The 57671-nt window shown below is 43.9% G+C and carries 44 protein-coding genes and 2 tRNA genes; 16 read left to right on the forward strand and 30 right to left on the reverse strand.

The genetic code is table 11. The annotated features are described in order from the left end of the window. Positions 1-80: 80 nt before the first annotated feature. Positions 81-1328 carry an amidohydrolase family protein gene (locus DEM91_RS02500; RefSeq protein ID WP_249857880.1) on the forward strand — a complete coding sequence of 416 codons (1248 nt, stop codon included), beginning with the start codon at positions 81-83 and terminating at the stop codon, positions 1326-1328. Positions 1329-1448: 120 nt separating this feature from the next. Here DEM91_RS02500 and DEM91_RS02505 read toward each other — a convergent pair whose 3' ends face one another. The 6 genes from DEM91_RS02505 to DEM91_RS02530 all read right to left on the reverse strand — a co-directional run bounded on the left by DEM91_RS02505 (position 1449) and on the right by DEM91_RS02530 (position 7418). After that, entirely contained in the window at positions 1449-2621 is a 1173-nt protein-coding gene (locus tag DEM91_RS02505; protein ID WP_249857881.1) for an MFS transporter, read from the reverse strand. A gap of 264 nt (positions 2622-2885) precedes the next feature. Next, a complete protein-coding gene (locus DEM91_RS02510; RefSeq protein ID WP_195252967.1) occupies positions 2886-4427 on the reverse strand; it encodes a YifB family Mg chelatase-like AAA ATPase in 1542 nt (513 codons plus the stop codon). A gap of 10 nt (positions 4428-4437) precedes the next feature. Then, positions 4438-5433, reverse strand: coding sequence for a TlpA disulfide reductase family protein (locus tag DEM91_RS02515; RefSeq protein WP_249857882.1), 996 nt, complete (start codon positions 5431-5433; stop codon positions 4438-4440). A 14-nt stretch (positions 5434-5447) separates the two neighbouring features. Then, positions 5448-7121: a tetratricopeptide repeat protein gene (locus DEM91_RS02520; RefSeq protein ID WP_249857883.1), complete on the reverse strand. Its 1674-nt coding sequence runs from the start codon at positions 7119-7121 to the stop codon at positions 5448-5450. A 35-nt stretch (positions 7122-7156) separates the two neighbouring features. Beyond that, positions 7157-7242 (reverse strand) — tRNA-Leu (locus DEM91_RS02525). Between the two features lie 103 nt (positions 7243-7345). After that, positions 7346-7418, reverse strand: a tRNA-Gly gene (locus DEM91_RS02530). A 309-nt stretch (positions 7419-7727) separates the two neighbouring features. On the opposite strand from DEM91_RS02530, the gene DEM91_RS02535 reads away from it, so the two are divergent. Both DEM91_RS02535 and DEM91_RS02540 read left to right on the forward strand, forming a co-directional pair. Further along, positions 7728-9776 carry a protein-disulfide reductase DsbD family protein gene (locus tag DEM91_RS02535; protein WP_249857884.1) on the forward strand — a complete coding sequence of 683 codons (2049 nt, stop codon included), beginning with the start codon at positions 7728-7730 and terminating at the stop codon, positions 9774-9776. 145 nt (positions 9777-9921) lie between these two features. Beyond that, positions 9922-11214, forward strand: a complete 1293-nt coding sequence (locus DEM91_RS02540; RefSeq protein ID WP_249857885.1) for a serine dehydratase subunit alpha family protein — start codon at positions 9922-9924, stop codon at positions 11212-11214. Between the two features lie 275 nt (positions 11215-11489). Here DEM91_RS02540 and DEM91_RS02545 read toward each other — a convergent pair whose 3' ends face one another. Next, the gene (locus tag DEM91_RS02545; protein ID WP_410525617.1) at positions 11490-13631 is read right to left on the reverse strand and encodes a GH92 family glycosyl hydrolase; all 2142 of its coding nucleotides are present in this window, start codon (positions 13629-13631) and stop codon (positions 11490-11492) included. Positions 13632-13853: 222 nt separating this feature from the next. Between DEM91_RS02545 and DEM91_RS02550 the strand changes: the two genes are divergently transcribed. After that, a complete protein-coding gene (locus tag DEM91_RS02550; protein WP_249857886.1) occupies positions 13854-14819 on the forward strand; it encodes a transporter in 966 nt (321 codons plus the stop codon). Between the two features lie 183 nt (positions 14820-15002). Here the strand turns inward: DEM91_RS02550 and DEM91_RS02555 are convergent, their stop codons facing one another. From DEM91_RS02555 to prmC, 7 genes are all read right to left on the reverse strand, one after another. Further along, on the reverse strand, positions 15003-15290 hold the full coding sequence (locus DEM91_RS02555; protein ID WP_249857887.1) for a GNAT family N-acetyltransferase: 288 nt from the start codon (positions 15288-15290) through the stop codon (positions 15003-15005). A gap of 24 nt (positions 15291-15314) precedes the next feature. After that, positions 15315-15878: a hypothetical protein gene (locus tag DEM91_RS02560; protein WP_249857888.1), complete on the reverse strand. Its 564-nt coding sequence runs from the start codon at positions 15876-15878 to the stop codon at positions 15315-15317. Continuing rightward, positions 15871-16284 (reverse strand): hypothetical protein, encoded by a 414-nt coding sequence (locus tag DEM91_RS02565; protein WP_008123617.1) that lies wholly within the window; start codon positions 16282-16284, stop codon positions 15871-15873. Before DEM91_RS02565 ends, DEM91_RS02560 begins: the two co-directional genes overlap by 8 nt. 62 nt (positions 16285-16346) lie before the next feature. Continuing rightward, a complete protein-coding gene (gene pyrE / locus DEM91_RS02570) occupies positions 16347-16985 on the reverse strand; it encodes an orotate phosphoribosyltransferase (protein WP_195254032.1) in 639 nt (212 codons plus the stop codon). An 896-nt stretch (positions 16986-17881) separates the two neighbouring features. Then, positions 17882-18598 carry a ComF family protein gene (locus DEM91_RS02575; protein WP_249857889.1) on the reverse strand — a complete coding sequence of 239 codons (717 nt, stop codon included), beginning with the start codon at positions 18596-18598 and terminating at the stop codon, positions 17882-17884. Beyond that, on the reverse strand, positions 18570-19058 hold the full coding sequence (locus DEM91_RS02580) for a regulatory protein RecX (protein WP_249857890.1): 489 nt from the start codon (positions 19056-19058) through the stop codon (positions 18570-18572). Before DEM91_RS02580 ends, DEM91_RS02575 begins: the two co-directional genes overlap by 29 nt. A 23-nt stretch (positions 19059-19081) precedes the next feature. Further along, positions 19082-19933 (reverse strand): peptide chain release factor N(5)-glutamine methyltransferase, encoded by an 852-nt coding sequence (gene prmC / locus DEM91_RS02585; protein ID WP_249857891.1) that lies wholly within the window; start codon positions 19931-19933, stop codon positions 19082-19084. A 21-nt stretch (positions 19934-19954) separates the two neighbouring features. Here prmC and ribD point away from each other — a divergent pair, with 21 nt between their 5' ends. Next, positions 19955-20914, forward strand: coding sequence for a bifunctional diaminohydroxyphosphoribosylaminopyrimidine deaminase/5-amino-6-(5-phosphoribosylamino)uracil reductase RibD (gene ribD, locus DEM91_RS02590; protein ID WP_249857892.1), 960 nt, complete (start codon positions 19955-19957; stop codon positions 20912-20914). 56 nt (positions 20915-20970) lie between these two features. On the opposite strand, the gene DEM91_RS02595 is transcribed toward ribD, so the two are convergent. From DEM91_RS02595 to DEM91_RS02615, 5 genes are all read right to left on the reverse strand, one after another. Continuing rightward, positions 20971-24753 carry an endo-beta-N-acetylglucosaminidase gene (locus DEM91_RS02595; RefSeq protein WP_249857893.1) on the reverse strand — a complete coding sequence of 1261 codons (3783 nt, stop codon included), beginning with the start codon at positions 24751-24753 and terminating at the stop codon, positions 20971-20973. 131 nt (positions 24754-24884) lie between these two features. Continuing rightward, positions 24885-27941, reverse strand: a complete 3057-nt coding sequence (locus DEM91_RS02600; protein WP_195252459.1) for a T9SS type A sorting domain-containing protein — start codon at positions 27939-27941, stop codon at positions 24885-24887. A 113-nt stretch (positions 27942-28054) separates the two neighbouring features. Next, positions 28055-29857 (reverse strand): SusD/RagB family nutrient-binding outer membrane lipoprotein, encoded by a 1803-nt coding sequence (locus DEM91_RS02605; RefSeq protein ID WP_195252460.1) that lies wholly within the window; start codon positions 29855-29857, stop codon positions 28055-28057. A 15-nt stretch (positions 29858-29872) separates the two neighbouring features. After that, entirely contained in the window at positions 29873-33406 is a 3534-nt protein-coding gene (locus DEM91_RS02610; protein WP_249857894.1) for a SusC/RagA family TonB-linked outer membrane protein, read from the reverse strand. 84 nt (positions 33407-33490) lie between these two features. Next, complete coding sequence (locus DEM91_RS02615) at positions 33491-34474, reverse strand: FecR family protein (protein ID WP_249857895.1); 984 nt, start codon at positions 34472-34474, stop codon at positions 33491-33493. A 1077-nt stretch (positions 34475-35551) separates the two neighbouring features. On the opposite strand from DEM91_RS02615, the gene DEM91_RS02620 reads away from it, so the two are divergent. Next, entirely contained in the window at positions 35552-36172 is a 621-nt protein-coding gene (locus tag DEM91_RS02620) for an RNA polymerase sigma-70 factor (RefSeq protein ID WP_249857896.1), read from the forward strand. Positions 36173-36506: 334 nt separating this feature from the next. Here the strand turns inward: DEM91_RS02620 and DEM91_RS02625 are convergent, their stop codons facing one another. Further along, positions 36507-37700, reverse strand: a complete 1194-nt coding sequence (locus DEM91_RS02625) for an FprA family A-type flavoprotein (protein WP_249857897.1) — start codon at positions 37698-37700, stop codon at positions 36507-36509. A 47-nt stretch (positions 37701-37747) separates the two neighbouring features. Next, entirely contained in the window at positions 37748-38692 is a 945-nt protein-coding gene (locus DEM91_RS02630) for a carbohydrate kinase family protein (RefSeq protein ID WP_249857898.1), read from the reverse strand. 171 nt (positions 38693-38863) lie between these two features. Here DEM91_RS02630 and DEM91_RS02635 point away from each other — a divergent pair, with 171 nt between their 5' ends. Next, entirely contained in the window at positions 38864-40099 is a 1236-nt protein-coding gene (locus DEM91_RS02635) for a M16 family metallopeptidase (protein WP_249857899.1), read from the forward strand. Positions 40100-40211: 112 nt separating this feature from the next. Here DEM91_RS02635 and DEM91_RS02640 read toward each other — a convergent pair whose 3' ends face one another. The 9 genes from DEM91_RS02640 to dapB form a co-directional block, all read right to left on the reverse strand. Continuing rightward, on the reverse strand, positions 40212-40760 hold the full coding sequence (locus tag DEM91_RS02640; protein ID WP_410525618.1) for a DUF3332 domain-containing protein: 549 nt from the start codon (positions 40758-40760) through the stop codon (positions 40212-40214). 90 nt (positions 40761-40850) lie between these two features. After that, positions 40851-41639 carry a cytochrome c biogenesis protein CcsA gene (gene ccsA, locus DEM91_RS02645; protein ID WP_249857901.1) on the reverse strand — a complete coding sequence of 263 codons (789 nt, stop codon included), beginning with the start codon at positions 41637-41639 and terminating at the stop codon, positions 40851-40853. Further along, complete coding sequence (locus DEM91_RS02650; RefSeq protein WP_103002476.1) at positions 41636-42865, reverse strand: cytochrome c biogenesis protein ResB; 1230 nt, start codon at positions 42863-42865, stop codon at positions 41636-41638. Before DEM91_RS02650 ends, ccsA begins: the two co-directional genes overlap by 4 nt. Before the next feature lie 116 nt (positions 42866-42981). Further along, positions 42982-44475 (reverse strand): ammonia-forming cytochrome c nitrite reductase, encoded by a 1494-nt coding sequence (gene nrfA / locus DEM91_RS02655; RefSeq protein WP_249857902.1) that lies wholly within the window; start codon positions 44473-44475, stop codon positions 42982-42984. 21 nt (positions 44476-44496) lie between these two features. After that, complete coding sequence (gene nrfH / locus DEM91_RS02660) at positions 44497-45105, reverse strand: cytochrome c nitrite reductase small subunit (RefSeq protein WP_249857903.1); 609 nt, start codon at positions 45103-45105, stop codon at positions 44497-44499. 110 nt (positions 45106-45215) lie between these two features. Then, positions 45216-45845, reverse strand: a complete 630-nt coding sequence (locus tag DEM91_RS02665; RefSeq protein ID WP_249857904.1) for a WbqC family protein — start codon at positions 45843-45845, stop codon at positions 45216-45218. A gap of 31 nt (positions 45846-45876) precedes the next feature. Next, a complete protein-coding gene (lepB, locus tag DEM91_RS02670) occupies positions 45877-46338 on the reverse strand; it encodes a signal peptidase I (RefSeq protein WP_008123656.1) in 462 nt (153 codons plus the stop codon). 15 nt (positions 46339-46353) lie between these two features. Then, positions 46354-47799 carry a signal peptidase I gene (lepB, locus tag DEM91_RS02675; protein ID WP_249857905.1) on the reverse strand — a complete coding sequence of 482 codons (1446 nt, stop codon included), beginning with the start codon at positions 47797-47799 and terminating at the stop codon, positions 46354-46356. A 44-nt stretch (positions 47800-47843) separates the two neighbouring features. Beyond that, positions 47844-48599 carry a 4-hydroxy-tetrahydrodipicolinate reductase gene (gene dapB, locus DEM91_RS02680; protein WP_249857906.1) on the reverse strand — a complete coding sequence of 252 codons (756 nt, stop codon included), beginning with the start codon at positions 48597-48599 and terminating at the stop codon, positions 47844-47846. Between the two features lie 574 nt (positions 48600-49173). Here dapB and DEM91_RS02685 point away from each other — a divergent pair. The 9 genes from DEM91_RS02685 to DEM91_RS02725 all read left to right on the forward strand — a co-directional run bounded on the left by DEM91_RS02685 (position 49174) and on the right by DEM91_RS02725 (position 57587). After that, positions 49174-49683: an RNA polymerase sigma factor gene (locus DEM91_RS02685; protein ID WP_249857907.1), complete on the forward strand. Its 510-nt coding sequence runs from the start codon at positions 49174-49176 to the stop codon at positions 49681-49683. Between the two features lie 25 nt (positions 49684-49708). Next, the gene (locus DEM91_RS02690) at positions 49709-50149 is read left to right on the forward strand and encodes a hypothetical protein (RefSeq protein WP_249857908.1); all 441 of its coding nucleotides are present in this window, start codon (positions 49709-49711) and stop codon (positions 50147-50149) included. Then, positions 50139-50591 carry a DUF6108 family protein gene (locus DEM91_RS02695; RefSeq protein WP_249857909.1) on the forward strand — a complete coding sequence of 151 codons (453 nt, stop codon included), beginning with the start codon at positions 50139-50141 and terminating at the stop codon, positions 50589-50591. Before DEM91_RS02690 ends, DEM91_RS02695 begins: the two co-directional genes overlap by 11 nt. Before the next feature lie 39 nt (positions 50592-50630). Then, positions 50631-51470 (forward strand): hypothetical protein, encoded by an 840-nt coding sequence (locus tag DEM91_RS02700; protein ID WP_249857910.1) that lies wholly within the window; start codon positions 50631-50633, stop codon positions 51468-51470. Between the two features lie 139 nt (positions 51471-51609). Further along, positions 51610-52920, forward strand: coding sequence for a DUF2851 family protein (locus tag DEM91_RS02705; protein WP_249857911.1), 1311 nt, complete (start codon positions 51610-51612; stop codon positions 52918-52920). A 60-nt stretch (positions 52921-52980) separates the two neighbouring features. Then, positions 52981-53379 (forward strand): acyl-CoA thioesterase, encoded by a 399-nt coding sequence (locus DEM91_RS02710; RefSeq protein WP_249857912.1) that lies wholly within the window; start codon positions 52981-52983, stop codon positions 53377-53379. 2 nt (positions 53380-53381) lie between these two features. After that, a complete protein-coding gene (gene dprA / locus DEM91_RS02715; RefSeq protein WP_249857913.1) occupies positions 53382-54515 on the forward strand; it encodes a DNA-processing protein DprA in 1134 nt (377 codons plus the stop codon). Between the two features lie 104 nt (positions 54516-54619). Further along, positions 54620-55603, forward strand: a complete 984-nt coding sequence (gene dusB, locus DEM91_RS02720) for a tRNA dihydrouridine synthase DusB (protein ID WP_249857914.1) — start codon at positions 54620-54622, stop codon at positions 55601-55603. 34 nt (positions 55604-55637) lie between these two features. Beyond that, positions 55638-57587, forward strand: a complete 1950-nt coding sequence (locus DEM91_RS02725) for a family 20 glycosylhydrolase (protein ID WP_249857915.1) — start codon at positions 55638-55640, stop codon at positions 57585-57587. Positions 57588-57671 lie beyond the last annotated feature (84 nt).

The raw sequence follows: 57671 nt of genomic DNA on the forward strand, positions 1-57671 counted from the left end.
CTTCACGCTAAGTGAATGATAATGAACAGTTAATAAATTACAAATATTTTCCAATTATTTGGAAAGCAACATAGAAGACTATGAAAAGAAAATTTTTTAATGCGAAATTTTATCGCAACAGTTCAGCAACGGAAATGATTGTGGAGAATGGCAAGATTGCTCAAATTGGCAATAATCTGCCTAAATGTGACGAGGAGATTGACCTGAAGGGTAAGTTTGTGCTTCCTCCTTACGTAGATCCACACTTGCACTTAGACTATGTTTACACGCTGGCAGAGATGGAAGGTATTGGCGCTGCATCAGGTACGCTTTACGAGGCTATTGAGAACTGGCCCAAATATAAGGCAACAATGACCATAGAGGGTGTGAAGAAGTTGGCACGCAAGGGTATTGAGGACGAAGTATCACAGGGTGTACAGTTTATCCGCGCACAGACCGACGTCACCGATCCAAAGTTTATCGGCTTCAAGGCTCTTATGGAACTGAAAGAAGAGATGAAGGATATTGTAGACATCCAGGTAGTTGCTTTCCCACAAAACGGTATGTACACCTACAAGGGTGGAAAAGAATTGGTGGAAGAGGCTCTGAAAATGGGAGCTGACGTGGTTGGTGGTATTCCACACTACGAGCCCGCAAGAGAGTTTGGTGAGAAATCTATCCACGATATTGTTGAAATGGCGATGAAATACAACGTGCTGATTGACGTTCACTGCGACGAGACCGACGACACCATGGCAAGATTCGTAGAGATTTTGAACGCACTGGTATATCTCGAGGATTATGGTACAAAGACCACCGCCAGTCACACTTGTTCGTTCGGTTCGGCTGACAACTCGTACGCATACAGAATGTTCGACATGTTTAAGAGAAGTAAGATGAACTTCATCTCCTGCCCCACAGAGAACGCATACCTGCAAGGTCGTCAGGATACTTATCCAAAACGTCGCGGTTTGACACGTATCAAAGAGTTCATGCACATGGGTATCAATGTTGCACTGGCTCAGGACTCTATTAACGATCCATGGTATCCATTAGGAAGCGGTAATATGATGAATATTCTGGATAATGCCATTCACCTATCACAATATGCAAGCCCAGAGGAAGTAGAAAATGCTTTCGATATGATTACTTACAACGGTGCTAAGTGTTTGAACATCCATAACGCATACGGACTGGAAGAAGGCAAGGATGCTAACTTTATCGTTCTGGACGGCGACAGCTCATGGGATTGCATCCGCAGACGTGTTGGTGTGCTGGCTTCTGTAAGAAAGGGTGAATTCTTGTTTAAGAAGAAACCGACAGAATATGAGATTCCTTTCAAGATGTAAGGACAAAAATAACGAGCGAACAAGTTGAGAAATTGACTGTTCAAACTCTAAAGTTATAATCACAAAAAAGGCTACTATCGAAAGAAGTAGCCTTTTTTGTGATTATATTTTACTTGTAAATTATCCTATCCGACGCAATGTGTGTCTTGCAAAGATAGAAATAATCATTCCTGGAACCGCCATTACTACCGCATACCACAACAGGCTGAACGCTCCAAAGCGTATCAACAGCAGTCCTGCAATCCAAGTTGTGACCATAATAGAGAGGTTAAACATGCACGACTGCACCGACATTGCCACATCCTTGGCTTTCTCTACTTGGTTGCCCACAGCTGCCTGGAACAACGTAACGAGTGGTCCAAATGACAATCCCCACAAGAAGAAACCGAAATGAGAAATGCCGCTGGCACCCTTAAAGAAGTAGAACAGCAACATAGCGATGCCAAGGAGAGCAAACATCAACACAGTAAGCTCACGCAGATACATGTCAATATACTTCGTAGCAATAATAATGGAAATCAAAGAACCGATGCCGAAAACAAGCAACGCCATCTCGACGCCACCTTCAATGCCTATCTCTCCTACCAATTGGGTAATGTAGGTATAGACTCCATAATGTCCACAAACGCCCAACAAGGTGAGCAAAATAATGAGTAGGATGGACTTATTCTTGAGCATGGCGAATGGTGAAGTGCTCGATGTGAGCTTCTCGCCCGGTGTTGACGGCAACATGAAGAGTGACAACAAAGCAATCAGAGCCACCAAGAGACCTAATACAATGAACTCAATGCGCCAACCAAACTGATCACCAACAGAGGTCATCAAAGGCATTCCAAGGCTAATACCTAACGTGTTGCCTGCCATAATAACGGCTACAGCTCTACCTTGATGACTTGGTTCAACGAGTCGCATACCATAGGCTGCAATCATGGGCCACATCACTCCTGCACTGATACCACCAATGAAACGCAGTGCCAATATCAGATAGTAGTTATGCACCAAACCCGACAAGATGTTACAAATCGCAAAGCCGATTAGCAACAGTAACAGTAGGTTTTTGCGGTTGAGGTGCATTGTGGCAGAAATGAGAGGAATACCAAAGATTGCCGAGGCAAGAGCATATAAGCCGACCATTCGACCGGCTTCAACTTCATTGATTTCTAAGTCTCCCATAATCTGTTGTAACACGCCTGAAGGCAGTAATTCCGACAAAATTCCGACAAAAGTGACCGATGACATCAAAATCATCAGCACCCAAGGAAATAATCCTGTTGTTTTGTTTTCATGTACCATACGTCTAATTGTTTAAGTAAGTTTTTCCAAAGATAAACAATTAAAAGGTACATTACAAATTTTCGATGATAAATTTACATATCATTTGCTTTATCCAATTTTTCCGAACAATTGGATGTAAATACGAACTAAAATGCAGCGGTTCATCAAGCGAATTAGGAATGCGTTCAATTATTGAAGAACAAAAAAATGTATAGGAATAGGGAACTTTTCGTACGTTTATACAAAAAGGAAAGAAAGGATTAACCTAAAAGGAACAACAATTTATCTTTCCGCCCAATCGCCACGATCTAAATTGCGATAACTAATCGCCTCAGCCAAGTGTTCGGTCAACACTTCTGGAGACGCGGATAAGTCTGCAATGGTACGAGCGACTTTCAAGATACGACTATAGGCACGAGCTGACAGGCTCATCCGCTCCATAGCAACTCGCAACATCTCTACCCCATCCTGATTGGGTTCGGCATATTGATGTATCATGCGCTCGGTCATTTGGGCATTACAATAGATACCCTTGTGGTTTTGAAATCTCTCTGTCTGTATGGCACGTGCTTTCAGCACCCTTTGCCGAATATCTGCACTCGGCTCTCCAGGTTTTGTTCGAGAGATGTCCTTAAAAGGTACGGGGGTAATTTCGCATTGAATATCGATGCGATCCAGCAAAGGTCCACTGATTTTGTTCATGTATCGCTGTATTTGCCCTGGCGTGCAGACGCAAGTATGTGTAGGATCGCCATAATAACCACAAGGACACGGGTTCATGGAAGCAATAAACATGAAATTGCAAGGATACTCAATGGTGTATTTGGCGCGCGATATTGTAATCTTTCTATCCTCTAAGGGTTGGCGCAATACCTCTAAAGTTGTTTTCGAAAACTCTGGTAATTCGTCACAAAATAAAACACCATTGTGTGCTAAGGTGATTTCACCTGGTTGCGGTGTGCTTCCCCCTCCCACCAGTGCCACTTCGCTAATGGTGTGGTGAGGAGACCGAAATGGTCGCTGGGCAATTAAAGATGTTCCTGCTCCCAATTTGCCTGCTACGCTGTGTATCTGTGTGGTTTCCAAACTCTCAGAGAGCGTAAGCGGTGGGAGTATCGTGGGTAATCGTTTTGCCATCATTGACTTTCCACTGCCAGGAGGGCCAATCATAATCAAATTATGACCTCCAGCAGCAGCCACTTCCAATGCACGCTTCACATTCTCCTGTCCACGTACATCACTAAAATCAAGATCAAACTTATACTGATGCTCATAAAACTCTGCCCGAGTATCGATGACTGTCGGTTGGAACGTCTTGGTGCCTGTTAAAAACTGAATGACGTCAGCCATAGAATCCATACCATACACATCAAGTTGATTCACCACTGCGGCTTCTCGAACATTGGCTGTAGGAACGATAAGTCCTTTAAACTTCTCTTTTCTGGCACGTATGGCGATGGGCAACGCTCCTTTCACTGGTTGCAAAGTACCGTCCAAGCTCAATTCGCCCACCATCATATATTGCCCCAAGATTTCGGACGTAATGCTCCCATTGGCTGCTAAGATGGCAATGGCTAAAGGCAGGTCGAAACTACTACCCTCTTTTCTAAGGTCAGCAGGAGCCATATTTACCGTAATGTCAGCATGGGGAAATTTATAGCCGTTGTATTGCATGGCAGAGGCGATACGGCTTCTTCCTTCTTTTACAGCTTCGTCGCCAAGGCCTGTAAAATGATACATCACCCCATTGGTGAGGCTAACTTCAATGGTGACAGTTGTCACATCTAATCCATTGACTGCCGCACAATACGTTTTAATGAGCATAATAATTGGTTTATAGAAGCGTCTTTATCTTTGTGACAAGAGCCTCTGTGTCAAGTCCACGCGCTACAACACGTCCGTTTTTCAATAGTATGTTATCTGGAATAGACGAAAGTCCTAATTGATGAGCCAATTTACTTTCAAACATTTGTTCATCACAGACATTAGACCACTGGATAGAATCTCTCTGCAAAATATCCCGACAATCTTTCTTACTGGCATCTAAGGAAATGCCGACCACCTTCAGTTTGGCGCCATTCTTCTTTTGCAAATCGTGTATTTGGCGCAACATGTCTAAGCTTGGATAATTCCAAGAAGCCCAGATATGAATGACCACAAGTGGACTCTGACTAAGAGCAGAAGAGGTAATGGTATTCCCTTTTAGATCGATGGTTGTGAAAGAAGGCAATGTACCACCTTGTACAACATGACCAGCAGACAACTGTTTTTGTAATTTTATCAGCGAAACATTGTTGGCTTGGTGTTTCACCATGACATCTACCAACTGCTTTGCCTTAACGTAATCGGGCTTTGGAGTTTTCAAAAAATACTTCATTACCAAATATTGAGCACCGATAAGTTGAGGATTATCGTGTACATATTCCTCCACGTACTTAAGAATTTCGGGTGGCGATGCATTGGAGATTTTCTTGCGGAACTTTGACATTGTTTCATTTTCTTTCGTTCCGTCTACTTGCAGTTCTTTTAGTCGTGAGGCATCGCCCTTCACGTCAACCGACTTACCAGGCTGTGCAAAAACTGGTTGCTCTGAAAAATTAGGGAATACAATCGAAAGGATTCCTTCTTTTTCACAAGGAATCTCGTAGGTAAATCGACCGCCTTGAACCTTAATGGTGTCCAAGCCATCTATGATGCCATCGGGACTATAAACGTAAAACTCACCCTGGTTCATGTGTAAAAGCTGTCCATCAAGCTTAAAATGGTGGCTATCTGTTCCACACGACACACAAACCAGCGTGAGCAAAATAAGGTATGCAATATGCTTCATTGCAAAAATAAGTCTTATCTCAAGATAGACAATTCAAGATCTTGATCAGCGTATGTTTTCAATGCAGGATTTTTCTTTAGCGCTTCTTTCAAATAAGAATCGGCAGCAAACTTATTGCCTCGACGAGCTGCTACAATGGCATGCAAATAATCGGTCATAGCATTGGGATTCTTCACATTGTCCAATGTTGCAGCAGCTGCGGCATAGTTCTTATTCATCAACTGTGCCAAAGCAGCACTATTGCTGATAATGCCTTCGAAATCTTTTTCTGCTTGAGCGTAATTACCTTTCGCCAAATTGAGACTACCGATAGCTACATTGATGTTCTGGTCACCTAATGCCTTCGCAATATCCGTTTCTGCCTCTTTGAGGTTGCCATTCTGCAACTCCAAAATACCCAAGTTTGCCAAAGCCTCTGACGCTTGTGGGTTGATACGCAAAGCCTGCTCGAGATAGCGAGTTGCACCCATTTCATCGCCTTTCATAAAAGCCATCGTAGCCAAGTTATTGAAAGCGCGATAATCTTTGTCATAGTAAGAAGCTGTGCGCTTATAGATTTCTTCTTTTTCTGCTTGATTGTCTACCAACGAAGCATAATATAACATTTCATCAGCACTCAACTTCGTTGCATCTGCCGCATATTGCTCTTTAATTTGATCGTCACTTCTACCAATTGTTTCATAATTGATAATTAAGCGTGAACGACGCAATTCGGGAAGAATACCATCTGCTAATTCGCGGAAAGCCTGACTCATATTGCGAATTTGTTGTTCTCTCTGCTCGGGATCTTTGTACATGGATAGCACACGCAAGATAACATCCTTGTCTTGAATATTGCTGGCTTGCACCAATTTCTGGAAGCCGTCCCAATCTTGAGCCGTATAATGCGCATCAACACCTGTAGCAACTCCTGTTTGTTTGAGTTGTGACTTCACGTAAGACTCTGAAGTGTTTTGGCGTTTGTTGGCAAGTTTGTCGTTAAAGCTATACCCACCTTCAGGAGACGCATAAGCCTGAACTTCCACGTTACGAATGTTCAGTTTCTCGCGATCTGCATTGATGCGTTTGAGCATGGCAACGAACTCTTGCACAGAGTTGTTTTTCAATTCACTTCTTCGCAGATTGGCTTGATTAACCAAGAACTTAATATTAGCCTCTTGTTTCTTGGCATTCACCCGCTGAAAACTATCAGGTGCCAAGCATCCACCATCACTCAACAAAAGCTGCTTATACAGTTCAGAGGTTGCAATGACACCAGTAGCTACTTTCACAGCTGGGATTTTCACTGTCTTATTTCCTCTTTTTGCCATGAAAGTTAAGTACATCTCACTTTGCTGCATGGCTGGAACAAAATCGAAAGCTGTCTTCATGGTGTAACGACCCCCTAAGCGATAGGAAATCATCTGGTCATTTCCCAAAACTTTTTCTCCCTGGAACGTGGTAGCAGCACCTTTTGCAACCTGTCCATTTCCATATCTCAACTCAGGAACAACCGTTACTACTGCATTTTTCTTCATATATTTTTCAGGGAACGCTCCAGTAATGGTAGCTGGAACTTGACCGCCTTTTGTTTCCAATGGGTTGGGAGTAACGGTAAAATTGTTAGCCGACAGCGGACCCATTTTTGAACATGAACTGAATGCGAACGCTGCACATACAGATAAAGTAAAGATGAGATTTTTGCACATAGTAATAAATAGTAATAATATTTTTCTTGAAAGTGTGCCGCGAGCGGGACTCGAACCCGCACAGCCATTACTGGCCAAGGGATTTTAAGTCCCTCGTGTCTACCAATTCCACCATTGCGGCAAATCATTCATATCGTCATCTTCTATTGTTTGTCAACGAAAGAAGTCACTTTCTTAGCTATGACTAACAAAAATGATGACTTTCTAAAAGTGTAAAAAAAAAGAGCGGCAAACGAGACTCGAACTCGCGACCCCAACCTTGGCAAGGTTGTGCTCTACCAACTGAGCTATTGCCGCATTTTTTACAGTTTGCAAAGGTAGCATATAATCTTGTAAGTCACAAAGATTTTCACACATTTTTAATATTTTATTTCTTCGATTTCAAAATGAGTACACCAACCTTCTCTTTTTTACAAATATACATTTGTCTATTTCGCTATAATTATATATTTTTGCACCAATGTCTTTTTAGATACGAAAGACTGGACTCAAAATACTTGAAAAATGTGTTATCATGGTTGTACAAAGAAGCGAAGCATGAACACAAAGCGTTACGCTACATCAATAATAAATGACTATCCAAAAAAAAATAAAAACGTAAATAAAATGAAGAAGAGATTAACACTGGCAATGCTGCTGTTCATTGCTTTGTTTGCCAATGCGCAGATGGTAGACCCCATACAGTCATCGGCTCAGCTTAAAACGAATAATTCTGCAGAGGGCGAAATTATATTTAGCCTCAAGATTGACAAAGGATGGCACGTCTATTCTACCAACTTAGGCGCAAGTGGTCCTATAGAAGCCTCTATTCACATAAACAAGATGGATGGCGTAGAGAAGGTGGGAAAACTAATGGCACGAGGCAATGAAATCTCCAAGATGGATAACCTCTTTAACATGAAGCTACGTTATTTTGAAAATAATGCGCAGTTTGTACAGAAAGTGAAATTCACCAAACCCAAATACAACTTGGATGTTTATTTGGAATTCGGTGCTTGCAATGATGCTACTTGCATGCCTCCACAAGAAGTATCTTTTAAGAAGTCGGGGACAGCACCTACATTTGACGCAAAGGCTGCAACCCCTCAAGAAGACAAAAAGGTAGCTACAGAAGAGCAAGAGACATCTCTCCCTGCTACGGATACCACACAAGTCCTGCCTCAGGACTCTGTCAAAGAGGCTGCCGTTGACTCTTCTGCGACTGCCGTTGGCACTGATTTATGGCAGCCTGTTATTCAAGAACTGCAAGCACAAGATGGTCGTTCAGAAAAGAATAGTTCTATTTGGTATCTCTTCATCATGGGATTTGCGGGTGGACTGCTGGCTCTTTTCACTCCCTGCGTATGGCCTATCATCCCCATGACCGTTAGTTTCTTCCTCAAGCGCAACAAGGATAGAGCAAAAGGAATGCGCGATGCCATTACTTATGGATTAGCCATTATTGTAATTTTCCTATCATTAGGATTGATAGTCACCGCACTTTCCGACCCACATAAACTAAACGAATTAGCCACCAGTGCTGTCTTCAACATTTTCTTCTTCCTCCTTTTAGTGGTGTTTGCATTGTCCTTCTTTGGATGGTTCGAACTGCGATTACCTGAATCTTGGGGAAACAAGATGGATAGCAAGGCCTCCTCAACAACTGGTCTACTATCTATTTTCCTAATGGCATTCACCCTTGTGTTGGTATCTTTCTCCTGTACAGCCCCTATCGTAGGTTTCTTATTGGTACAAACGGCAACCTCAGGCAACTGGATTGGTCCAGCCATTGGCATGTTTGGCTTTGCCTTGGCACTTGCTCTCCCCTTTACATTGTTCGCACTGTTCCCCTCTTGGCTCAAACAAGCACCTAAGTCGGGTTCTTGGATGAATATCATCAAGGTAACACTGGGATTCATTGAATTGGCTTTTGCGCTCAAATTCCTCTCCGTTGCTGATTTGGCATACGGCTGGCACATCCTTGATCGTGAGGTCTTCCTCTCACTATGGATTGTCATCTTTGGTATGATGGGACTCTATCTCATTGGTAAACTCAAGTTCCAAAGTGACATGATTGGCGGTCAAGACAAGCCTATGCCGGTAGCATGTATCATGCTTGGCTTGATTTCCTTGGCATTTACAGTTTATATGGTGCCAGGGCTATGGGGTGCACCCGTCAAGGCTGTTAGTGCTTTTGCACCACCTATCAACACACAGGATTTCAATCTAAATCAAAAAGAGGTGCATCCTGCCTATACCAACTACGAAGAAGGCATGGCAGCTGCTAAAGCACAAGGGAAGCCAGCTTTTGTAGATTTCACTGGATTTGGCTGTGTCAACTGCCGTAAGATGGAAGCTGCTGTATGGACAGACCCATCGGTAGCCGAAATTCTCACCAAAGATTATGTGCTCATTTCTTTGTTCGTGGACGACAAAACGCCACTCAAAGAGCAAATAGAGGTTATCGACAACGGAAAGAAACGCACTTTGCGTACCATTGGAGACAAGTGGAGCTATCTGCAAAGCAATAAGTTTGGGGCTAACACCCAGCCTTTCTATGTTCCTCTTGACAACAACGGGAAACCTTTAGCTGGCTCTTATAGTTATAAGGAAGACGTTTCTGCTTATCTTGACTTCTTGCATAAGGGGTTGGAGCAGTATCAGAAACAAGACTAAGATGTCTACCTTTATAGGACAGGATAGACTGTTTTTTGAATGTCCGTCAATGTAACATTGAAAAACAGTCTATCCTCCTCCTAACCAAACCGATACACACGCATTACCTACAAAACACATATCCTTTTTTAGAACCTATAAAGAAATGCTCGAAGAAAACACCAGAAAACAAATTATCCAACTCATTCAGCAAGAAGTAGTCCCTGCCGTTGGATGCACAGAACCTATGGCTGTGGCACTTTGCACGGCAAAGGCAACAGAATTATTAGGGTGCCAACCCGAGAAGATTACGGCTCTACTGAGTCCAAACATCCTGAAAAATGCCATGGGAGTAGGCATTCCTGGTACAGGCATGATAGGACTTCCCATCGCAATTGCCTTGGGTGCCATTGTTGGTAAGTCGGAGTATCAATTGGAAGTGATTAAAGACCTAACTCCTGAAACGCTGGATGAGGGAAAAAAATATGTCAAAGAGAATAGAATCTCCATACAACTGAAACAGGACATTACCGAGAAGCTTTACATTGAAGTTATCTGCGAGACTGGTGAGAACCATGCCACAGCCGTCATTGCAGGAAGTCACACCCAATTCATTTACTTAGAGCAAAACAACCGTCCCTTACTTCAACAAGCGCATTCTTCAAGTTCTGAAGCACAAGGAGATGATATACAACTGGACTTTAGAATGGTCTACGAGTTCGCAACCACTACCCCATTACAAGAAATTGCCTTTCTATTGAAAACTAAAGAATACAATATGGAAGCGGCGGAACAATCCTTAAAGGGAAATTATGGTCACTGTTTGGGCAAGACTATGGAACGACCGCTAAGCCGTGGCATCTTTGGCAATAGCATCTACTCACACATCATTTCCAAGACTGCCTCGGCATGTGATGCACGAATGGGTGGCGCTATGATACCAGTAATGAGCAATAGTGGCTCTGGCAACCAAGGTATCTGTGCCACAAATCCCGTTGTAGTGTACGCAAGTGAAAACGAAAATACTGAAGAAGAACTGATACGTGCACTCACGTTAAGTCATCTTACCGTTATCTACATCAAGCAAAGCCTCGGCAAGTTGTCAGCCCTTTGTGGCTGCGTGGTTGCAAGCATCGGTTCGAGTTGTGGTATCACCTATTTAATGGGGGGCGACTATGCGCATATCTGTTATTCCATTAAGAACATGATTGCCAACCTAACAGGCATCATTTGCGACGGAGCAAAACCCAGTTGCTCATTAAAAATCAGCTCTGGCGTCAGCACAGCAGTACTCTCGGCATTGCTATCCATGGAGAACAAGCACGTCACCTCAGCCGAAGGCATCATTGATGAGGATGTAGATCGCTCCATCCGTAACCTCACCAGCATCGGTAAAGACGCCATGAACATCACCGATGAAATGGTATTAAAAATCATGACATCCAAACAGCACTGTTGAAGTTGATTCTATCAACCAAGTAAACAACGCAAGTTCAGACAAATCAAGTTTAACACATTTGTAGCATTTGTCGAAAACTTGCGTTCATCTTTTGCTTAAATATGCAATCCGTGTTGCTTATTACATTCGCTATTTAACTTCTCCCCCTATAAGTCATGAATCGTTTTACCGCGAAGGATAAGGATACAAAGGTATGACGAACAGCCAAAAAACGAGTGCCTCTTTTCTGAAAAGGGGCACTCGTTGATGTAATAATCGTAATCTCTTTAAGAACCTTATGGTCGCTTGTCTGTCATGAAGAACTCAAGCGTACCACCAGAAACAATATCTTTGTAATCAATATACAACTTTTTGTACGGACGTCCGTTCAACTTGATTTGCTGGACATACACGTTTTTTGCACTGTTGTTATGCGCAATGATAGTGAAAGTTTTGCCTTTACCGACATTCACGACTGCTTTGTCAAACAAAGGCGAACCGAACATGTATCGTCCACCTGCAGGCTCTACTTGATAGATACCCAAAGAAGAGAGAATGTACCATGCGGACATCTGTCCCACATCTTCATTTCCACTCAGTCCGTCGAAATCATTGTGGTACATAGTCTTCAGCACCTCACGTACTTTCTCTGCCGTTTTATCATGCTGCCCCACATAGTTATACATATATAAGATGTGATGACTTGGCTCATTGCCATGTGCATACTGTCCGATCAAACCCGAAATGTCTGGAGAAGCGTTCTCTCCCAAATCTCCAGAGATAGTGAACAGCGAATCAAGCTTAGTGACAAACGGGTGTTTCCCATCAAAAAGTTTGATCAGTCCAGGCACATCATGGGGCACAAGCCATGTATATTGCCAGGCGTTTCCTTCGGTATAATCGTCATTACGGTGTGAAGAATGGAAGGGATTGAATGGTTCACGGAACTTTCCGTTGTCGACACCTCGCATAAAACCTGTTTTCTTGTCGAAATAATATTTATACGACTTGCTGCGATTGAAGAAGTATTGATAGTCTTTTTTCTCTCCCAACAACTTGGCAACCTTAGCAACACAGGCATCTGCCAAGGCATATTCCAAACCTTTTGCCACAGTTTCAAAGGTAGAGTCTCGATTCCAAGGAATATAACCAAACTTTTTGAGGTTGTCTAACGAACGCTCATCAAGCAACGAAGAGGTTCGCATCGCCTCATAAGCGGCTTTCTTGTCTACATCAAAGCCTTTGAGAACGATGTCGGCAAGCACTGGAATGCCGGGATTACCCACCATACAGTCGGTTTCATTGCCTACAAGATGCCATACAGGAAGTTTTCCTTGCTGCTGGAAGATATGTAAAAAAGTCTGTGCAATGTCACGTTGCTTTTCTGGATGAATAATCGTCATCAATGGATGGGCAGCCCGATAAGTGTCCCAAAGTGAAAGGGTCGTATAATTAACAAAATCACCCTGATAAATCTTTCCATCACTTCCACGATATTGCCCATTCACATCTGAGAAGACAGAAGGGGCTATCATGGTGTGATATAAGCCTGTGTAGAATATCGTCTTGTCGTCTAATTTCGGTGTTTCAACCTTAATTTTGCCCAATTCATCGTTCCATGCAGCATCAGCTTCTTGTGCCACTCGGTCAAAATCCCAGTCTTTTATTTCTGCTTTCAGATTGGCTTTTGCATTATCCACGCTCACCGCAGAGATACCCACCCTCACCAACAAAGGTTTTGTGGCGTCATCAAAGGAAAAGACACCCACGCTGTCGGCTTGCATCTCTTGCAACTTCACCGCACGTGAGAACTCTGCCACGAAGTACACTCGCTGATCTTTTGCCCAACCTTCTGATAAGCGATAGCCACTTACAGTGGTTGGATTTTCCTGTGTGAGTTGGCACTTTGTCATCTTATCCCAACCGATACCTTGTTTCAAGTTCAGCTTTAACAAGGGCTGTTTACTACTCAATGGATAGGTGTACCGATGCATGCCTGCTCGCTGGGTAGCCGTTAACTCTACCAAGATTTTACTGTCAGCCAGTCGAACGGTATAATAACCTGGGCGCACATACTCGGCATCGTGCGAGAATCGCTCGGTATAAGTCTTGGCATCGAACGTTGGTAGAAAGGCAATATCGCCCAAATCGCCAATGCCAGTACCACTAAGGTGCATGTGCCCAAAGCCGATAATGAGTGAATCGCTATAATGATAGCCAGAACACCAATCCCACCCACGTGTAATCTGTGTCGGTCCCAACTGCACTGCACCAAACGGCACGTTAGCACCAAGGAACACATGTCCATGCCCACCAGTACCGATATATGGATTAACAAACTTGGTGAAAGAGTCTTGCGCTGCCGAGACAGACATACTGAAGCCAGCCAACACAAGAGCCAGCAGTTGAGTCTTAAGATAAAATTTTCCGAATTTCATAGGTTGTAATCATGAGTTTTTAGTTTGCAAACATCCTTTTCCATGGGATGCTCACTTTTGAAAGTGCTAAGATACGAAATTTATTTCGATAACCGACCCATCCTCCCTCTCATTTTTGCGCATAACAACAACGCACTTCACCCAAGACTGATAAACGAAAGGGGCAAAGATTTGTCAGTCTCAATATTTTTTGCGAATATTGCACCGTCAAATCAAAGAAATATGAGCATTATTAGATTTATCAAGAACTGGACGCTACCCATCTCCATGGCAATTGGTATGACGACTTACAGTGTGTTTGCTTTCATTCCCCCGTTAGATGGAGCAGCCACTTTTTTTGCTCCTATCATGGACGCTATCCTCCCTCTCTTCATGTTCCTCATTCTGTTTGTTACCTTCTGCAAGGTAGATTTTAGACGTCTAATACCGGTGAAATGGCACTTTTGGGTGGGTGTTTTCCAAGTAGTCTTTGTTTTGCTCATCATGGTTGTTATCTTGGGATGCAAGCTAACAGGCAACGCTCTTATCCTCATGGAAGCCTTGCTCACTTGTATCATTGGTCCATGTGCGGCGGCGGCGGCAGTGGTGACACAGAAGTTAGGTGGAAATTTGGAAGAGATGACGACATATACCTTTCTCTCTAACTTCATCACAGCATTACTCATACCCATTTGCTTCCCACTGATAGAGCATTCCGAACATATCACTTTTCTTAGTGCCTTCCTAAAAATATTAAACGAGGTGTGTATCGTATTGGTGGTTCCGATGTTCATGGCTTACATCGCAAAGCACCATTTTCATCGATTTCATCGGTGGGTCATCGGTATAAAAGACCTGTCTTACTACCTTTGGGGATGCTCGCTAATGATTGTTACAGGCACAACACTGAAAAACATTGTACACGCTGAGACAACCACTTCTTTTCTTGTCCTTATTGGCTTGCTTGGACTTGTACTATGTGTCACACAGTTTGCAGCAGGTAGAATGATTGGACAGCGCTTCGATGCGACGGTCAATGCAGGTCAAGCCCTTGGACAAAAGAACACCGCATTTGCCATTTGGATTGCCTACACCTATCTCAACCCCATTGCATCGGTTGGTCCGGGCTGTTACATCCTTTGGCAAAACATCATCAATAGTGTTGAAATTTGGCTTTATAGACGAAAAGGGTTGGAACGCTCTGCGTAATACTGAAAGCCAAAACCACCGATGCTCCACGCTTTTTATCGCTAACAAGCCATTCTCTCTGAACTACTCAGAAAAGCACCATGACACCTTATCTTTAACAACGAAAGACGCAAAAAGAACTAAAAACATTGCTACAAAAAACATTTCACGGAAAAGTCGTGGTGCAAAGACAAGGTTAAGAAGTCAAGTCGTCTGTTCTTCATCTATCCATAAGTCCTTGTAGGCGTCGTTTCTTTGCAGAATGACGCGTGCAAACGAACAAACGGGAAGTATCTTATAATGCTGTTCCCGTGCATAGGCAATCGCTGCCGACATCAACATTTTCCCGATGCCCCGCCCTTCTTGATAAGCATAGGTATGCGTAATCGTGAGGATGTTTTCATGTATTTCAAATTCAAGCAGTCCCACTTCATGTCCATCTTCTATGGCTTGAATTTTACAGGATGGTGTGTGAATATGAGTTTCTATCATCGGCAGTTGATTCTGAATAGATGTTTAATTGACGCTTAGTACTCCATGAGGACCCGTGGTCGTTGCACGGTATCGAGTTAATTTATACCCCGGTTCTCCCTGAACAATATTTCCACCTGTATTAAGATTATAAGTTCGGTGACATGCCTTACAAGAAGCAATGCCTGTAGACGAACAACTTAAAGGATAATCTTTCCGTGGTATCTGACGCCAATCAAAGCAGTTTGGGCATTGATTGTCGTACGCATAAAAAATAGCGGGCTGGTCGAGATTGCCATAGCCCACAATCACACCGTTGTTATAACCGATGATAAAGTGCATACGTTGCTCCTTTGCATGGAAGATGGACAAGCTCTGGTTGCCCTGATTGTTCTTAAAAAAGAAATGAGGTGCACCAGCTTTCATCGTTTGTTGAATTAAACAGTACACACCCGGTGATGCAGGATTCATGGCACTTGCAAGTGTCGCATCTTGATGTTCTTGGTTATTCACCAACAGGTGACATCTTACAGAACTGAATTCCTCTTTACTGTCGCCACAAGAAACCCATAAAAGTACGATACAAAAAAAGATAACGACTTTATTCATAGTGAATCATTTGTAACACGTCTGCCACTTTCTCAATCCCTTCTTGCAAAGGTTTCTTTATCATGCCTTTCATGAACATATTGACTTCTGCCTGAATTGTTAATTTCATCTTACTTGATTGTGCTGTCACAGGCACTATTTGTATCCACAACGTGAGTGGAATGGGACTTTGCTGTGTTTGGAACTTAATACATTTAGGTGCATCACGCTCAATAATATTCAATTGCACGGCTCCCAAGGGGGAATTGATGGACACCGAGTCGGCATCGAAATTCAAATCCTTGAGTTTATCTTCAGGTATCTTATCCCGAACTTTTTCCAAGTTGCTAAGATCGCTCAACATTTGGTACACTGCCAGTTGAGGATAAGGAATCTCTCGAATAGAACTTTCAAATTTCGCAGACATGCTTATATGGTTTTTGATAAATGAATAAAAAAGTTGGTAAGTTATTGACAATCCATTGGTGGCTACTTTCTCCAATTGGCAGGGTCTTCACGCCACTGGTGCAACAAGTCTAAGTCACGCTCTTGAATATAACCAATAGACAAGGCTTCTTCAACCATGTTTTCATAATCTGTCAAAGTAACTAATTGAAGGTTCGCCTCTTCAAAAGCTTTTGCTGCAACGGGGAAACCGTATGTAAACGACGCTACCATGCCCACAACATCGGCACCTGCTTTGCGTAAAGCCTCTACTGCCTTCAGCGAACTACCACCTGTAGACACCAAGTCTTCTATCACCACGACCTTTGCATTGGGCTTTAGCTCACCTTCTATCAAGTTTTCAAGTCCGTGGTCTTTGGGTTTGCTACGAACATAAACCATCGGTAAATTCAACGTATCTGCAATGAGAGCAGCCTGAGGTATGCCTGCCGTTGCCACACCAGCGATGACATCCACTTCGGGGAAATGCTCCAAAATGGCATGAACCATACCTATCTTTACAAACGTTCGTACCGCAGGAAACGAAAGTGTCTTGCGGTTATCGCAATAAAACGGAGACTTCCAACCCGATGCCCATGTAAACGGTTCATTAGGCTGAAGCTTTATGGCTTTGATTTGTAACAATTTTGAAGCAAATTCTCTTTTGAGCGTTGTCTTTTCCATAATTCATTGATATTTTTATTTTGCAAAGTTAAATGAAATACACAAGATAACAAAAAGTAACGCACGAAAATGCGTGGCTCTTTCACGCAAAAACAATATCTTTTGTTGTTGTAAACAGCGTAGAAGAAATCAACAACGAAATCAACAGAAAACACGAAAATGTAAGTGCAATATAAAAAAGGACAAAGAACGTGGACGTTCAAACGAAAAGAAAGAAATACGTTGTAACCTCTCTCCTAACTATCGTCAAAAGAGAATGACTGTAACTATGTGTTTAGGTTTTTTAGGTAGAACGGGACGTTCTTTCGTGAAATTTCTTTGGCGATAATGTTTTTAGATTCTTTTGTGTTTTTCGTTGTTAAAGAATGAAATGTCATGATGTTTTACTGTTAGTAGGCGAAATTGTTGATGCGCTGTATTAGAGGATAAAAATGCTGAATTTTCTTTACAAATAGCCTCTCATAACTCGCGTGAAAACAACCAACGGCAAAGTTGGTCGCAAATACGCGAATTATGAGCAACTTTTGTAATCTATTGTTATTGAGTATATTACGGATAAACTGTCTCTTTTCTATTCGATTCTTACCACTTTTCAGCGGCTAAAGCATTGAGATAAGCTTACTATTTGCATGCTTTAAGGCTGCTACTGTATGTGAATAACACCTCTAAAGAGTGTTTCCAAGACCGTAAAGTCAATGTTCTAACTTGAAAAGGTGCTTATTTTGACAAAATCAGCTTATTTTTGCAGTTCGTTTGCCTATTGATTTTTTCTATTTTGAAGATTTTGAATGGTCGTTTTTTGGTAAAATAATAGGACAAAAACAACGAAATAGATTTATCAAAAATGGTAAAAATTATCCAAATAGAGAATAGAGAATTTTGCGGATAGGCAGTGCTTATTTCTTTGTACACCCTAAAGCCAACACACTTATCTTGACCCTTCCGTCCCGTTGCAAAGTTTCCGCACAAGAACAGACGGTAGCACCTGTAGTTACAATGTCATCGATGAGCAGGACATGCTTCCCCACGATGAGGGTGCTATCGATGAGTTCAAAAGCATTTTCTACATTCTCTACACGTTCCAAACGATTCTTATGAGTCTGACTGCCATAGAACTGAATGCGCCGAACCACATTCTTTAAGATAGGGATACCGGTCACTTCGCTCACCCCTCGTGCTATCTCCTCGCTCTGATTGTACCCGCGCTTTCTTCTTCTGGAGCGAGTTAAGGGAATTGGCACGATGAAATCGATGTTTTCGAAGAATCCTGCCGCTCCAAACTCCACAGCGGTCAAACGTCCTAATTCTTCACCTACCTCGGGATGATAGTCATATTTCAGTACGTAAATCACATGACTCACCTCCGACTGTGCATAATAATAAAACAAGGCAGCAGCACGCTCAATGGGAATGCGTCCCCAAAACAATTTCGCCATATCGTTCTCGTAGGGGTTGAGTTCAAAATGTGTGCGTGGCAAATGCCGATTGCAGGAGACACACATCACTTGCTCCGAGACAGCTAACCTTCTTCCACAGACATAACACGAGCGTGGAGCTAAGATATCTAACAGTCGACTAAAAAAGCTAATCATCCGTCGGTATCTCCATGTCATCAATGCACTTGCGTATCACAGACAGTTCGAACCCTCTACCCAAAGCGTACTTCATGAGTTTCATGGCACACTCATAATCGTTGCGCCCTGTAATGGTTTTCCACTTTTTCGAGAGCAACGGCTTCAATACCTCGATATACCGCTCATCGGAAATCTCATCCAAAACTTTGCCATAAACATCTTTTGAAACTCCCTTTTGATACAAACCTTGCTCTATCTTTCGTCTTCCCCACTTGTCGTAAGTTAGTTTGTCGTGTGCGTAAGCATGTGCAAAACGTTCATCGTCAATGTATTTACCCGAGACCAACCGTTCAAGTATTCTTTCTTGCGCATCTTCTGCCATGCCCCACCTCATCATTTTTTGTCGCATCTCCCCACTTGAATGCTCTGCTTTGGCACACCAATTAGACAATTTCTGCCAAGCCTCCTGTTCTGTCACCTGCTTCTTTTCTTTCAACATATCTATTCCTTGTAATCCATTTGCTATCTATCTGGCACTGCTGCACAAACCATTCTTTCTTTCCCGAAGGTGTCTTTTCTAATCATAATACCGATGAAACCTTTGTTTTTAAGCATTTCCACAACAGCTTTTCGATAGAGAGGATTAATCTCAAAATACAATTTCCCATGTGATTTCAAAGCCGTCTTGGCATAATGCGCAATGGCGTCATAGAAAAGCAGAGGGTGATTTTCTGGCACAAAGAGTGCTTCTTTCGGTTCATACGAAAGCACATTCGGCTCCATATCTTCCGCCTCATGGGGACATATATAAGGAGGGTTAGAGACTATTATGTCCCATTTCATCGCATCATTTGGTGCATTCAGTGCATCTTGGCACACGATTGAAACCGTAGCTCCTAAGTCTCTTGCATTCTGATTTGCCACCTGAATAGCAGTCGTGGAAACATCCCAAGCAGCAACCTGCGCATGCTGTATCTCCAAACTCAGCGTAATGGCAATGCACCCCGAGCCTGTTCCTATGTCTAAGATGGTAGGATTTTTCAGTTTCGAGTCTTGTATGGGTTCAACAATCCACCTGCACAAATCCACCGTTTCATCTCGCGGGATCAACACTCCGGGAGCTACATGGAAGGTGCGACCACCAAATTCTTTCACCCCAAGAATATATTGCACAGGCTCAAAGCGTTGCAGACGCAAGATGATTTCTTGCAGCGATTGGCGTTCGTCTGTTGATAATTCACTAACTTTGCCACAAATAATATCGGTCAGCGACATGCCATAACGCACCTCAAGTACTGTTCTTATCAAAGCCTTTGCCTCGGTTTCATCGTAAAAGGGCGTGAGTTGCGACCACAACTGCTGATAATTTTTCATGACAACAAAAATAATAAAAATATGAATATCAACCAAGATGCCATTGACAAAATGTACATGCGCCGCTGCCTTCAGTTGGCGAAACACGGACGAGCATTGGCAAAGCCCAACCCCATGGTGGGGGCTGTGCTCGTATGTGGCAACAGAATCATTGGCGAGGGCTATCATATCAAATATGGTGAAGCCCATGCCGAGGTCAACGCCTTTGCTGCTGTTCGGCAACAAGACGAGCACCTGTTGCCCGAAAGTACGTTATATGTGAGTTTGGAGCCTTGCTGTCATTATGGAAAGACGCCTCCCTGCGCTGACCTCATCGTAGAGAAACGGGTAAAGAGAGTGGTCTGCGGATGTATAGACGTATTTGCAAAAGTGCAAGGCAGAGGTATCGACAAACTACGAAAGGCGGGTATTGAGGTAACGGTTGGTGTGTTAGAAGAAGAGTGCAAGCTGCTCAATCGTCAATTCAATGTGTTCAATACCCTGCACCGACCGTATATCTTATTGAAATGGGCACAAACTGCCAATGGTTTTATCGATGACAATGGGCGTGCCATTGCGCTGTCATCGCCATTCACAAAGATGCTCGTTCACAAGTTACGCAGCGAATACGATGCCATTTTGGTGGGGCGCATAACCGATGAACGCGAACATCCACAGCTCAATGTGCGTGAGTGGAGCGGTCCATCTCCCTTGCGCCTTGTCTTACATCACGGCATCTCCTTACCCGATTTGTTAGACGATTTATATCAACGCAATCTACAATCATTGTTAGTAGAAGGTGGTGCCACCACATTGCAGAGCTTCATCAATGCAAATCTATGGGACGAAATTCGCATCGAGACAGCACCTGTCACCGTAGCACAAGGCACCCCAGCTCCTCGTGTACCACAAGATTCAACCCTTATTCATCAGTGCCTCTATGGTGGAAATATCATAGATACTTTCTATCGAGCTACTAAAAACGAATGTACTTTACGATAAAAAGGCTGAGCGAAAACTACCCAGCCTTTTTATCATAGATGTTTGAAACGAACCAATTATCGCTTGATGGCTTTAATTGATTTGTACAATTGATTGTTTTTCATCACTTGGATGAAATACACGCCCTTTGCACCATTGATGCGGATATTAGCCACTTGTCCTGCGCCTGCATTGAAGACATTTTGTTGCAACAACATGCCTCCTGCATTGAGGATGTTGACCTTATAAGTTCCACCTTGTGCAAATCGGAGATTAACACTTTCAGCAAACGGATTTGGATAAACAGCCAGCTCAACCTCCGTGTTGACATTGTTGATGCCTGTCAACTCAGCAATCTCAACAGTCTTTGCAGAGGTTGCAGATGTTTCGCCCCAACGGTTCATGAGTTTGATTACAGCGCTGTAACTACCTGCATTCGCATAAGTAACGGTTGCTGTCTTACCTTCCTCGCCTACCACGGTAGCTTGATCGAGAGTCCACGCTGGGGTGGTTTTTACATCCAAGCTACCTACAATACCAGGATAGCCCAAAGCATCGTTCATGGCTGATTGCTTCTTATAGGAAGCATTGCTGGTGTTCTCGCCACCGCTACCATCCATTACCACCACTTGTCCATCCTTGCCTGTAGCTTTGCCCCAGTTGGGGAACACGCTGTCTTCTGTTCTTTCTTCAAAGGTATAATAGCCTTGTAAGTGGTCAGGTACCGCATCCTTTTGATAGCCATTCATTGCTTGGGCGATTTCATCTTCTGTCAAAACCTTGTCCCAAACCTGTACATCGTCAATCCAGCCATTGAAGCCTGACTTATACACACCACCACCACCGATAAAGATATTGGCTGTTACCGAGGTATTGATGCGGCTATCGTTACGTGTTTCACGACGCAGACATGGAGAGAAATCTGTCTCTGCAACTTTCTTTCCGTTGAAATACATCACCTGATGTCCGCTCTCATTTTGCGTCACGGCAATGTGATTCCAAATACGCGGTGTGATGCTGTAGCCTGTAGACATCATCTGTTCATTAGGATTGTCGTGAGCCTCCCAACCCATGACGTTGAATGACACCTCATTGGCAGGATGCTTAGTGTTGCCTTTCCATTCAGGACGGATTTGTACCCAAAGGTCGCCCCAGTTATTGTGCGGCCACTTGTCGGCTACCGTGTTCTTGTTAATCAAGTTTGTACCTTGCTTGTCGTGAGCAAACTTGTCTACCTTGAACCACAAGGCATAAGTATAGGTCTTACCTTGTTGTATCTCACCGGGAATCATAAACATCTGTGGATCTCTTATCTCAATAGCGCGCGACACTTTACCCTCACCGTCTTTTGATTTATATGTCCACTTCACTTGTTCGTCGGTCTTTGCATTCTCCTTATCGGCAGTAACCGCTGTAACCTGTGGAACAGCACCTGTCTCTTCGGGAGTTATTTGCACAAAGCCACGAGTTACATTTTCTTGTCCCTTGCCGTCCTTCACATGCAAATCGTAAAGTCCAATGGTAGGAACTGTTGTTTGAATCATCGTTGAGTTGGTAACAGAAGCCATGGTCTTCCCTGTTCTCGGGTCCACAATCTTGATTTCTGCCAATGGATCAGCCAGTTCGTCCAAAAGTTTGATAGTAAACTGTTCATTCGGTTTAACAACAGGCTTGTCAATAACCATGGTAGTGAGAGGATTATTATAAGGAACATCCAACCATTCGCTCCATGAGATATCCGATTTCATCTTTCCATCAGGTGCTACTGCACGAACACCCAATCGAGCCTTGCGATTCTTTTCACGACTCATCAAAGGTGCATCGATTACATAACCTGCCCATGAGGTGGTTGCCGTTAGCACCATTTGCGACTGTCCCTCTTCTTGGAAGAGAATTTCATAATACCAAGTATCTACATCATCGTTATAGTATTTGGTATCACCCGTTTCTTCCTTGCTGGCATAACGCACTTTGAAATCTAATGCATTATAGCGACCACGTAACAATTGTGTCTCCTTGATTTCAGGCTTCAGTGTATTGAACGTTTGTGCAGGATTGCGCACAGCCATTTCACCCACGTACATATTGTAATCATCAGGAGTATTTTCAACAGCGATACCCAACATGGCAATCTCTGATTCGGCAGGAATCTGAAGCTCTTCCATGGTTGCAGTGAATGTGTTCCATTCGCCAGCCTTAGTGGCTGCTGGTATGTCTATTCCCTTGTACTCATTGGTTTTACCCTTGAGTGCCACAAACAGTTTCGCATGTGTATTCTTCTTGTCCTCACCTGTCAACTTATAAGTAATAGAAAATTCGTAAGTGGGTTGTACCTTTAGGAGTGTCTTGAACAACTTCACGCGCGAGAAGTTAGTATTGCCATGAAGAGACAGACACGAACCACCGAAATAAGCCTCATCAAAGGTTAAGTCGGCTTTTATCAATCCTGAAAGGTTGCCTGTTGTTGCCTGGTCGTTACGGTCAGTAATCCACCAACGCCATGTTGGCATCAAGTCTTGTGTGTTGAGATTATACCATTTGTGGTCAAATGTCACCTCGCCCTCATTGCGGAACTTCAAACCGTTGCCGAGGTTAAAGCGCGAAACGAACGGAACTGTCTGAATGGTAGATTTAGCAGATACCAATTCCGCGATTCCATGGAAGTTCTTGAGACTTGCATTAGACAGGTTACAACCGTTATTGATACTTGGACGAACCACAGGGTTGCGGTTACCACCACTAAATATCAACTCTTGCTTTTGCAGGTATGCATTCTGAATAGCAATGTCCGAGGTACCATTATCGGTGGCACTCTGATGAATGAGGCTTTGTGCATGTGCGCCCCAGAAGCCCACAGAGATTTTCTTACTCTTCAAAACTTCCCAGCTTCGTCCATAGCCTGGTGTGGTAAGTCCACGCCCTTGAATATCGAACCCAGCATACGTGTCATAACTGCTACGGCCCATTTGGTTGGCTTTGTATTCCGTGTTGGTAAGATCTTGGGAGTCCCAGTTATAATTAAAGAAGAGCATGTCCGTGGTAACATTCTGACTATCGCCAAACATACGTTGGTTGTGTGTTCCCAACCCATTATCAAACGTAATTTGTCCATTGTCGTTAGTACCGTCATACCAATATACTTGAAAGTCCCAGCCTAATTCTTTTCCTTTTTGATGACACGCTCTAAAGAAATCCTGTATTTGAATCATGGACTCTTGATCTGAATGGAACTCTGAGTTGACGCCAATGCCATTGATGCCATAGTATTTGAGCAGTTTCACCAATCGCTCCGCATTCTTAAATGTACCGTCATTATTTTTCTCAGTGACTTTTTGCATCAGACGCGACTCTTTCCCATATCCATACCATGGAGTGATATAAACAGATTGCGACCAACCTATAGACCATAGGCATCCTACCTTGACACCATTCTTAGCAGCCACATCCGAGATACCTGCCGTAGAGCGGAACCATGGCGATGTCCAGTTGCCATGAATGTCCACATACGACCACAAACTAAAGTTATCGCCCTCGAAACAATACCTTGGCAACGACTTCCAAGTCACGGTTGGATCATCCAACGGAACCCACAAACACATTTTTCGATTGGAGTCTACACCGTCTACTGCCAAATAATCACCGTCCTTGATTCGCTCCTTCGGCTTGACACGAGAGATGAAAAACTCATCGTCCATGCGAGAAACACCGTCTGGCTGTTGTCCTGCATTCCACCGATCCAAGTAGTTAATCAGGTTTTCAAACTTTGCATCTTTAATGTCCAAAGGATGTTCTGGCGTCCGTTGGGCATAAAGGGCTGTGCTTGCCACAGATATTGCAGCAGCTAATAAAATTTTCTTCATTTTGGTTTTGATATTTAGATTAACAAAAAACCGTTAGGTAATTGGAACTCTCAACATTGTTGTGCTCATCGCATTCAAGTTCTACCAACTACCTAACGGTTATATTTCATGTGATTAAAGTTTTATGTGAATTATTTAATCACTAACTTTTCCGTTCTAATGACATTTTTGTTTTGCATCTTTACAAGGTAAACACCATCTTGAAGCTCGTTTCGGCTAAGTGATGTTGGGTTTGTAAGATATTGTACCATCTTTCCGTCAACGGTGTAAATCCAAGCCTTCTCCACATTGGTAAAGAGAATGTCATTGCCATTGACTGTCACGTTAGAAACACCACCAGCAAACACGGTGTTGTCTACGCCATCAGTTCCTGACAAGCCCTCGGGCTGGTCAGCAATACCTTGGTCATGTTGTGTATCCACATATTGACGCTGCCCGTTCTTCTCTCCTTGTATCTCTACATCAAAGTCGATAGTAAATCCTTTGGCAGTCAAGCCAGTTGGTAAGAAGGTCCCCACAAACCAAGCATCTGCAAACACAATACGCAAACGACTTGTACCTACGTGAGCATCTTGAGGCACTGTGAACTTAAATGTATAGCCGTTCGGATCTTGTATCTCAGGACTTGCTGCACGTACTCTACCAGCAAAGAAAATCTGCTCACCCATAGGATCTTCGTTTGGAGCCTTAGGATAGTTAAATGTACCACTTCCGTCTAAGTCTAACCAACCACCTGCAAAGCACCACTTCAAACCGTCTTTTTCATTGGGAGCCTTAAAGGTCATCGTAATCTGTTGTCCTTGCTTGACAACCAACTTGTGGTCGCGAGCATTTGCATACTGTGAGCTATCGCGTGGCGATTCCGTAGCTGTATAATTCAAGTCTTTTACAGCACCAGTAGTTGTAACGCTTGTCAAGAATCTTTGTTCTACAGCTGTCTTGAATCCATCTGCATTCGGATTAATCTTACTAATTCCATAAGTATCTGTTCCACCAACTGTTTCTTCTGGCAATTGAGAAGCGTCGGCACGCGTAATCTCTACCCATTCGATAGGAGAATAAGTCTTCAAGTCTGTTGATACAGAGCGAACACCAATAAATGGTTTTTCATTAGCATCGGCAAATACGATGTTTGGAACGTAAGTACCCCACTGAGTGGTACGACCTACTTCCGAAATACGACCGTCTTTACCGTTCTTATACATAACCTCGAAGTGGTCGATGTTAGCCTCACAGTTGTAAATCATACCATAGTCTGCACGTACACCTGTAGAATGGTCTACATCCCAATACAGTTTTGCAGAAAGACTCTTCTGTGATTCTTCTTTCACCTCTACCATGAGATTCTTTACATTAGCAGGTGTAGCCTTCACGTCGTCGTTGAGCTCGAGCTTACCTACCAACACATTATACTTGTCTGTTACGTTCTTGGCGCGCAAACCAATGTGAGTAATGCGGTCGCCCATGTTAACAGGCAGACTCACCTGCTTCTCTTGCCATGTCTTGTCGTCAGTAGCACCTACAGCTACCTCTTTCCACTGATTATTCACCTTAACAATCAGGTACAAGTTAGACTCGCCAGCTTCTTTTGTCTTCAAAGCAACTTTGGCAATAGGATTAGCTGCACTCACGTTAAGGTCGGTTCTAAACAGAACTACATCAACACCCTGTGCTGCTGACTGTCCTTTCAACAGTAGGCATGAGCCACCGTTATACGAGTCGATGTGTGTAAATTCTGGCTGCAAAGCATTTGAAACAGTTTCTGTTCCTTCGCCATAAACCAACCAACGATAAGTAGGCACTACATCTTGGTTCGCCATGTTGTACCATGTACCAGCCGTTTTCTTACCTTTATAGTTGTAACGCTCTCCATTACCTAAGTTGAAGTGTGTCAAGAAAGGAAGATTGCCTTGTATCGCTGAACGCTCTGGAATGAACGAAGCCAAACCATGGAATTTCTTTAATGCGTTCTCACCTTCCCATTCATGTCCGCTATTTGTTATTGCGGGACGATTCAATGGACTTCTGTTACCGCCAGAGAAACCACGCTCCAACAAACGTTGGTAGTTGTACTGTGCATTCAGCGCATCCGAACCAGAGTTGTAACTCCAGAAACGGCTATCTCCATGCTCGCCCCAAAGGCAGATACCAATTCGCTTCACGGTTTCGTTAGGTTGGTAAGTGTAGGTACCCGTAGTCCAATCGTATTTTGCATTTGCTACCAACCCTTGCCAATTGCGATTCATACTAACAATCCAAGCGCCTCCGTAAAGGCCTTCTGCGGTTCCCATAGCGTTTTCTGCAGCCTGAACAGAACTTTCATAACCACCAGCAGCGAAATCACCTCCAGCGTAGTTGAGGAACAAATCGAAAGTCTTGCCATTGGCTTTTGTACCATATAAATAGTCAACTGCCGCACTCGACAGGCTGGAGCCTTGAGTATAAAGAGCTGCGTGGAAGTTATTGAAGCCCATTTTCTCTGCTTCCTTGTACAAAGCCTTGTGGAAACCTGTTACATCAGGATTAGAATATGAGTTGTCCTCCCAGTTGTAGTTGATACCGTCGAACCCGAAGTACAGCAAACAGTTGAGCATCGGCTTAACATACTTATAGCTACCATCCGAGTTTTTGGTTTGGATAAAGCTTACATAAGCTCCATCACCTGAACCTGCTGTCCAGCTTTCAAAAAACTTGATACCACTCATAATGTCGGTACCGTTCTTGTGTGCCGCATCAGTCCATGCTCCCGGAGCTTGGAACAAACCATGGTTCCAAGAACCAAAGAGGTTGGTGTAGTTCCACATAGAGAACACATCATTGGCAAAGTTAGATGATGGATAGCCACCGATGCCCTTACCCGAACCGCTCGGAATATTCATAAATAGGTTACGTTTCTCGTAGGTGTCTTTCACCAAACGGTCTTTGCGATCCAAGATAGTACGCTGCTTAACGTGCGAACGCACAAAAGCAATGTCAGAAGCTTGAATACCTGCAGCCTCAAATTCAGCCTTGGTAGGATAATTGCGACCATTCTGCAAAGCCTTGTCAAAAAGGTTCAGCAGGGTAACCTCATTAAATCCAGCGAAATCATAAATCGTGGATGTTGCCGTTGGCGACATGCCAGACTGCGCATTTGCGGGTCCAGCCAAACAAGCCAAAAGCATCAGGGGTAAAAATCTTTTCTTCATAGATTTGGTTGTTTTATTGATTAAGTTATAAATATTAAATTACTGATGAGGGGAACCGTCTGATCATTTTCAGCGAACAGACGGTAGTTCCCTATCACCGTATTGTTCATTTGCTAAAAGTTTCCTTTACCTTTCACATCCCACCATACACGCGTAGCTTGTTGGTCGGGACCGCCCAAGGCTTTCAGTCCAGTAGCCTGAATGTCTTTCAACGAGGCATCATCGCTATTGGGGAAGAGAATGCGCCGAACCAAATCGCCAGGTTTCAGACTGCCGTCACCTTCCTCAACGTTAAGAACGGGGAACATCTTTGGGTAACCCGTGCGTCGCATTTCGCCCCATGCTTCCATACTGTTAGGGAAAAGTGCGATGTATTTCTGCGTAATGATTTTCTCTAACTTCGTTTCCTTGTCATCGGCTTCATTCCATTTGACGCCAATCTTCGTCACGCCTTCCATATCTGGCGATGAACCTGTTGGGTCTTTATACGTATAAGCAACAGGCTTCTCCACACTTCCATATTGCGAAAGTATTGGTTTGAAGGAATTATAAAGGTCAGAGCCTGGTTCGAAGATGGAAGAATTTTCAATAGCTCTGGTATAGAACAGCTCGGCTTTGCCACCCATGTCCCAGCCTCGCAGCGCACCTTCGGCACGCAGGAAGTCTACTTCTGCCCACTTAAAGAGGTACAAAGGCGCTTTCTCTATCAGCATCTTGTTGATTCGGCTGAACCCAATAAACGGGTTAGAACCGTAGGACTGTCCCTTGCCAGTGTGTATACCCGAACGGATACCCACTTGGTCTGTTTCGGCTGGCAGGGTGACCCCTTGATCATTGCTCAGGTTTCCACTATTACGCATGCAAAGAGAGAAACTGTAGGGGTGTGTCAAACTCTTCAGCAGACTAATGAACGAGGCACTAAAACGCATATCACTCCAGCTTTCAGAAATTTCTACTAAAGGATGTACGCCTCCATACTGCGAGGGAAAAAGTGCCACTTCATACTTCAAATCATCAATCACTCCACTCTTCACAGCCTCCTCTGCCCACTTTTGTGCTAACTGAGGTTCTGCCTTGACCATGTGCATCGCCATGCGTAACTTCAGCGAATTGGCAAAGCGAACCCATGTTTCCATATTTTTAACACCATTTGTTTTGTCTTGCGTTACCTCGCTAAAATTGTCGACAATATCTTTTACCTTGGCCTGATACCACGCAGGTTTGCTGTCAAAATAGCGTAGACAATTAACAATGGTATCAATATTGGCTTCGGCACCTGTGTAGATAGTCTTCATGTCATCGTACTTGAAAGGTGGATCTACCTTGTTTGCCTTGAAGTCATTGTAAGGAATGGTTCCATACATGTCTACATTCTCAATCGCTGCGTAGTTGTACAACAACAAGGCTATCGCCTTCACTTCAGGAATGGAATCGGAAGATTTATGATTCAGCAGCGGCGTCAAACTGGTACGTGCTCCCATAAACTGACCGTTAGGTCCAGAAATCCAGTCCTGACTGGCATGATAGGAAGATATCAACTCACTGGCAAAAGCGAAGTCAGAATGTGGAACAACACCATATTGTGCGTACACATCGGGCAACGTATAATAACGCTGGTAAGCATGGGAAACGGGATATTGTCCTTCCTTTCCACCCCGCATACAGTACTGAGCTGCCTTCAACATACCAAAATATTTATCCAAACTCTTGGCTGCTGCATCTACTTGCTCCTCTGTGTACAACGCTTTATAGTTGATGAGATTTACAGAGTCTGCCTCACCCACGATGTCTCCCTCATCAATAGTGATGTCATTTGGTCGAAAATCATCGGTCGGCTCATCAAAATCCAAGCACGACTGCAGGGTCATGAACCCTGTAGTAAGTGCTGCTATTGCAATATATTGTATTCTTTTCATTGTTTGAACGATTGTTTAGAATGTTAGTTTCATTGATAATCCATACGAGCGTGAAGAAGGCATGTTGAACATCTCGAACGCACCTAATCCGTTACCAGTTGACAAAGATACATCAGGATCAACGGGTGAATTCTTGTACAAGAAGAATAAGTTGCGTGCAATGAACGACACATTGAGGTTCGCATTGCTCTTAAAGAGATTTTGGAACGTATAGCCCATAGACAACTCGCGTAAACGGAAGTTAGTGGCATCATAGATATACTCCAATGGACTCTTCTTCACACCACCGATACTTGTGTAATAACTCTCAATGGGAACCAGTCGACCACTACCATCTGGCAGGGGCATTGCCAATTGTCCATTGGCTGTCAAATTGTTTTGCTCAGCATACAAGCGTGCATCTGCGGTACGCTGTGACAATCCTAAGTTGTCAAGGTACGACTCAGTGAGCGAAATCACCTTACCGCCAATTCGACCATTGATGAGGAAGAACAACTGGAAGTTCTTATAGCTAAGGGTGTTGCTCCAACCCATTTGCCACTTAGAGTTCATGTTGCCAGCATATACCGTATATTTTTTAGAAGCCTCAGACTCAAAGCTCAGTCTTCCGTCTTTCGTCGTAACGAGTGTTCCGTCGGCATTGCGTTTGTAATCGGTTACATACATGTCGCCAATTGATCCACCTTTCTTATATCTTACGCGCACCTCAGCCACATCTTGGAACACCAACTTTTCGGTGCCATCGGGGTTGTAGGTGGTCTCCATAATTTCGTTATCGTTGTACGACAGGTTGTAAGAAGTCTTCCAACGCCAGTCTTTACCAAAGCGGAAGTTATAACCAAGGGTCGTCTCCACACCCATGTTTCTAATCTTTCCAGAGTTCATCGGCTCAATTTTTCCAGAAGCATTGGCTCCCTCCATATATTGATCGGTAGAGAGGGCATGGTAGAACGTGAAGTCGAAGTCGAGACGACTGCCGAACCACGACGACTCAATACCTGTCTCGAATGAGCGAGTTTTCTCTGGCTTAGGATTCTTGAATGATGAGTATGGTGACGGCGGAACGGCTCCGGTGAACGTGTCACGCGATGATCTCGCCAGTACCTTGTTAGGAATAGAGTTACCTACCTCTGAATAAGAAGCACGATATTTCAAGTAAGAAATCACCTCTGGCAGCTTGACCATAGAGCTAACAATGGCATTGGCACCAAAACCAAAGTAACCATAGCTTTCGGAAGTGCCGCGATTCTTGAACTGTCTGAAGGCACGATACCAGTCCTGACGATAGGAAGCATCAAAGTAAACCATATCTTTCCAACCAATTTGAGCAGTGAACAGGGCAGCCTTGTCCCAATTGGTGCTTACCGAAGCACGTGTTTCGCCTGCTGTGGCAGCATCGGTCTCAAAATAGTTCACGAGTTTAGAGAATCTTATTTTATTGCCATCCTTCGGAGTTGCAGTGGTATAAGTATTTTGGTACTTTGTTCTGATTAAGTGAGCCACCCATCCGGCTGTTGCCGATACACTCCATATATCTTCAAATGTCTTATTGTAAGACAGCAAGTAGTCGGTATAAATTTCCGAAGTACGGTCCAAAGTCTTTGAATAGATACCATAAGGCTCAATACCTCCTGGGGTGAAGGTGGTAGCGTATCGTTTTCCGTCGTTGTCGTACTTGGTGTGGTCAATGCTAAGACGTGCTTGGAAATCCAACCCGTCATAAATGTCAATCTTACCACTCACCGTTCCAAACACACGGTCGGTGCGCTGCTTGGTACTATTCATGCGGGTAAGCCAGTAAGGGTTGTTCTGGCTCTTCTCCAAGTATGCCCACTCTTGCATCGGACCGTTGAATGTCAAATCAGTGGTGGTAAGCTCGTAAATACTACCATTTTGCTGTACGTATGCAGGAACGTTCTTCGCCATCCACATACCATTTTCACGATAGTAATGGTTGCGATAGTAGTCCATGTCCAAGTTGCGTGGTGCTGTGTACATGTGGTACACTGGGTTCATCACGGTACCACCACCAGGACGGTTGTTGGTAATGGTCTGGATATAGTTGATAGCGGTATTGATGTGTAGTCGTTTGAGGAAGTTGTACGACTGTCGGAAATTCACCGTATTACGGTTGTATGAGTTGCTAACCAGCATACCGTTGGCGTGCGAGTTAGAGAAAGAGAAGTAACTCTGTATCTTCTCTGTACCTCCAGAAAACGACACCGAGTTGTTGATCGTGGTACCCGTGCGATAGAAGTCGTCCAAGTCGTTCTTGGCTGCATTACGCAGATGAACGGTATTCACGAAACCAGGAGCAAAAGGTGCCGACGAGTCAAAGGACGATTGCAAGGTTAACTGGTCTGCAGGGCGGTTAGCCACCTTGTCTCCCCAGCTGCCAATATCAAGTCCACCAGCTGCTTTGATGCGTGCACCATAGACGTTTTGTATCTCTGGTGTGAGCAGCGGCGTATCGAAAGTAATGTTAGAAGTAACACTTACAGATAGCTTTCCTTGCTTTCCTTTCTTTGTCGTAATCATCACCACACCGTTAGCGGCAGCCGAACCGTAGAGAGCGGCAGCATTGGCACCCTTCAGTACGTTCATCGACTCAATATCGTCAGGGTTAATCATCGACAAGGGGTCAGCACCTTCAGAAACACCTGCGTACTCGATGTTCGAACCATTGATTTGCCCACGTGTACCGTTGCTCATCGGAACTCCGTCCAATACAATGAGTGGAGAGCTGTTTCCCAACACCGACTTGTTACCACGGAGGATAATCTTTGACGCACCACCGGCACCACCGGCACTTGGCGTGATAACGACGCCCGACACTTTACCTTCCAAAGAGTTCACTGCGTTGGGGTCTTGTACACGCATCAAGTCTTCTGCCTTTACCTGTTGTGTGGCATAAGTCAGCGATTTCTCCTTACGTTGAATACCCATGGCGGTCACCACCACCTCGTTGAGCATGCTGCTTTCTTCTTTCAGCTTTACATTAATATTGTTGCTATTTGCGACAATACTTTGAGGTGTATAACCGATGTAAGAAAATTCCAACGTTGGAGCTGTCTCCTTAGTCACCAATGAATACTTGCCATCGATGTCTGTCACGACACCTGTCTGTGCGTTCTTTATACGAACCGTCACCCCAATGAGAGGTTCTCCATGGGAATCAACAACAGTACCTTGAATTGTGCGCGACTGCCCGATTCTATTTTGTGGTGTAGTTTTTGCTTTCTCTTGTGCTTTATTTCGATGAAAAATGGTAATCATCTTATTCTCAATAGAGTAATCTAAAGATGTATCGAGCACTCTGTCTAACACTTTTGCCACAGGTTCGTTGTTAAATGTAGCGGTAATCTTTTTCTGACCATTTACCTCACTTACATTGTAAATGATAGACATCTTTGTTTGCCGTTCAACTTCCTTGAGGACAGTCTTCAGCGGCGTTTTGTTGAAAACCTTTGTGACGGTTTGAGCAGAGATGCCCAATGGACACAGAAGGAGTGCAACGAGAATTGAATAATACAAGTATTTCTCTCTCATGGTTTCTTACTGTTTTTTTTTATTCTTTTAGTTAGAGTTAATTTATTTGGTTATTAATTTGATTAGGCAACGATGTAATGAAGATTAGAGGCTCTGAATGACAACATCTCTCCCCTTTTGAACCACCTTAATGGGGATGGTTTTTTCTAATCCTTGTAGAATACCATCCAAGTTTTCACCATTGTTTAATACAATGGCAAACTTTTCGTTTTTCAGTTGAGGGCTTTGTATCTTGATGTTGACATTAAATCTCCGTGACAGAATTTTAGCCAAATCTGCCAACGTAATACTTTCAAATTCTGTGTTTCCCTGTACCCATGCGTTCGACCTTACAGACGTTTTTGTTTTTTGCAACACTCCTGAAGATTTATCAAAGACGACTTTTTCTCCGGGTATCATCATGAGGTTATGTTTAGAGTTACTTATCTCAACACTTCCCTCTAACAATGTGGTCGTCACATCTGGATCATCTGCGTAGGCTGTCACATTAAACTTGGTTCCATGCACTTTTACGTCATACCACTTCGTGTTCACGGTGAACATGGCATGGTTGCAATGAGCAACCTCAAAATAGCCTTCGCCTGTGAGTTGTACTTCACGATTATTGGTATCAAAAGAAGCGGGATAACGCAACTGCGAACCTGCATTCAACCAGACATGCGAGCCGTCTGGCAACACCACTTCGGCTTTTCCACCGAGCGGGGCAATACAAGTATAATAGGCGTTGCTATTTTTATTGAGCCCCATTAATAAATAGGTGCACAATGAAGCAACCAACACCAAAAGGGCAGCAGCTGCAGCAAGTTTGTATCGCAGTGAGATAATGGCTCGCTTTGGCTTTAGAGTTTTGTACTTCTCTATTCCATCCCAAAACTGATGCCACTGCTTATCTGTTTCTAAAGAAGGGGTATGTTTGTCATTCCACTTTTGCTCCAATTCGTAAAACGCCTGTTGCTGTGCATCATTTCCGTCAAGAAGAGCGAACAATTCCCTCTCTTCTTCGTTGGTAAGCGTACCTTCGAAAAAGCGAAAAGCCAAATTTGACAATTGATTGTTTATATTTTCCATATTTAATTCAAGGACTCTGTATATATAACACGCAACAACGGTTTTACCCTAACTAAAAAATGAATGAAGTTAAAATTCTTTCATTGAAGACTGCTATTCTGACAACAAAAAGCACGAAAGGAACAAAATTGTTGCGACGAAACTTTATCTGAAAGAACGTAAACACTCTTAAGGCTGGTTCTATAAATTACCACCGCACATAGTCATCAAATGTTTATGAAATACGTTTTGTTATCTTTTGGCTTCTTTTTGGTTCAAAATGTAAGTTCGTTCAGTCGTGTAGCTCGCTACACTCCTTCACTCTCTTGCATTTTGACCTCAAAAATAAGCTCAAAATCTAACAAAGCTAATTTATAGAACCTGCCTGAAGAAACAAGCAAAGAGCCCCTCATGAAGGTCAAGTTGGTGGAGAACTTTTGAGCTTTCAACCCATAGCATGGAAGGTAAATAAATACTGAATTTTCTTTACAAAGTGCCTCTCATAACTCGCGTATTTACAACCAACGGCAAAGTTGGTTGCAAATACGCTGAAAATGAGCGAGGTTTGTAATTCATTGTTATTGTTGGTGTTACAAAAATTCCAACTCTTTTCTTTCCTATTTTTACCTCTTTTTGGAGGCTGAAGCATTGAGATAAGCTCACTATTTGCATGCTTTAAAGCTGCTACTGTATGTGAATAACACCTCTAAAGCGTGTTTCCAAGCGTGTTAAGTCGATGTTCTAACTTAAAAAGACGTTTATTTTGCTCGAATCAGCACATTTTTGCAGGGCGTTTGCCTATTAAATTTTTCTATTTTGAAGATTTTGAATGGTCGATTTTTGGTAAAATAATAGGACAAAAGCAATGGGCACATTCGCCAAATAATCATTAAAAACATGGCTCTTTTATATCAATAGGTTATTTGTTGACAAAAGCAACCATTAGCTTTTGTTTCAACAACCCATTGAAAGTAAATGAAACACTTAGTTGGTGGTTTCTGTTTCATAAAAGAGGCGTGCGATGAAGTGGAATTATTAAAGCATTCTCTTGTAAATTAGGACGATAATACCTATCTTTGCCGAATACATCAGCGTATTATGAAAACCTACTCAAAGGATTCCGCCCAATTATTTGAGGATATTAAGTCAGGAAAGGCAGAAGCGTATGAATATATCTTTAAGACTTACTATCCCATGCTCAAGGCGTACGCTACACGATACATCCCTACCAAGGAAGACTTAAATGACATTTTGCAAGACTGTTTCACCAAACTTTGGTTAAACAGAGAGCAATTGAAACCTATTTCTATCTCCTCACTTCTTTACACCATGGTACGCAATGCGTGCTTAAACTTTATTCGACAGCAACTGATTAGAAACCAATGGTCTATAGATGACTTACCTACCCAACAAGAATCAGAATCTCTTTATAGTTTGTTCTTTCATCATAATCCTGAAGAGGAGTTGGTTTATCAGGAATTACTTGATGAAATTGATCAAATATTAAACTCCTTACCGCATCAGTCGAAACAAATTTTTTATTTGAGTCGCCAAGAAGGACTGAAGAACCGAGAGATTGCCGAAAGACTTAACATATCGATTAAGACGGTGGAGTATCACATTTCCAAAGCCTTAACCATGCTCAAAGCATTTGCCAAAAAGCACCAAGATATCTCGTTGATGCTATTCTTCGTGGCGTTGCACGGTGCTATCATTTAAGGGTAACTGTTGTAGCGGAAGAAGAAATAAATATGTATAGGCTGGTTCTATAAATTACCACCGCACATAGTCATTAAATGTTTATGAAATACGTTTTGTTATCTATTGGCTTCTTTTTGGTTCAAAATGTAAGTTCGTTCAGTCGCGTAGCTCGCTACACTCCTTCACTCTCTTGCATTTTGACCTCAAAAATAAGCTCAAAATCTAACAAAGCTAATTTATAGAACCAGCCTCTAAAGAACAAAGAGGCGAATGTAGAAGAAACGACACGAGCAAGATGCACTCTCCATGCAACTTGCTCATGTTGATTTAGCTAAGATGTGTTACAGTTTTCTTATTTTCGGTCAGCCTTCAAACGGTCAGCCATGGCTCTTCCTAATGCTTCGCACTGGCTTTTGGTTTCTGCCGTGAGTGCTTGCTTCATCTCGACGGGAGTTCCTACAGGTTCGAATTTCAAACGATTTTCATTCCATTCGGCAATGGTAGGCACGGCTTTGCTCACCCAACCATAGCTCCCAAACCAGCCGATATAGTGGTTCTTGATGTCATGATTGGCAATCTCGGAAAGCAGTTCGGACATTTCATGATACAGTCCGTTGTTGTACGTAGGAGCTCCAACTATCAATCCTCTATAGCGGAAGATATCTCGCAGGATGTAAGAGTGGTGCGTCTTTGAGATGTTGTACATGCAAATATTCTTGATGCCTGCTTGACTGGCAGCTCTGGCAATATTTTCTGCCATGCGCTCTGTATTGCCATACATCGTTCCGTAGCAGATAACGATGCCTTCTTCCGTTTCGTATTTAGACATTTTATCGTACAGAGCAATTACTTTCTGAGCATACTCGTGCCACACAGGTCCATGGGTAGAACATATATAGTCTATTTGCTGGTCGGCTAACTTTTTCAGCGCGTTTTGAACAGGTACACCATATTTGCCCACAATGTTGCTATAATAACGTACCATCTCTAACCAAGCCCAGCTGGTGTCTATTTCTTCATCGAGTATACCACCATTCAATGCGCCGAAACATCCAAAGCCATCGCCAGAGAAGAGCATGTGGTCGGTAACGTCGAGCGTCATCATGGTTTCGGGCCAATGTACCATTGGGGTCATAAAGAACTTTAGTTTGTGATGCCCAAGATTCAGTTCTTCACCGTTTTTCACCTCAATGGTGCCTTCTTTGATGCCATAGAAGCCCGACATCATATCAAAAGTCTTTTTGTTACCAATGACTTGAATGTTGGGGTAGTATTTCTTCAAGAGTGCTAACGAACCGCTGTGGTCGGGTTCCATGTGATTAATAACCAAATAATCAATGGGTCGGTCGCCCAATACCTCATGCAGATTTTCTATAAATTGCACAAAAAAATCTACCTGTACACTGTCGATAAGGCAAACTTTATCATCGTCTATCAAATAAGAGTTATAAGATACTCCCGATGGAAGAGGCCAAAGCCCCTCGAAGAGGGCTTTATTACGATCGTTCACCCCTACATAATAGACTTTATTTTTTAGTTCTATCATAAATTTATTAAATATATTTTGATTTGAATAAATGGCTTGTTGTCGAATTATGATGTTTGGATTTCGGCTTTCATTTTATTTCCAAAATCGGTTGATACATAGTTGTTAATGCTCTTGCAGCTTTCTGCAGCAAAGCGTAATGCGCAGTCTATGAGTTTATCCCATTGTGTTTCAGACAACCCTTGTTGCAACATACTGCGTGTGATTCCATATTTTATCAGTCCAAAAATAAAACCGGCATTGAAGTTGTCACCAGCCCCAATTGTACTAACGGGTGTAGAAGCAAGTGCATCGTAGGCTTTCTCAAACCGATTTTCTGCAAAGAGTCTCACCTGTGCGCTGCCTTGTGTGCAAATAAAATGCTTGCAATAGAATGAAATCTCCGCTTGATAAATTTTAGTGGCATCGCCCATTTTGTATAACGTTTGAAAATCTTCATGGCTCCCTCGCACGATGTCAGCAAACTCAAGGTTCTCCAACAAGTTGGGAGTGATACGGAGAACGTCCCGCTGATGTGCGGGTCTGAAATTGACATCATAGTAGATAATCGCCCCATGACTCTTTGCATGTTCCAACAAACTAACAACTTGAGGACGTATCACAGGGTTTACAGCATAGTAAGAGCCAAAGATAACAATATCGTTCGGCTGGATATCAGGGAGTGTAAAGTCAAGCTGGTCGTGTGGATGATCCTTATAAAACAAATATTCTGCATCATTATCTTCATTCAAAAATGCCAGAGAGATAGGCGATTTGCTTTCAGGAAACACATTCACATGACCTGCATCCACTCCATTATCCTCTAAAAAAGTGGTAATCATTTTACCAACACGGTCGTTACCTGTTTCACTAATAAAGGTAGCATGGACGCCTGAACGCCCCAAAGAAATGAGTCCGTTGAATGTTGAACCACCGGGGAAAGCTCCTATGGGCTGACTATCTTTGAAGATGATGTCGAGAACCGTTTCACCAATTCCTATTACTTTACGCATAAACACATTTTTTTACCTTTCGTGCAAATATACTGCAAATCAGTAGCACGACAAAATAAAATGCCTATAATAATTTCATTATAGACAGAATGCGTATCTTTGTACAAGGAATGAAATATCTCATCTAAGAGAATTATTTAGTGCAATTCAACAAAATATTAAGCAATCATCATGACGAATTATCATACCAGTGTACTAACCAATGGTTTGCGTATCATTCACCATCCTTCCCCTTCGCCTGTGATCTATTGTGGTTATCAGATTAAGACAGGCTCTCGAAATGAAAATGCAGACGAGGAAGGACTGGCACACTTCTGTGAACACATGACATTCAAGGGTACAAAGCGTCGAAAGGCATGGCACATCTTGAACCTTTTGGAGAGAGTGGGCGGCGATCTCAATGCTTTTACCAACAAAGAAGAAACGGTTTTCTACGCAGCTCTCTTGAAAGAAGATGTCGCACGTGCCGTAGATTTACTCACTGATATTGTCTTTCATAGTACTTATCCTGACGCTGAAATTCACAAAGAGAAAGAGGTTATTTGCGATGAAATCGAGAGTTATAACGACTCTCCCGCTGATTTAATTTACGATGAATTTGAAAATACGGTATTCAATGGTCATGCTTTAGGACATAATATCTTGGGAACCACGCAGCGAGTACGTGCATTTACCAGCGAAGACGCACAACGTTTCACAAAACGGTTTTATCGTCCAGAGAATGCGATCTTTTTTATTGATGGGGATATAGACTTCCAACGCCTCGTACGCCTACTTAAGAAGGCAACTGCAGATCAACCTGCCTCAACACCAATTAAGCCCGAGTCCTTGAATCGCTATCAAGGTTCTTTGCAAATTCCTCCACCCATCATCAAAGACAAGGGAACTCATCAGGCGCATGTCATGATAGGTAGTAGGGCTTATGATATACACCATCCCAATCGTATTGCTTTATATCTCTTAAATAATCTGCTGGGCGGTCCGGGGATGAATGCCCGACTCAATGTTTCTTTACGAGAACATCATGGCTTAGTCTATACGGTAGAAAGTTCAATGGCAAGTTATGGAGACACAGGAATATGGGGCATTTATTTCGGTTGTGACATTCATGATGTTTCTCAATGTATCAAGTTAGTGAAAAAAGAACTTCATCGTGTCATCAATGAACCATTGACATCTTACCAGTTGCACGCTGCCCAGAAACAACTAAAAGGACAAATTGGCATTGCTTGTGATAATCGAGAGAGCTTTGCCTTAGATTTTGGAAAGTGCTTTCTGCATTACGGTTGGGAAAAGGACATCACCTCTTTATACGCACAAATCGATGCCATATCAGCAAAACAAATACAGCAAGTAGCACAAGAAATCATGGCGGACGACCGCCTTCTAACGCTCATTTATCAGTAACTTCGTTGGGGAGCGAAGGGTAATCTATAAAATTGAGCTACATAGCACAAAATATTGATGACATCTTGCGCTATGTAGCTCGTACTGTATCTTATAGAATGTTATCTTTTCTTTATCTCATCGCCCAATAAGTACCGCCATTTACTGCCATTCTTACTTGGTAAAGACCAGCCTCGTTCATCGCAACATTCATTTGTTTTCCTTCAGGAAGTGTTACACGTACGGTTCCATCTTCATTGATGCGAAACAGCTCCGTCTGCTTGCCTGCAACCACTTGCGACCAAGCATTCAAGGATTTGTCATAAATAAATTTTGTCGTTTGACCTTCTGGACTTGTAATTTCATAGCCATCTTGAAGGGTCTTCACGGCATAATATTTTCCATCTTGCCCCATTACCTGTTTCGTCTTACCAACATTTGCCATAGGATTGTCGCCAGTCCAGAACTCAATGGTGTTCAAAACCAATGCATCGGCTGCACTGCAAATGCCATAAGCAGGAGAAATAATTATGAAAATAAGTTCATTAAGAAACTTGCTGTCTGTGGCTGTTTTGTTCCAACTCAACAGCTTGTTGAACAGGCCGAAGCTTCCGATGCAAGATGTTGTCAGCAAGGTTGCTGCCAGCAGAAGGGTGGAAACCCTAAGATTTTTCTTTTTCATCATTCAAAGTGTTTTAGTGTGTAATCAGTATTCCAAAGATACACATTAATCATAGGCCAGCCATGGAAATGATGTTTTTTAACCTAAAATTTAATTTATATTATAGGTATGTATGCTGACTCCCTGTGCCGACGGCAAGAAATTGATGCCCCACCAGCACATCTGCAGCAGCGCGAAGTTGATGACGAGTATCCACAGCGCGGTCCTTGAGCTTCCTTTGCCGCCCAGTCGCAGGTGGATGTAGGCCAGATAGGCCAGCCATGTGGCCGCGGCCCACGTTTCCTTGGGATCCCATGCCCAGTAGTGTCCCCAGGCTTCTTTTGCCCACAGTGCGCCGAAGAGCATGCCGGTTGTCAGGAAGGCCCAGCCAGCGTAGGTCAGATTGTCGCAGATGTCCATTTCATTCAGGCTGGCCTTCTGTCGCTTGATGAACAGCAGGTAGGCCGACATGACGAACGCGGCACCCAGCAGGGCGTATGCAAACATGTATACGATGACATGTGGGGCAAACCATGGGCTTTGCAGGGCAGGCATCAGCGTCTTGCTGTGTATCTCAGGTTTGAGGATGTTGATGCAGATGAAGACGAGTGAGAGCAGGGTGGAGAGGGGAAGTATCCACTTGTATCTCCATCGGCTGTAAACGATGAGGCCAGCCAGTGGAAGGAAGAGCGAGTACCACAGACGGGTTTCTCCCATGGTTCGGAGCGGTGGGCGGTCAAGGGTTATCCACATCCAGAGGATGTACATGAAGAAAACGGCCAGGCCAAGACCCGTCAGGGTGTATGCCCTGCGGGATTTGTCCTTCCATGATGCCCAGGCGCCACCTGCCCATAGCAGTGCCGAGAGGATGGCGAAAGCCAGGAAATAGTGCCAGGTCATGGGTGTTCCTCCTTTCTTCTTTGTGCGGTGATGAAAACCATGACGGCTCCTGCCAGCAGCAGGCAGATGCCTGTGTAGACGGCGGGCAGCCAGGGGTCGGCAACCAGCTCGAATGTGCTTTCATCGCTCCAGCGTCCCATTCGTTTGTCGTAGTCCAGCAGGTAGATCTTCCATCCATCGACAGCGAATGGCTTATTAACTTCTATTTCGGCTGTTTCGCACTTGCCGGTCTTTGTGAATATTTGCACGGTTGAGGCGTAGCGTAGTGGCTCGCGTTGTGGCATGAAGAGGCGGAGGCTGTCCGTTAGGGTCAGCGTTTGGCTGGGGAACAGGTAGCTTCCGTCGCTAATCCAGTCTTTCTTGCGGGTTTTCCCGTCGGGCGAGGTGGCTTCAACGAGCACCGCACTCACAGCGCCGGATGACATCCACGGCACGTATTGCATCGATGCGTCCATAATTTTGGGAGCTGCCTCGCTGATGTTCTGCTCTATTTTGATGCCCCATCCTAGTAGCTTTCCTTGTCTCAGGGACGGCTCGAGCAGCAGGCTCTGGGGGGTTCCTTCGGGCAATGCGTTGCCCCGTGCGTCAGCCATCAGCAGCCTGGGCGGGTATTGGTCGATGGTAAAGCTGTCCAACTGGATGGCAATGGGCAGCTCGTGCATTCGCATTTGGCCGTCTGTGGCCCGCCATTCGGGCTGTCCCTTGTAGCAAATCATTTTCAGGCGCCTCATGTCGGCACTGCCCAGTGTTGCGGTGACCAACACAAGCAGCAGGCCAGTGTGGCACAGCAGCGAGGGAATGTTGCGCCGTTTCATCGACAACAGCTGATGTATGGCCGTCTCCCCCACCGTGATGGTGACCCAAAGGTATATCCATACAAATGGCCAGTACGATAACATGCGGGTAAGGCCGATCGCGTCTGTCGCCGGCATGGAGGCTGGAACCTGCCGGGTGAGTCCCATGATAACCGTCATCAATGCGGCAAAGCCAAGGGCAGTGGTGGCCGAATAGGTTGTGGTGAGATAGCGGAAAAGGTAGACGTGTGGGCGCAGGGCGTAGATTGTTGCCAGGACCAGTACGGTGCATGCCAGTGCGATGGCGTTGGCCGGGAAGGCAAAAACGCTCCAGTCTATGGGGCCTGCTGTCAGCTGGAGCAGTTGGCCGGTGATGACAAGTCCTGCGCCAATGGCTATTCCTTCTTTGTATTTCCAGGGTTTGTTCCACATACTGTTGTCGTGTCAGGATGTTTCTGCACAGGGGTAGCATAAGAAAGCCACTGCATGGAGCATGCGTGCAGTGACTCTTTCTGTTGTCCCCATGAAGTGGGTTTGCTCTACGTTGCCTACATGGGTTTCGTCACGAATCGGTGGTTCTTGCGGGCGTCGTCTATCCACTTGGGTACTATGTTGTTGAAGAACCGTTGTTTTTGCTCTCTCAGCTTCTTCATGTCAAGTCCTATGTATGCTTGTGCCTTGGCCTTGGTCGACAGGTCGGGCATGGGTACGTTGCCCGTGAACCCGTGGCGTGCCAACACCTTTGCAATCTGCAGACGTGCCTCTTGTGCGGCGATGAGGCCGTCGCTGAAGATGCGCATCACCTCTTGCGGGGCGTGGAAGCTGCCCCCGTGGCTGGCAAAGCCGTAGTCCCACCGCCACTGGCTCTTACGGATGAGTGCCAGCACGGGTTTCATTTCCTTTTCGGTAGCACCCTTGTCCCAGGCAAACTTGGCCTCGATGTGTGCGGCAGCCAGTTCTTTTTCCAGTCTTGTGCGCTTCTCGCTGGCCATGCGTTGCCTGTCGTAGACGTTCCGTCTCAGTTCTTTTTCGCTCTGGCGGTGGCACACCTGGCAGGTGCGGGCTATGTTGGCCAACGGGCTGGTGATGTGGTGGTCGGTGTATTTCACGCCTCCCTCGCTCTTGTAGGGCATGTGGCAGTCGGCGCACGAGACCCCTCGCTGTGCATGGATGCCTTGCTTGAAAATTTCGTACCCGGGATGTTGGGCCTTCAAGATGGGTGTCTTGCTCAGCGGATGGATATAGTCGTAAAAGCCCATCTTGTCGTAGTAGGCCTCGGCAGCCTCTACCGTAAGGCCGCTGTCTTGTGGGAACGACAGGTAATTGGTTTGCTTGTCGAAGTAGTATTCTGTATGGCATTGTGCGCAGACCAGCGACCGCATTTCCTGGTGTGTTGCCTTCTTGACGTCTTCCCCTCTGCGGTTCCATGCCTCGTACAGGGCGGGTCGGGCAGGCTTGAGGTCCATGGTGCGAGCGTCATGGCAGTCGGAGCAGCCTATGCTGTTCATTATCTGGTTGCCCAGCTCGCTCCAAGTTGCTTTGTAGAAGTTGGCAGTGCCCATTTCCCGCATCATCCTTGGCACGTCGGGTCCTTTGCATGTCCAGCATGTACCCGGCTGCATGTCGCCGTCGCCGTCGATGCCTGGGTGTCCTGTCCGCAGGATGTTGCGCAGGTCCTCGATGGCATGGCGGTGGCCGCGTGGTGTGTTGTATTCTTGCGAGAAGGCGTATCCGGCCCACAGGATGACCATTTCGGGGCGGTCAGCCAGTTCGTCGGTGGCTTTCGAGCCATTGAATTCACTTGTGAATGACGTGTCGGCCGTCATTGCCCAGCTCTCGTATTCGCGCGGGAAGTCGGCCTTGAACTTTTCGTTTTGGGCCACTATCGAGTCGGTCATGGGCGTACGGCGGTTGTTGAAGATACTCGCCACCTCGGCTCTCCGTTCCATCAGGGACGATGTGATGAGTCCCAGTACGAAGACGACGGCCATTGCGCCGCCAAACAGTAGCCATCCTTGCCAGCGTTTTAGTTGTTTAGCCATATCTGTTGGATTTTATGATTCTTACTTTTCCTTGTCTAACAAGCCTTGTAGCCACGAGGGCACTGGCGATCCGGGCAGTGGCACTTGCGTCTCGGCGTGAGGCGTGCTCGACAGGCTGTTCATGCCCCCGTGTGGCACGTCCTTGTGGCATTCCCAGCAGGCAAGGCCCTCGCCGCGCTTGGCCATCATGTAGTCCATGCGCCCCGTCTTTACGAGTTCCTGGTTCAGCTGTGTGTGGCAGCGTATGCAGTTGTCCATGATGACCCGTGCCGACGCGTCTTCTGCCTTGATGGTTTGAGCCTCGCCGTTGGTCACGAAGTAGTAGACGTGCTTCATGCCGTCTTTTCCCTTGAAGTAATACTTCATGAAAAGGTTCTGGTGCGGCACATGGCAGTCGTTGCAAGTGGCGTCGCGTCCGTGCGACGAGTGTGACCAGGTGGCGTAATAGGGTGTCATGATGTGGCAATTGACGCACGCGGCTGGGTCGTCGCCTATAATATAGGTGTGCATCCGGAGCAGGTAGGCAAACAGGCCGACAAGCCCCACGATGACCCCCAAAGCCATGAGCCCGGCAACTTTCTGTCGGTAGGTTAGCGCGTTTTTCCAGTTTGACAACTTACGAAGGTTCATAGGCCTTTCAGTGAATACTGTGGCAAATATAGGGATAATTTTTGGAATTGGTGTCAAGAAACAAGAAAATATTCTCATTTATAAGGATAAAAATGCCTTTCCGAAAAAGGTTAAAGATAGAGAACGGCCTCGTTGCCCATGTTCATGAGCAGGTCCAGGATGCTAAGGTTGGGGATGAATCCATGCTTCCGGGCATAGACCTGATAGTACGGCCGGGGTGTGAATGCCCCGTCGGGCAGTGGGTGTTTGGGGCGGATGGCGTCGCGCAGGTCTGCCGTTTCGGCCGATTGTGCGTGCCAGTCGTCAGTGCTTCGGTACGAAGATGTTTGCTCAATGGCGGGCTGTATGTCGAGCAGCCCGCACATCTTCATCGTGATTTCGAGGTTGAAATCGTACAGAAAAGTCCATTTCTTGGTAAAAAAAGGACGGATATCGTCTTCAAAAAATTCAAAAAAAGGACTCTCACCGTAGGCGGAGACTAAAGCATTCCAATGCACATGCCGCCAATTCGCATGGTCGCTAATACGTACGTCGCGCATCAAGCATTTTGGAGTGTCGAATTTTTCTACAGGGATGCTCAACGTTTGTACACCTTGTGTTGTCGCTATTTGGCAACGGTTGCGATAAGTTTGCTTGATGAAATGGTCGTACTTCTCTATGTAACAGCATTCATGGCGATAGAGTTTCTGATACCACTGAATAGGGCCGAAATAGGTGGATGACAAAAGAACAGATGCCATTTGGTTGTATATTATCTTAACTTATCATTACTTAACTGCCATTACTCTGCCTGTGGGCTGGCACGTTGTATTCGTGTTTTTTCTGTCGATGTTTCCATCTCCATAACGAATACGCCTTACCTATAATATCTCCTTGTCTCACCAATGCATGTTGTTGTCCATTGCTGACGAGTACGAATTGGCATTCACCACAAGTACAACTACCATGGCAGTAGTTTGGTATTTGATATTGTTCTCCCTTTACTACGATGGTATCGCCGGGTATTGCTATGATGCGCCCCAAAGCCTCTTGTTTGAAACGGAACAACACCACGTCTCCCTTTGAAAAATGAGTGTGCGAAAGTCTGTTCACCAATACTCTGTCCCCTTTCTGAAGTGCTGGACGCAACTCCTCATTGGGTACAATAAAGATGGTAAACAGATATGCACGTATAGCCAACATCACTACCGTACACACTACGATGGACAGTATCCATTGTAAAATGTTTCGCAAGGTATGGTTTTCTATCTATTTAATATTGTCAACCAGTCGAAATAGTCGATTCCATCGAATGCCTTTGAAGCCTTTTCGGTCAGGGTCAGACGACCACCAAATGAAAATAGGCTTGCCCACAATGTGGTCTTCTGGAACAAATCCCCAATAGCGACTATCCGCCGAATTGTGTCGATTATCACCCATCATCCAGTAGTAGTCCAACTTAAAGGTATAACGATGAGCCAGCCTACCGTTGATATATATCTGATTGTTTTTAACTTCCAATTCATTGCCCTCATACACCCTGATAGGTCGTTCGTAGATGGCAATGTTGTACATATCTATCTGTATACTTTTTCCCTTAGCAGGAATCCATATCGGTCCATAGTTATCACGTGTCCAACCCGTTACGGCATTCTGTGGATAAAGGTCACCAACGGTGGCATCGGTATTTATCCGAATGCTCTCTACAATATCTTTGCGAGCTGCCAATGTGCGAACTGCCTTCTTTGTGAGCGGCATAAAGCCATTGCGCTGCAAGCTGGCAAGGTCTTCCATCGAGATGCCCAACTCTTCTATGAGCGACTCTGGAATTTCGTTTTTCAGTTTCACATAATAAGTGTACTGCACATTTTCGGGTTCTTTGTTAGGTTTCCCGTCTAGATATACGATACGGTTTTTTATCTGTAATGTTTGTCCTGGCAAGCCAACACAGCGTTTCACATAGTTTTCACGCCTATCGGTAGGCCGACTGTCAATGTCGCCAAACTCTACTGGGTTGCTGGCAATGTACTGTCTTCCTAAGGCATAAACCTGCTGAAAATAATCGTGTTGCTGCTGTCTGTTCAACGTATTGAGATTTATTTCGCCGCCATTATTTTGCGCGTAGATTTGTTGTCCAAAGCCATACACCATATTATAGTATTCTGTTTGATAAGGAAGCTCTGTACAAATGGTATCACCTGCGGGATAATTGAACACCACAATGTCGTTAAGCTTCACTGAGCCCAGCCCTTTCACTCGCCGATAGTCCCAATGAGGAAATTCCAAATAGCTCTTCGTGTTGATGACAGGAAGTGTGTGCTGAGTGAGGGGCATTGTGAGAGGTGTCTGTGGAATACGCGGTCCATAACTCACCTTGCTCACGAAAAGATAATCTCCTGTAAGCAATGATTTCTCTAAAGAGGACGATGGAATGACGTAATTTTGAAATACGAAGAGGTTGATGAAGTACACCGCCACCAAGGCAAACACCAAGGCATCTACCCAACTCATCACAAACCTTACAGGAGGTTCGGCATCTTTCCACCACTGCCAACGTATCTTCTTGGTGATATATACGTCAAAGATGAATGGTACTACCAAAAGTCCCCACCAACTTTCTACCCAGTAAAGAAATAAAAGATATAAAATAAGTACGACAACGAACTTGGCCCATTGTGCCTTCATATTCAGTTTTGCTTTCTCTTTATCAATCATGATGTATCTAAAAATCTATATCTACAAACGAAGTGGATGGTTACTTAAAATTTGAAAAGGTCGCTTGTTGTAAGCAGTCCTGTATGCTGAGCCGTATATTCAGCAGCCAAAACAGCACCTAAGGCAAACCCCTTTCGGTTATGCGCACTGTGCGAAATGGTAATCTGGTCGGCCTCACTGTCATAAGTTACGGTATGGATGCCAGGCACCTCTCCCTTTCTGACACTGTCAATGGATATTTGATCCGCAGCCATAGAGTTGTTACCACTTACACTGCCGTCAGCTGCATGCAGTACTCCCTTCTGCCAACCGTGAATTCTGTCCATTTCATCGACAATTTCTTCGGCCAAGGTGATAGCTGTTCCCGAGGGTGCATCCAGTTTATGAACATGGTGAGTTTCTTCCATTCTCACTTCATATTGTGGATATTGGTTCATAATTTTAGCCAAATAACGATTGACTGCCGAGAAGATTGCCACCCCAATACTGAAGTTTGATGCCCAAAACAAGGTTTGTCCCTCCTCGCTACACATGCGCTTCACGTCTTCGCCGTGTTCTTTCATCCAACCTGTAGACCCACTCACCACCTTCACATGATGTGCAAAGGCTCGCAAATAGTTGCCATAGGCTGCCGTAGGTGTGGTAAACTCTATCGCCACATCAGCCGATATAAATTCGTGACTATCAAAATCTTCTTGGTTATTGAGGTCGATAACGCACACAATTTCATGCCCTCTATCTTTGGCAATTTGTTCTATCATCTTGCCCATCTTGCCATATCCTATCAGTGCTATCTTCATATCACATACTTTTAAATGATGACAAAGATAGTGTAAAACGGTTGAAAATCAAAATATTGCATTTGTTTTTAAATTTTATTGACGCCATTTCGGCTTTTTCTTCACAGGAATTTATTTTTTTGAAAAATTTTGCGTAACGTCCAAAATACGCGCATATTTGCAACCAACCCATTCCTCAGTCGCAAATACGCGAGTTTTACAATATGCTAACAATCAACACATTAAGCAAATCTACCCTATTCTTCATGCCATTCAAGCATTGCTTTTGAAGGCTTAACTCATGAAGTTAGCACTCCAAGGTTAATATAATAACGGGCTTGATTGCACGTTTTAGCAGCCTTATCTCAATGCTTCAACCAAGAAAGGGCAAAAAAATCGCATTTTTGCCTCTTATTTTTAGCTTAAAAATTTCTATTTCGCGATTTGAAAAATGTCAATTATTTTAACAAAAAGAACTTATTTCCACTCGTTTTTAGACGATTTTCGTAAACGGTTGCAAACCGAAAATAGCACACCTAAAAAAATAATGATGAATTGATGTCACAAAATGCGATTTCATTCGTTTACGATATAGATGATAGACATTCAAACCTTTGGCAAGAAAGTTGTGGCACTGCAAAGTGTGTTGCTCAAGCAGGCAAGTGCCATGAAACCGGGCAATGTAGACGCACAAGACTTGGTGCAAGAGACGTTGCTCAAGCTGTGGAGCATGCGCGAAAGGTTAGAATCACATCCTAACCTTGAAGCACTGGCTATCAAAACGCTCAAAGGAATAGCAATAGACCATTATCGGCATCGCCAATTAGAGTGTGAACAACGACTACAACAACCAGAGCAGGCTACAGAGTTCACACACGAGTGTGAGCTCAACGACGAATTGCGAATGGTGCGGTGCGTAGTACAACAGCTGCCACCGTTACAACAACAAATATTTATGCTCAAGGAGATAGAAGGATATGAGGCACATGAAATACAAACCCTATGCGGATGCAGTCCTGAAGCCTTACGGCAAAACTTGTCACGAGCACGCCGATTCGTCAGAAAAGAGCTATTGCGTATCACCGATGAAATGGGGAAAAAATAGGTTTATTGAGAGAAAGGAAAACAAGATGAACGAACAGAAAATTAACCAACTGATAGAGAAATATCTCAACGGTGACACTTCGTGTCGGGAAGAAGATGAATTGCGGACGTACTTCGCTACTGTTAAAGGCGATATACCAGAGGCGTGGCAACCCCTTCGGCAACTTTTTGTATGGGAACTACACCAGCGACAACAACACAAGGTGTCCTATCCGCATCGCAGGAGGCTACATTGGTCATGGCTTGCCACTGCCGTCTCTGTGGCAGCTGTCTTCATATTCCTCTTTATGCTCACCCTTCAATTTCAATCTTCATCGGCTAATTACGTCATCATCAATGGCGAGAAGACAACGAACCAAGAAACGGTGATACGGGAGGCGGAAAATGCACTCGGCAACGTATCCTCTACCCAGCAAGAAGATTTTAATGCACTTTTTCAAATAGGAGAAACCAATCATGAGAACTAACCTACTCGCTGACAAATGGCAAAGACTGATTTTGTGCGTATTGCTTTTCGGCGCTACGCTATCAATGTCGGCACAACAAAAGCTACAAATAGAACAAGTTTTTGACCGCTTTGCACGTGCCAAGAACTGTAAGATGGTGTTTCTGCGCCACACCTCCTTACGTGGTTTCCAACTTGATGTCTACAAATCGCTCACCTATAAAAATCTTGCGCCCGTGATAGAACCTTATTTGAAAGCTGACAGAAAGCAGGCAAAAAAGATAAAAGAGGTGATAGAAGATGGACGGGTAATCAGTGGATATTACATGATGACGCCCCTAAAAGAAGGTGTTAACCGCTACATTCTTTTTGGAAAAGGCACGAAAAATAGCGGAACCGTGATTTATATCGAAGGAGCCTTAACCCCCGATGAAATCATGAAAATGTGCTATTCTCAACGATGATACATCACAAGCAATTGACAACATAAAAATTTATACAATATGAAAAAACTATTTTTTGCATTCATGCTTTGCACAGCCACATTATCGTATGCAGCCGAAGGAACCGACACCACCAGTGTGATGCTTGGTAAGAACAAGGTTGTGATTCACAACGATTCGCTTGGAATCTCTGTCAGCATCTTCGACAGTGAGGGACATCAATGGAAAAAGACGCGCGAGGTGAACTTTGTTGACGGACAAGAGGTAGAACAGGTGTTTGTTTTCTCTCCTTTTATTCCTCTTCGGAAGAATACTAAACGAACATTTTACCCACATTTCCCCGATTTCTACTATGGTGCCAATTTACTAAATGCCAACAGCAATGTAATAATGCGTGACACCAAATCGAGCGAATGGGGCTTCTCGCCTTGCCAAATAGGTTTGTCACTCAACAAGCAAAACACGCTTGGCTTGGTTTCTTCCTTGCAGTTTGGCTTTGTTCACAACCACTTCAACACTTCATCTGTCATCAACAGAGTTGAGGAAGAAACACGTATGCTACCGTTGGAAGAAAAAGATGTGACCACCAGTTTCTTGAAATATTATTACGTCAAGTTACCAATCATGGTAGAATGGCAAAAGCGTATTGGGAGAAGGAAAATCTTTGCTGGCAGCGGTCTCGCCTTGGAATATCGTTATAAGGAAGTTTCAAAATACCGTATAGGCAAACAAAAGCACACAATATCACGCGATTTGGGCATCAACGCCTTAGGCGTAAACGCAGAGGCATACGTGGGCTTCGGCAGTGTAAACCTTTATGCGCACTACGCTCTGACACCGCTATTCAAAAAAGGTATCAACGCAATGCCCTTTGGTGTAGGTATCGGCATTACCATGTAAGGACATTCTTTCTATTGCACACACCTCATTGTCCAGCAATATGTGGTGAGACTAAAGATTCATAACAAAAGAAAAGAGCAGTTGATACCATAAATAGAAAATATTTTGTAGCTTTGCAGTAGACTTTATCCCGCTAAAGATGACAGAGCAACTGCTGCACTATTGTTGGAAACATCGACTGTTTCCCTTAACACAACTGGCCACTACGGATGGTCAGTTGGTTGAGGTGATAGATACAGGATTGCACAATAGCGATGCAGGTCCTGACTTTATCAACGCAAAGATTAAGTTGGAGGACACCGTTTGGGTGGGAAATGTTGAGATTCATAACAAATCGAGCGATTGGTATGCGCATCATCATGATCAAGATACCAACTATAATAATGTTGTCTTACATGTATCTGGGGATGTAGATACGCCTGTTCGCACAACAACGGGCAGAGAAATTCCACAATTGGAGCTTCAAGTACCCTCGCAGGTGGAACAACAATACGAACAACTGCTCATGGCTGACGCTTATCCTCCTTGCCATGAAGTGGTTTCGGAAATGCCTCGAATCACTGTTCGTGCGTGGTTATCTGCCTTGCAAACAGAACGATTGGAGCAGAAAACATTGCAAATAAAACAACGTTTGGCTCTTTGCCAAGGTGATTGGGAGACGGTTTTATTTGTTACCTTGGCACGTAATTTTGGCTTTGGCGTCAATGGCGATGCGTTTGAGCAATGGGCGATGCACATTCCTTTGCATAGTGTGGCTCACCATCGTGATGACCTTTTTCAGGTAGAAGCATTCTTTATGGGGCAAGCAGGGTTGTTGGAACGCTCTTTGATACCCGAGAAATACCATGCAACGATGGATACAGAGGGCTATTTTGAGCGATTGCAAAACGAATATCTGTATTTGCAACACAAATTTAACCTGCAGCCAATGGAGGGTAAGAGATGGAAATTCTTACGATTACGACCTCAAAATTTCCCCAATATTCGCATTGCTCAATTGGCTACCCTGTATCACTCTCACCGATTTGGCTTAAGAAATTTGGTAGAAAGCGAATCATTAAAGACCTTAAAAGACACGATGAAATCGGGCGTTTCGACCTATTGGCAGACCCATTATGTGTTTGGAGCAGTGAGTAAGAAATCGGAGAAAAGAATATCAGAGTCCTCCCTTAATGTATTACTCATCAACACGGTAATCCCTATCCTTTTTGCTTATGGAAGATATCACGATGAGGAGGAACTATGTGATAAAGCTTTGAATTACTTAGAACAGCTTCAGCCAGAGACAAATCACATTGTCAGGAAATGGCAAGAGAGCGGCATCAAGGTGGAAAATGCTGGAGATACACAAGCTCTCGTCCAGCTGCAGAGGCAATATTGTGAACGTAAAGAATGTTTACGTTGTCGCTTTGGCTATGAATACTTGAAAGGCAAACAACACAACAGGTAAGAGAATCAAGGGCTATATGCCTTCTATAAATATTATTTTTTAACCAAAGAATTTGAAAGAATGGAATATATTTTTGAAACAGAAATGGAAGTTCGCGACTATGAGTGCGACATTCAGGGTATCGTTAACAATGCTAATTATCTTCACTACACAGAACATACTCGCCATTTGTTCTTGAAGTCATTGGGCGTGAGCTTTGCTAAACTCCACGAAGAAGGCGTAGATGCTGTAGTGGCACGTATGAAATTGGAATATAAAGTGCCACTGAAATGCGATGACCGCTTTATATCCAGATTGGCTATGAAGAAGAAAGGGTTGAGATATGAGTTCTATCATGACCTATATCGAGCAACAGATGAAAAGCTATGTTTCTCTTGTCAAGCAGATTTAGTGTGCTTAATCAATGGGCGATTAGGACACAGCGAAGACTACGATAAAGCCTTTGCCAAATACTTATAACCATGCTGGACACGCAAGAAATCATCAATACCATTGCGCTCACACGCATCAATTATTTTCATCTCACGGGGATGCTACAGCTCTATCGTCGGCTGGGGTCTGCCACAGCCGTGATAGAGCATCGGCGTAACATTAGAGATGTTTTGCCCGATGCCTCACCCAAGTTGGTGCAGTCGCTTCAACAAATTGACGAACCGCTGCATCGTGCGGAGATAGAACTTCAATGGGATTTGGAAAATGGAGTGATGCCACTCTGCATGAATGATGAGAATTACCCTCAACGGTTAAGACAATGTGATGATGCGCCATTGATGCTCTTCTATAAGGGAAACATCAATTTGAACCAACGCCGTGTTATTTGTGTGGTAGGAACTCGACGCAATACGGTTTATGGAGAGGATTTGATACGTCGGTTCATGAGAGAACTAAGACAACTGTGCCCACAACTATTGGTGATAAGCGGACTTGCTTATGGCGTTGACATCATCGCTCATCGACAAGCCTTGCAAAATGGCTACCCTACCGTAGGGGTACTTGCCCATGGAGTGGACTATCTTTATCCTGCTCGGCACAAACAAACCGCCGATGAAATGGTGAAAAAAGGAGGATTGCTCACCGAATTTCTGACACAGACCAATGCCGACAAGGTAAATTTTGTACGACGCAATCGGATTGTTGCAGGTATTTCTGATGCCTGTGTGGTCGTAGAAAGTGCCGCACATGGTGGAGGACTCATCACAGCAAGTTTGGCTCGAACTTACAATCGAGAGGTCTTTGCCTTTCCCGGAAACGTAGGAAGCCAGTACAGTGAAGGATGCAACAACTTGATTCGCGACAATGTAGCAGGGCTGATTAGTAATGCCGATGACTTTGTAAAGAGCATGAATTGGGATGATGACGTAAAATTGCAGCGTGCCCAACAAGTAGGAATAGAGCGACAACTGTTTCCTGATTTGTCAACAGAAGAGCGAAAAGTGGTCAGTGCGTTGAAAAAGCACAACGACTTACAGATAAACATGCTAAGTGTACAAGCAGACATTCCCATTGCTCACCTCACTGCCATTCTATTTTCGTTAGAAATGAAAGGTGTATTGAAAGCTCTTCCCGGTGGGATGTATCATCTGTTAATGATGTAAATGTTCATCTCTTCATTCCAAATTTAGTTTCCTTGCGGGCTTCTCTCCCTCTCCGAAACTCTCATTGTGAATTTGTCAACTTGTGAACTCGTCAACTCTAAAATATGCGAATAGGAAATATTGATTTAGGAAAGTACCCTCTATTTTTAGCACCCATGGAGGATGTTACTGATATAGGATTTAGATTGCTCTGCAAACGCTTTGGAGTATCCATGGTGTACACCGAGTTTGTGAGTGCCGAAGCATTGGTGCGTTCCATCAAGTCGACGGTCAGCAAGCTCACTATCTGTGAAGAAGAACGCCCTGTGGGTATTCAGATTTATGGAAGAGATGTGGCATCAATGGTTGAAGCGGCACAGATTGTAGCACAAAGTAAGCCCGATGTCATCGATCTTAACTTTGGGTGTCCTGTAAAGAAAGTGGCAGGAAAAGGGGCAGGAGCAGGAATGTTGCAGAATATTCCCTTGATGTTGGAAATCACACGTGAGGTAGTAAAGGCTGTACACATTCCCGTAACCGTGAAAACTCGGTTGGGATGGGATACGAGCCATCTCATTATTACCGAACTGGCAGAGCAATTACAAGACTGTGGCATACAGGCACTGACCATTCATGGACGTACACGAAGTCAGATGTACACAGGAAAAGCAGACTGGACGCTGATAGGTGAAGTGAAAAAGAATCCACGCATCCACATTCCTATCATCGGAAACGGAGACATCACCTCCGCAGAAGAAGCCAAACACGCCTTTGAGACATACGGCGTAGACGGTGTTATGGTGGGACGCGCCTCGTTTGGATGCCCTTGGATATTCAAAGAGATGCGCAACTACTTAGACGGGGAACCAAGTGATGAAAGCTTTGATCTAAACAAGAAGTTGGACATCTTGTTAGAGCAATTGCACATCAACGTGGCTCGCATTGACGAATATCGTGGCATTTTGCACACACGAAGACACTTGGCTGCAAGTCCAATATTCAAGGGAATACCCGACTTTAGGCAGACACGAATTGCCATGTTGCGTGCCACAACGGTAAAAGAATTGGAAGATATCCTTGCGAAATGCCGTGAGATAATTGTAAAATAATTACTAATTCAACAAAATAGAAAGAGATTAAAAAATGAGAACACAACTTAAAACTCTATTACTACTCTTATTACTGAGCATCTGCAACAACATTTATTCGGTTACAAACGAAAAACCTTTTACCATTCCAGAAATTAAAACATGGAAAGGAGGAAGTGGTTCTTTTACCATAAAGTCCCAAACGTGTATTACTTATCGAAGTAATGAGGCGAGGGTTCAGCAAATAGCCATGCAACTATCAAGCGATTACCAACAGATGTTTGGTCAGAAATTAAACGTTCTGAAGGGGAAAAATAAAGTAGGAAATATAGAATTAGTTGTAAAGAAAAACAAGAAAGCAAACCCCGAATCTTATACAATGGTTATTGGCTCCAGCATTAAAATAATTGCGCCGACGGTGCAGGGGCTGTATTGGGGTACTCGTACATTGCTCCAATTGTCTGAACAAAACAAAGGTTCTTTACCATGCGGCACTATCACCGACGCACCAGACTACCCGTTCCGTGGGTTAATGATTGACTGTGGGCGCAAGTTCTTTCCTATAGATATGCTTCGAAAATATGTTAAAATCATGGCTTATTATAAAATGAATGCGCTACATATTCATTTGAATGACAATGGTTTCAAACAGTTTTTCGATAACGACTGGAATAAAACGCAAGCCGCTTTTAGGTTGGAATGTGATACTTACCCAGGACTTACCGCTCGTGATGGTTATTACACGAAAAAAGAATTTATCGAGTTACAGAAACTCGCTGATAGTCTTCATGTCGAGATTATTCCTGAAATTGATGTCCCAGCTCATTCGTTGGCGTTTACACATTACAAACCAGAGATAGCCAGCAAGGAGTATGGCATGGATCACTTAGACTTGTTCAATCCCGAAACATATACATTCTTAGATGGGTTATTCAAAGAATATTTGGGAGGTGTAGACCCCGTTTTTCGTGGAAAGCGTGTACACATTGGCACCGATGAATATTCGAATAAAGACCAAGCTGTGGTAGAGAAATTCAGATATTTTACCGATAGATATATAAAATATGTGGAGAGTTTTGGCAAACAAGCCTTGGTATGGGGACAACAAACGCACGCAAAAGGAAAAACTCCTATAAAAGTGAAAGATGTACTCATGTACGCATGGTCGAATGACTATTCGCAACCAAAGGAAATGATTGACCTTGGATACGATTTAGTGAGCATTCCAGACCGTTACTTGTACATTGTTCCAAAGGCAGGCTACTATTACGATTATCTTAATACCGAACATCTGTATAAGCAGTGGACACCAGCCAATATCAATGATGTGATATTCCCAGAGCGTCATCCCAAAATAAAGGGAGGAATGTTTGCGGTATGGAACGACATTGTTGGCAATGGTATTAGTCCACAAGACGTGCATTATAGAGTGATGCCAGCACTGCAAACGTTGTCTACGAAAATGTGGATAGGTGCAAAGCCTTCCTTTGATTACACCTACTTTACAGACAAAAAGAAACAACTTAGCGAAGCTCCGGGCGTAAACTATGCTGGACGATACCAACCAGGTGTCGTACTGACTAAAGATGTGGTGACGCCAAACGAGCGCAACGCAATAGAACAGATAGGCTGGAACTATCGAATTTCTTTTCATATTGAAGCAGCCGAGGAAGCTCCGGGAACGGTCTTGTTTAGTTCACCAAACGCCAAATTTTACTTGTCTGACCCCATTTCTGGACTGTTAGGATTTAGTAGAGACGGCTATCTAAACACATTTGGCTATCAATTCTTTCCACATGAAAAGGCGCAAGTGATGATAGAAGGAAATCGTGAGCAAACAAGTCTTTTCGTCAATGGCAAATTAGTGAGTGAACTGAATGTTAAGAAAATTAATTTTGGAAAGCGAGGAGACCTTTATTACATTCGTACACTTGTATTCCCTCTGTTACAGACGGGCAGTTTCAATAGCAAGATAACCCACTTAAAAGTAGAAAGCTTGCAATAAACAACAATTTGCAGCGCTCTTTTTATAAGCCTTGTGACCATCGGCAGCATGATTCATAAAAGATATTTGACAAACATTGAAAAA

The sequence above is a fragment of the Prevotella sp. TCVGH genome, from assembly GCF_023522295.1.
Taxonomy (GTDB): domain Bacteria; phylum Bacteroidota; class Bacteroidia; order Bacteroidales; family Bacteroidaceae; genus Prevotella; species Prevotella timonensis.

Excerpts from the sequence above, each read along its gene's own strand:
- DEM91_RS02595 (WP_249857893.1), bottom strand. The coding sequence starts at position 24,753 with ATGAAGAAAATTTTATTAGCTGCTGCAATATCTGTGGCAAGCACAGCC.
- DEM91_RS02695 (WP_249857909.1), top strand. The coding sequence starts at position 50,139 with ATGAGAACTAACCTACTCGCTGACAAATGGCAAAGACTGATTTTGTGC.
- DEM91_RS02725 (WP_249857915.1), top strand. The coding sequence starts at position 55,638 with ATGAGAACACAACTTAAAACTCTATTACTACTCTTATTACTGAGCATC.
- prmC (WP_249857891.1), bottom strand. The coding sequence starts at position 19,933 with ATGAAAAATTATCAGCAGTTGTGGTCGCAACTCACGCCCTTTTACGAT.
- ccsA (WP_249857901.1), bottom strand. The coding sequence starts at position 41,639 with ATGACCTGGCACTATTTCCTGGCTTTCGCCATCCTCTCGGCACTGCTA.
- DEM91_RS02710 (WP_249857912.1), top strand. The coding sequence starts at position 52,981 with ATGGAATATATTTTTGAAACAGAAATGGAAGTTCGCGACTATGAGTGC.
- DEM91_RS02665 (WP_249857904.1), bottom strand. The coding sequence starts at position 45,845 with ATGGCATCTGTTCTTTTGTCATCCACCTATTTCGGCCCTATTCAGTGG.
- DEM91_RS02635 (WP_249857899.1), top strand. The coding sequence starts at position 38,864 with ATGACGAATTATCATACCAGTGTACTAACCAATGGTTTGCGTATCATT.
- DEM91_RS02610 (WP_249857894.1), bottom strand. The coding sequence starts at position 33,406 with ATGAGAGAGAAATACTTGTATTATTCAATTCTCGTTGCACTCCTTCTG.
- DEM91_RS02565 (WP_008123617.1), bottom strand. The coding sequence starts at position 16,284 with ATGTCTGCGAAATTTGAAAGTTCTATTCGAGAGATTCCTTATCCTCAA.
- DEM91_RS02505 (WP_249857881.1), bottom strand. The coding sequence starts at position 2,621 with ATGGTACATGAAAACAAAACAACAGGATTATTTCCTTGGGTGCTGATG.
- DEM91_RS02520 (WP_249857883.1), bottom strand. The coding sequence starts at position 7,121 with ATGTGCAAAAATCTCATCTTTACTTTATCTGTATGTGCAGCGTTCGCA.
- dapB (WP_249857906.1), bottom strand. The coding sequence starts at position 48,599 with ATGAAGATAGCACTGATAGGATATGGCAAGATGGGCAAGATGATAGAA.
- DEM91_RS02605 (WP_195252460.1), bottom strand. The coding sequence starts at position 29,857 with ATGAAAAGAATACAATATATTGCAATAGCAGCACTTACTACAGGGTTC.
- DEM91_RS02620 (WP_249857896.1), top strand. The coding sequence starts at position 35,552 with ATGAAAACCTACTCAAAGGATTCCGCCCAATTATTTGAGGATATTAAG.
- pyrE (WP_195254032.1), bottom strand. The coding sequence starts at position 16,985 with ATGGAAAAGACAACGCTCAAAAGAGAATTTGCTTCAAAATTGTTACAA.
- DEM91_RS02640 (WP_410525618.1), bottom strand. The coding sequence starts at position 40,760 with ATGAAAAAGAAAAATCTTAGGGTTTCCACCCTTCTGCTGGCAGCAACC.
- DEM91_RS02555 (WP_249857887.1), bottom strand. The coding sequence starts at position 15,290 with ATGATAGAAACTCATATTCACACACCATCCTGTAAAATTCAAGCCATA.
- DEM91_RS02545 (WP_410525617.1), bottom strand. The coding sequence starts at position 13,631 with ATGAAATTCGGAAAATTTTATCTTAAGACTCAACTGCTGGCTCTTGTG.
- dusB (WP_249857914.1), top strand. The coding sequence starts at position 54,620 with ATGCGAATAGGAAATATTGATTTAGGAAAGTACCCTCTATTTTTAGCA.
- DEM91_RS02550 (WP_249857886.1), top strand. The coding sequence starts at position 13,854 with ATGAGCATTATTAGATTTATCAAGAACTGGACGCTACCCATCTCCATG.
- DEM91_RS02705 (WP_249857911.1), top strand. The coding sequence starts at position 51,610 with ATGACAGAGCAACTGCTGCACTATTGTTGGAAACATCGACTGTTTCCC.
- DEM91_RS02685 (WP_249857907.1), top strand. The coding sequence starts at position 49,174 with ATGATAGACATTCAAACCTTTGGCAAGAAAGTTGTGGCACTGCAAAGT.
- DEM91_RS02510 (WP_195252967.1), bottom strand. The coding sequence starts at position 4,427 with ATGCTCATTAAAACGTATTGTGCGGCAGTCAATGGATTAGATGTGACA.
- DEM91_RS02540 (WP_249857885.1), top strand. The coding sequence starts at position 9,922 with ATGCTCGAAGAAAACACCAGAAAACAAATTATCCAACTCATTCAGCAA.
- nrfH (WP_249857903.1), bottom strand. The coding sequence starts at position 45,105 with ATGAACCTTCGTAAGTTGTCAAACTGGAAAAACGCGCTAACCTACCGA.
- DEM91_RS02615 (WP_249857895.1), bottom strand. The coding sequence starts at position 34,474 with ATGGAAAATATAAACAATCAATTGTCAAATTTGGCTTTTCGCTTTTTC.
- DEM91_RS02580 (WP_249857890.1), bottom strand. The coding sequence starts at position 19,058 with ATGTTGAAAGAAAAGAAGCAGGTGACAGAACAGGAGGCTTGGCAGAAA.
- DEM91_RS02575 (WP_249857889.1), bottom strand. The coding sequence starts at position 18,598 with ATGACATGGAGATACCGACGGATGATTAGCTTTTTTAGTCGACTGTTA.
- ribD (WP_249857892.1), top strand. The coding sequence starts at position 19,955 with ATGAATATCAACCAAGATGCCATTGACAAAATGTACATGCGCCGCTGC.
- DEM91_RS02500 (WP_249857880.1), top strand. The coding sequence starts at position 81 with ATGAAAAGAAAATTTTTTAATGCGAAATTTTATCGCAACAGTTCAGCA.
- nrfA (WP_249857902.1), bottom strand. The coding sequence starts at position 44,475 with ATGGCTAAACAACTAAAACGCTGGCAAGGATGGCTACTGTTTGGCGGC.
- DEM91_RS02625 (WP_249857897.1), bottom strand. The coding sequence starts at position 37,700 with ATGATAGAACTAAAAAATAAAGTCTATTATGTAGGGGTGAACGATCGT.
- DEM91_RS02690 (WP_249857908.1), top strand. The coding sequence starts at position 49,709 with ATGAACGAACAGAAAATTAACCAACTGATAGAGAAATATCTCAACGGT.
- DEM91_RS02515 (WP_249857882.1), bottom strand. The coding sequence starts at position 5,433 with ATGAAGCATATTGCATACCTTATTTTGCTCACGCTGGTTTGTGTGTCG.
- DEM91_RS02560 (WP_249857888.1), bottom strand. The coding sequence starts at position 15,878 with ATGAATAAAGTCGTTATCTTTTTTTGTATCGTACTTTTATGGGTTTCT.
- lepB (WP_249857905.1), bottom strand. The coding sequence starts at position 47,799 with ATGATTGATAAAGAGAAAGCAAAACTGAATATGAAGGCACAATGGGCC.
- DEM91_RS02535 (WP_249857884.1), top strand. The coding sequence starts at position 7,728 with ATGAAGAAGAGATTAACACTGGCAATGCTGCTGTTCATTGCTTTGTTT.
- DEM91_RS02630 (WP_249857898.1), bottom strand. The coding sequence starts at position 38,692 with ATGCGTAAAGTAATAGGAATTGGTGAAACGGTTCTCGACATCATCTTC.
- DEM91_RS02600 (WP_195252459.1), bottom strand. The coding sequence starts at position 27,941 with ATGAAGAAAAGATTTTTACCCCTGATGCTTTTGGCTTGTTTGGCTGGA.
- DEM91_RS02700 (WP_249857910.1), top strand. The coding sequence starts at position 50,631 with ATGAAAAAACTATTTTTTGCATTCATGCTTTGCACAGCCACATTATCG.
- dprA (WP_249857913.1), top strand. The coding sequence starts at position 53,382 with ATGCTGGACACGCAAGAAATCATCAATACCATTGCGCTCACACGCATC.
- DEM91_RS02650 (WP_103002476.1), bottom strand. The coding sequence starts at position 42,865 with ATGTGGAACAAACCCTGGAAATACAAAGAAGGAATAGCCATTGGCGCA.